General features: G+C 62.9%; 54 protein-coding genes, 1 tRNA gene and 1 other RNA gene (1 of these 56 running past the window's edge). 31 read left to right on the top strand and 25 right to left on the bottom strand.

Annotation, left to right across the window (positions count from 1 at the left end):
* From HMPREF2736_RS06460 to HMPREF2736_RS06440, 4 genes are all read left to right on the top strand, one after another.
* Positions 1-127 carry the 3' portion of a uridine-preferring nucleoside hydrolase UriH gene (locus HMPREF2736_RS06460; RefSeq protein ID WP_070829148.1) on the top strand. It extends 812 nt beyond the left edge of the window, so only the last 127 of its 939 coding nucleotides appear in the window; its start codon lies off the left edge, out of view; it ends in the stop codon at positions 125-127.
* A 165-nt stretch (positions 128-292) separates the two neighbouring features.
* Positions 293-1108: a trimeric intracellular cation channel family protein gene (locus HMPREF2736_RS06455; RefSeq protein WP_070829147.1), complete on the top strand. Its 816-nt coding sequence runs from the start codon at positions 293-295 to the stop codon at positions 1106-1108.
* A 19-nt stretch (positions 1109-1127) separates the two neighbouring features.
* On the top strand, positions 1128-2060 hold the full coding sequence (locus HMPREF2736_RS06450; RefSeq protein ID WP_168167624.1) for a trimeric intracellular cation channel family protein: 933 nt from the start codon (positions 1128-1130) through the stop codon (positions 2058-2060).
* Between the two features lie 25 nt (positions 2061-2085).
* A complete protein-coding gene (locus HMPREF2736_RS06440) occupies positions 2086-3021 on the top strand; it encodes a DMT family transporter (protein ID WP_070829145.1) in 936 nt (311 codons plus the stop codon).
* A 62-nt stretch (positions 3022-3083) separates the two neighbouring features.
* Here the strand turns inward: HMPREF2736_RS06440 and HMPREF2736_RS06435 are convergent, their stop codons facing one another.
* Complete coding sequence (locus HMPREF2736_RS06435) at positions 3084-3404, bottom strand: hypothetical protein (RefSeq protein ID WP_070829144.1); 321 nt, start codon at positions 3402-3404, stop codon at positions 3084-3086.
* 15 nt (positions 3405-3419) lie between these two features.
* Positions 3420-4520, bottom strand: a complete 1101-nt coding sequence (locus HMPREF2736_RS06430) for a hypothetical protein (protein WP_141761597.1) — start codon at positions 4518-4520, stop codon at positions 3420-3422.
* 476 nt (positions 4521-4996) lie between these two features.
* On the opposite strand from HMPREF2736_RS06430, the gene HMPREF2736_RS06425 reads away from it, so the two are divergent.
* Both HMPREF2736_RS06425 and HMPREF2736_RS06420 read left to right on the top strand, forming a co-directional pair.
* Positions 4997-5263 (top strand): hypothetical protein, encoded by a 267-nt coding sequence (locus tag HMPREF2736_RS06425; RefSeq protein ID WP_083322994.1) that lies wholly within the window; start codon positions 4997-4999, stop codon positions 5261-5263.
* Entirely contained in the window at positions 5256-6644 is a 1389-nt protein-coding gene (locus HMPREF2736_RS06420; RefSeq protein ID WP_070829206.1) for an NAD-dependent succinate-semialdehyde dehydrogenase, read from the top strand. The genes HMPREF2736_RS06425 and HMPREF2736_RS06420 overlap by 8 nt, the downstream gene beginning before the upstream one ends.
* An 85-nt stretch (positions 6645-6729) precedes the next feature.
* Here HMPREF2736_RS06420 and HMPREF2736_RS06415 read toward each other — a convergent pair whose 3' ends face one another.
* Positions 6730-7524, bottom strand: coding sequence for an HAD-IIA family hydrolase (locus tag HMPREF2736_RS06415; RefSeq protein WP_070829141.1), 795 nt, complete (start codon positions 7522-7524; stop codon positions 6730-6732).
* Complete coding sequence (locus tag HMPREF2736_RS06410; RefSeq protein WP_070570169.1) at positions 7521-7796, bottom strand: acyl carrier protein; 276 nt, start codon at positions 7794-7796, stop codon at positions 7521-7523. Before HMPREF2736_RS06410 ends, HMPREF2736_RS06415 begins: the two co-directional genes overlap by 4 nt.
* A gap of 17 nt (positions 7797-7813) precedes the next feature.
* Here HMPREF2736_RS06410 and HMPREF2736_RS06405 point away from each other — a divergent pair, with 17 nt between their 5' ends.
* Together HMPREF2736_RS06405 and HMPREF2736_RS06400 are read left to right on the top strand one after the other, a co-directional pair.
* Complete coding sequence (locus HMPREF2736_RS06405) at positions 7814-8629, top strand: YPDG domain-containing protein (RefSeq protein ID WP_070829140.1); 816 nt, start codon at positions 7814-7816, stop codon at positions 8627-8629.
* Positions 8629-9483 (top strand): alpha/beta fold hydrolase, encoded by an 855-nt coding sequence (locus HMPREF2736_RS06400; RefSeq protein WP_083322993.1) that lies wholly within the window; start codon positions 8629-8631, stop codon positions 9481-9483. Before HMPREF2736_RS06405 ends, HMPREF2736_RS06400 begins: the two co-directional genes overlap by 1 nt.
* Positions 9484-9882: 399 nt before the next feature.
* Here HMPREF2736_RS06400 and aceE read toward each other — a convergent pair whose 3' ends face one another.
* Positions 9883-12678 carry a pyruvate dehydrogenase (acetyl-transferring), homodimeric type gene (gene aceE, locus HMPREF2736_RS06395; protein ID WP_070829205.1) on the bottom strand — a complete coding sequence of 932 codons (2796 nt, stop codon included), beginning with the start codon at positions 12676-12678 and terminating at the stop codon, positions 9883-9885.
* 195 nt (positions 12679-12873) lie between these two features.
* Here aceE and HMPREF2736_RS06390 point away from each other — a divergent pair, with 195 nt between their 5' ends.
* From HMPREF2736_RS06390 to HMPREF2736_RS12200, 3 genes are all read left to right on the top strand, one after another.
* A complete protein-coding gene (locus tag HMPREF2736_RS06390; protein ID WP_244268623.1) occupies positions 12874-13278 on the top strand; it encodes a DUF3052 domain-containing protein in 405 nt (134 codons plus the stop codon).
* A 64-nt stretch (positions 13279-13342) separates the two neighbouring features.
* Positions 13343-13418: transfer RNA gene (locus HMPREF2736_RS06385), tRNA-Val, on the top strand.
* A 259-nt stretch (positions 13419-13677) separates the two neighbouring features.
* Positions 13678-14289 (top strand): hypothetical protein, encoded by a 612-nt coding sequence (locus tag HMPREF2736_RS12200; protein WP_141761596.1) that lies wholly within the window; start codon positions 13678-13680, stop codon positions 14287-14289.
* Positions 14290-14778: 489 nt separating this feature from the next.
* On the opposite strand, the gene HMPREF2736_RS06380 is transcribed toward HMPREF2736_RS12200, so the two are convergent.
* The 5 genes from HMPREF2736_RS06380 to HMPREF2736_RS06360 all read right to left on the bottom strand — a co-directional run bounded on the left by HMPREF2736_RS06380 (position 14779) and on the right by HMPREF2736_RS06360 (position 18417).
* Positions 14779-15669 (bottom strand): IS1249 family transposase, encoded by an 891-nt coding sequence (locus HMPREF2736_RS06380; RefSeq protein WP_256374916.1) that lies wholly within the window; start codon positions 15667-15669, stop codon positions 14779-14781.
* Between the two features lie 260 nt (positions 15670-15929).
* Positions 15930-16325, bottom strand: coding sequence for a hypothetical protein (locus HMPREF2736_RS06375; protein ID WP_141761595.1), 396 nt, complete (start codon positions 16323-16325; stop codon positions 15930-15932).
* A gap of 30 nt (positions 16326-16355) precedes the next feature.
* Positions 16356-17321, bottom strand: coding sequence for an SURF1 family cytochrome oxidase biogenesis protein (locus tag HMPREF2736_RS06370; RefSeq protein WP_246822078.1), 966 nt, complete (start codon positions 17319-17321; stop codon positions 16356-16358).
* Positions 17322-17327: 6 nt separating this feature from the next.
* Positions 17328-17795, bottom strand: a complete 468-nt coding sequence (locus tag HMPREF2736_RS06365) for a low molecular weight protein-tyrosine-phosphatase (protein ID WP_070450800.1) — start codon at positions 17793-17795, stop codon at positions 17328-17330.
* Positions 17782-18417: an HAD hydrolase-like protein gene (locus HMPREF2736_RS06360; RefSeq protein WP_070829137.1), complete on the bottom strand. Its 636-nt coding sequence runs from the start codon at positions 18415-18417 to the stop codon at positions 17782-17784. The genes HMPREF2736_RS06365 and HMPREF2736_RS06360 overlap by 14 nt, the downstream gene beginning before the upstream one ends.
* Before the next feature lie 36 nt (positions 18418-18453).
* Between HMPREF2736_RS06360 and HMPREF2736_RS06355 the strand changes: the two genes are divergently transcribed.
* The 10 genes from HMPREF2736_RS06355 to HMPREF2736_RS06310 all read left to right on the top strand — a co-directional run bounded on the left by HMPREF2736_RS06355 (position 18454) and on the right by HMPREF2736_RS06310 (position 28398).
* Positions 18454-19590, top strand: coding sequence for a Nif3-like dinuclear metal center hexameric protein (locus tag HMPREF2736_RS06355; protein WP_070829136.1), 1137 nt, complete (start codon positions 18454-18456; stop codon positions 19588-19590).
* 10 nt (positions 19591-19600) lie between these two features.
* Positions 19601-20290, top strand: a complete 690-nt coding sequence (locus tag HMPREF2736_RS06350) for a zinc ribbon domain-containing protein (RefSeq protein WP_070829135.1) — start codon at positions 19601-19603, stop codon at positions 20288-20290.
* Complete coding sequence (locus tag HMPREF2736_RS06345) at positions 20291-21451, top strand: bifunctional RNase H/acid phosphatase (RefSeq protein ID WP_070771870.1); 1161 nt, start codon at positions 20291-20293, stop codon at positions 21449-21451.
* A 221-nt stretch (positions 21452-21672) separates the two neighbouring features.
* Complete coding sequence (locus HMPREF2736_RS06340; protein ID WP_070829134.1) at positions 21673-22689, top strand: LacI family DNA-binding transcriptional regulator; 1017 nt, start codon at positions 21673-21675, stop codon at positions 22687-22689.
* The gene (locus HMPREF2736_RS06335; RefSeq protein ID WP_070829133.1) at positions 22686-24218 is read left to right on the top strand and encodes a sugar ABC transporter ATP-binding protein; all 1533 of its coding nucleotides are present in this window, start codon (positions 22686-22688) and stop codon (positions 24216-24218) included. Before HMPREF2736_RS06340 ends, HMPREF2736_RS06335 begins: the two co-directional genes overlap by 4 nt.
* Positions 24215-25186 carry an ABC transporter permease gene (locus HMPREF2736_RS06330; protein ID WP_070771570.1) on the top strand — a complete coding sequence of 324 codons (972 nt, stop codon included), beginning with the start codon at positions 24215-24217 and terminating at the stop codon, positions 25184-25186. The genes HMPREF2736_RS06335 and HMPREF2736_RS06330 overlap by 4 nt, the downstream gene beginning before the upstream one ends.
* Positions 25187-25231: 45 nt before the next feature.
* On the top strand, positions 25232-26155 hold the full coding sequence (locus HMPREF2736_RS06325; protein WP_070829132.1) for a D-ribose ABC transporter substrate-binding protein: 924 nt from the start codon (positions 25232-25234) through the stop codon (positions 26153-26155).
* On the top strand, positions 26155-26523 hold the full coding sequence (locus HMPREF2736_RS06320; RefSeq protein WP_070422137.1) for an RbsD/FucU domain-containing protein: 369 nt from the start codon (positions 26155-26157) through the stop codon (positions 26521-26523). The genes HMPREF2736_RS06325 and HMPREF2736_RS06320 overlap by 1 nt, the downstream gene beginning before the upstream one ends.
* Before the next feature lie 61 nt (positions 26524-26584).
* Positions 26585-26986, top strand: an RNA gene (rnpB, locus tag HMPREF2736_RS06315) — RNase P RNA component class A.
* A 26-nt stretch (positions 26987-27012) separates the two neighbouring features.
* Positions 27013-28398, top strand: a complete 1386-nt coding sequence (locus HMPREF2736_RS06310; protein ID WP_070829203.1) for an RNB domain-containing ribonuclease — start codon at positions 27013-27015, stop codon at positions 28396-28398.
* 25 nt (positions 28399-28423) lie between these two features.
* Here the strand turns inward: HMPREF2736_RS06310 and HMPREF2736_RS06305 are convergent, their stop codons facing one another.
* Complete coding sequence (locus HMPREF2736_RS06305; RefSeq protein WP_070829131.1) at positions 28424-29605, bottom strand: galactokinase family protein; 1182 nt, start codon at positions 29603-29605, stop codon at positions 28424-28426.
* An 84-nt stretch (positions 29606-29689) separates the two neighbouring features.
* Between HMPREF2736_RS06305 and HMPREF2736_RS06300 the strand changes: the two genes are divergently transcribed.
* Positions 29690-29896, top strand: a complete 207-nt coding sequence (locus HMPREF2736_RS06300; protein ID WP_070829130.1) for a hypothetical protein — start codon at positions 29690-29692, stop codon at positions 29894-29896.
* Between the two features lie 18 nt (positions 29897-29914).
* Here the strand turns inward: HMPREF2736_RS06300 and HMPREF2736_RS06295 are convergent, their stop codons facing one another.
* Positions 29915-31516 carry a CYTH and CHAD domain-containing protein gene (locus HMPREF2736_RS06295; protein WP_070829129.1) on the bottom strand — a complete coding sequence of 534 codons (1602 nt, stop codon included), beginning with the start codon at positions 31514-31516 and terminating at the stop codon, positions 29915-29917.
* A gap of 142 nt (positions 31517-31658) precedes the next feature.
* Between HMPREF2736_RS06295 and HMPREF2736_RS06290 the strand changes: the two genes are divergently transcribed.
* From HMPREF2736_RS06290 to HMPREF2736_RS06270, 6 genes are all read left to right on the top strand, one after another.
* Entirely contained in the window at positions 31659-32993 is a 1335-nt protein-coding gene (locus tag HMPREF2736_RS06290) for a glutamine synthetase family protein (protein ID WP_070829128.1), read from the top strand.
* Positions 32993-36001 (top strand): bifunctional [glutamine synthetase] adenylyltransferase/[glutamine synthetase]-adenylyl-L-tyrosine phosphorylase, encoded by a 3009-nt coding sequence (locus tag HMPREF2736_RS06285; RefSeq protein WP_070829127.1) that lies wholly within the window; start codon positions 32993-32995, stop codon positions 35999-36001. The genes HMPREF2736_RS06290 and HMPREF2736_RS06285 overlap by 1 nt, the downstream gene beginning before the upstream one ends.
* A gap of 35 nt (positions 36002-36036) precedes the next feature.
* The gene (locus tag HMPREF2736_RS06280; protein ID WP_070422144.1) at positions 36037-36303 is read left to right on the top strand and encodes a hypothetical protein; all 267 of its coding nucleotides are present in this window, start codon (positions 36037-36039) and stop codon (positions 36301-36303) included.
* Positions 36304-36626: 323 nt separating this feature from the next.
* Complete coding sequence (gene thrC, locus HMPREF2736_RS06275; protein WP_070614611.1) at positions 36627-38066, top strand: threonine synthase; 1440 nt, start codon at positions 36627-36629, stop codon at positions 38064-38066.
* A gap of 16 nt (positions 38067-38082) precedes the next feature.
* Entirely contained in the window at positions 38083-38241 is a 159-nt protein-coding gene (locus HMPREF2736_RS12385; protein WP_167594452.1) for a hypothetical protein, read from the top strand.
* 9 nt (positions 38242-38250) lie between these two features.
* Positions 38251-39315 carry a S1 family peptidase gene (locus HMPREF2736_RS06270; protein WP_246822075.1) on the top strand — a complete coding sequence of 355 codons (1065 nt, stop codon included), beginning with the start codon at positions 38251-38253 and terminating at the stop codon, positions 39313-39315.
* Between the two features lie 13 nt (positions 39316-39328).
* On the opposite strand, the gene HMPREF2736_RS06265 is transcribed toward HMPREF2736_RS06270, so the two are convergent.
* On the bottom strand, positions 39329-40093 hold the full coding sequence (locus HMPREF2736_RS06265; protein ID WP_070829126.1) for a hypothetical protein: 765 nt from the start codon (positions 40091-40093) through the stop codon (positions 39329-39331).
* Between the two features lie 27 nt (positions 40094-40120).
* Between HMPREF2736_RS06265 and HMPREF2736_RS06260 the strand changes: the two genes are divergently transcribed.
* Together HMPREF2736_RS06260 and HMPREF2736_RS06255 are read left to right on the top strand one after the other, a co-directional pair.
* Positions 40121-40645 (top strand): NUDIX hydrolase, encoded by a 525-nt coding sequence (locus HMPREF2736_RS06260; protein ID WP_070829125.1) that lies wholly within the window; start codon positions 40121-40123, stop codon positions 40643-40645.
* On the top strand, positions 40642-41205 hold the full coding sequence (locus HMPREF2736_RS06255; protein WP_070829124.1) for a glycoside hydrolase family 25 protein: 564 nt from the start codon (positions 40642-40644) through the stop codon (positions 41203-41205). The genes HMPREF2736_RS06260 and HMPREF2736_RS06255 overlap by 4 nt, the downstream gene beginning before the upstream one ends.
* On the opposite strand, the gene HMPREF2736_RS06250 is transcribed toward HMPREF2736_RS06255, so the two are convergent.
* The 4 genes from HMPREF2736_RS06250 to glnA form a co-directional block, all read right to left on the bottom strand.
* Complete coding sequence (locus HMPREF2736_RS06250; protein ID WP_083322992.1) at positions 41202-42188, bottom strand: TDT family transporter; 987 nt, start codon at positions 42186-42188, stop codon at positions 41202-41204. The genes HMPREF2736_RS06255 and HMPREF2736_RS06250 overlap by 4 nt on opposite strands.
* On the bottom strand, positions 42188-43390 hold the full coding sequence (locus HMPREF2736_RS06245; RefSeq protein ID WP_083322991.1) for an AAA family ATPase: 1203 nt from the start codon (positions 43388-43390) through the stop codon (positions 42188-42190). Before HMPREF2736_RS06245 ends, HMPREF2736_RS06250 begins: the two co-directional genes overlap by 1 nt.
* A 134-nt stretch (positions 43391-43524) precedes the next feature.
* Positions 43525-44055, bottom strand: a complete 531-nt coding sequence (locus HMPREF2736_RS06240; protein WP_210399450.1) for a VIT1/CCC1 transporter family protein — start codon at positions 44053-44055, stop codon at positions 43525-43527.
* Between the two features lie 214 nt (positions 44056-44269).
* Positions 44270-45736 (bottom strand): type I glutamate--ammonia ligase, encoded by a 1467-nt coding sequence (gene glnA / locus HMPREF2736_RS06235; RefSeq protein ID WP_371326164.1) that lies wholly within the window; start codon positions 45734-45736, stop codon positions 44270-44272.
* Positions 45737-45781: 45 nt separating this feature from the next.
* Between glnA and HMPREF2736_RS06230 the strand changes: the two genes are divergently transcribed.
* On the top strand, positions 45782-46261 hold the full coding sequence (locus tag HMPREF2736_RS06230; protein ID WP_070771549.1) for an RDD family protein: 480 nt from the start codon (positions 45782-45784) through the stop codon (positions 46259-46261).
* Positions 46262-46289: 28 nt separating this feature from the next.
* On the opposite strand, the gene HMPREF2736_RS06225 is transcribed toward HMPREF2736_RS06230, so the two are convergent.
* The 8 genes from HMPREF2736_RS06225 to sucB all read right to left on the bottom strand — a co-directional run.
* Complete coding sequence (locus tag HMPREF2736_RS06225; RefSeq protein WP_070450834.1) at positions 46290-47081, bottom strand: DUF4191 domain-containing protein; 792 nt, start codon at positions 47079-47081, stop codon at positions 46290-46292.
* 43 nt (positions 47082-47124) lie between these two features.
* The gene (gene lipA, locus HMPREF2736_RS06220; RefSeq protein WP_070570133.1) at positions 47125-48168 is read right to left on the bottom strand and encodes a lipoyl synthase; all 1044 of its coding nucleotides are present in this window, start codon (positions 48166-48168) and stop codon (positions 47125-47127) included.
* Positions 48169-48173: 5 nt separating this feature from the next.
* Complete coding sequence (gene lipB, locus HMPREF2736_RS06215; protein ID WP_070614604.1) at positions 48174-48959, bottom strand: lipoyl(octanoyl) transferase LipB; 786 nt, start codon at positions 48957-48959, stop codon at positions 48174-48176.
* A 33-nt stretch (positions 48960-48992) separates the two neighbouring features.
* Positions 48993-49379 carry a glycine cleavage system protein GcvH gene (gene gcvH / locus HMPREF2736_RS06210; RefSeq protein ID WP_070422154.1) on the bottom strand — a complete coding sequence of 129 codons (387 nt, stop codon included), beginning with the start codon at positions 49377-49379 and terminating at the stop codon, positions 48993-48995.
* A 2-nt stretch (positions 49380-49381) separates the two neighbouring features.
* Positions 49382-50467 carry a glycine cleavage system aminomethyltransferase GcvT gene (gene gcvT, locus HMPREF2736_RS06205; RefSeq protein WP_070829123.1) on the bottom strand — a complete coding sequence of 362 codons (1086 nt, stop codon included), beginning with the start codon at positions 50465-50467 and terminating at the stop codon, positions 49382-49384.
* A 17-nt stretch (positions 50468-50484) separates the two neighbouring features.
* A complete protein-coding gene (gcvP, locus tag HMPREF2736_RS06200; RefSeq protein WP_070829122.1) occupies positions 50485-53337 on the bottom strand; it encodes an aminomethyl-transferring glycine dehydrogenase in 2853 nt (950 codons plus the stop codon).
* A gap of 99 nt (positions 53338-53436) precedes the next feature.
* On the bottom strand, positions 53437-55137 hold the full coding sequence (locus tag HMPREF2736_RS06195) for a dihydroxyacetone kinase family protein (RefSeq protein WP_246822072.1): 1701 nt from the start codon (positions 55135-55137) through the stop codon (positions 53437-53439).
* Positions 55138-55210: 73 nt separating this feature from the next.
* The coding region (gene sucB, locus HMPREF2736_RS12665) for a 2-oxoglutarate dehydrogenase, E2 component, dihydrolipoamide succinyltransferase (RefSeq protein ID WP_246822070.1) at positions 55211-56465 on the bottom strand (1255 nt) is incomplete at its 5' end.

The following is a 56465-nucleotide window of genomic DNA, read 5'->3' as shown; positions in this document are numbered from 1 at the left end:
CCGCGGGCGGACCGTGGCGGACTTTCGGGTGTTCGACCCGTCCGACTGCAACACGTCCGTGGCCACGCGCCTGGACGTGGAGCGCTTCTGGGACCTCGTCGTCGACGCAGTCCAGCACCTCGGGTAGGGGCGGCTTCCCAACCTCCCGGTTACCCCAGCAGATGGTGAGGACGCAACGGTGAGCTTGCCGATTTTTGGCCATCTTCACCGTTGCATTCTCACCATCTACGTGTTCGCGGCCTGTCGGCAGGACATCCAGCCGGCGTGCAAGGCCAAAAGTAGCCTGTCCCGTATGGAACTTTCGGACTTTGCGGGCAATCTTTACTTCGTTCTCGAATACATCGGTGTGCTGCTGGCGGCGACGGTTGGTGGGACTGTCGCCAAGCGCATGAACTTTGACATTGTGGGGTTTGCGTTCATTGCGCTGATTTCGTCGTTAAGTGGAGGCTTTATCCGCGATGCCATCCTCAACGATGGGCCCGCCGCAGCACTGACGACCCCGGGGTATCTGATCACAGCCACGGTTGGCGCCGCGATCGCGTATACGGTCACACTCAAAGGCAGGTTGTGGGAAAACTTCCGGTTCTATGCCGACATTGTCACGATTGGTGTGTGGGCGGTCGCTGGCACACTCAAAGGCCTGGTAGCGGACCTCAATTGGGTCGCATGCATTCTTCTTGCGGTGATCACAGCGACCGGTGGCACGGCGATGCGCGATATCGTGCTGCGACAGGTGCCAACGCTGTTCACTTCGCAGAAAATGTATGTGTTCCCAGCGATCATCGCTTCGGCCATCATGCTTGGGTTCAATGCGTTTGATTTGGTGTGGCAGGGGATGCTCGTCGCAGCGGTCGCAGCACCGATCTTCGCGGTCGCGGTGTACTTCGGAGGCGACCGGTTTGCGCTGTTCCGTACGAAGGAGATTGAGCGGCCGTTGGAGCAAAAGCTCGGCTACGCGCTCGGAGTTGACACGGATGCGCACCACCCGGTGGAAGCCGGCCAGCACGTGACGCGTGCGCTCGAGGATGCCAGTGACGACGAACTCTTGCGCGCCATCCGCCTGTACCTGCAAAACGAGGTGCGCGAACGCACGGAGGCGAAGCCGTAACTTCACTACGATGACGCCCATGTACTTCGACAACGTGTTCACCGCCGTGGGGTTCTCGTTTGCCCTGATGGACCTTATTGGGGTGTTTTTGAATGCGCTGATGGGTGGGCTCGTCGCTAGGCGGTTGCGCTTTGATGCTGTCGGTTTCATGCTGATTTCCATCATTTCGGGCATGGCGGGCGGCATGATCCGCGACGCTCTGATCGGCGCCACGCCCGCGTCGGCGTTGCAAAACCCCTGGTACATCGGTACGGCGCTGGTGGGGTCGCTGTTTGCGTTTCTAATTCCGCTGTCGGGGCTGACGTGGGAGTTGTTCCGGTTCCACGGCGACATGATCATCGTCGGTGTGTGGGCGGTGACGGGCACGGTCACGGCGATGCGTGCCGACATCACGTGGTTCGGCTGCATCCTCATGGGTGTGCTCACTGCCACCGGCGGCATGGTGATCCGTGAGATGATGATCGGTCAGATCCCGTCCATACTTATCGACCGCCAGTGGTACGTCGTGCCGGCGATTGTGGCGTCGATTAGCGTGCAATTGTTTTACGACCTCAACCTGCAATCCATCGGCCTCGCCATCTCCGCCCTGATTGGTTTCGGCCTCGGCGTGGCGGCGTACTGGTTCGGCTGGCACGTGCCCGGCATCGAGGCGCTGGCGAATGTCGACGATTTCTTCACCCGTATCAAACACCGCGTCGGCGACCGCCTCCCACGCACCCCCAGCGCCCTGCGCCAACGTGCCGAGCGCGCGCAACGCCCCGGCATGCTCGTGAACGCGCCGACGCGCAAGGACATTCACGACATTCTGGGCAATCGTATCGACGACCGCAGCAACGTCACCCACGAAGAATTCCTCGACGCCCTCTACCGCGCCTACATCGACCCGACCGGGCCGGGAGGCGCTGGCGGTGCTGGTGGTGCGGACTCAAGTGCGGGCGACCGCAAGAAGTAACCCACCCGTATGAAACCATAGGCGGGTGCTTCTCCTTATTGCGCTCGCTGTCGGCGGGCTGATCCCGATCCAAACCGCGGCCAACTCGCGTTTGCGTCTCAGCGTGGGCAACTATCCGGTTGTGTCGGCGCTGATTTCGTTTTCGGTGGCGTTGCTTGTGGCTATCGTGGCGACCACCATTCTGCAGGGCAACCCGTTGCCGCAGTTCGCGCCGGGTACGTCCGCGCCGTGGTGGACGTGGCTCGGCGGTGTGATGGGTGTGTGCTTCGTGCTGGGCAACATTCTGCTGTTCCCACGCCTTGGCGCGGTGCAGACGGTGGTGTTGCCGATCCTTGGGCAGGTGGTGATGGGCCTGCTCATCGACTGGTTTGGGTTGTTCGGAGCACCGCGTATCGACGTCACCCCGCCCCGCATCGCCGGCGCCATCGTCGTGTTCGTCGGCATCGTCGTGGTGCTGCGGGCAGGCAAGTCAGGGAAGGGCGCCGCTGCTACCGCTGCATCTGGTGACGCCTCCGGCCTCGAACTCTGGCTCTTCCGCGCGCTCGGCGTCCTGGTCGGCGTCGGCTCCGCGGTACAGACGGCAGTGAACGGCTACTTAGGGACGATCGCCGGCTCCTCCCTCCACGCCGGCGAAATCAATCTCTCTGTCGGCGTGGTGCTGTTGCTGATCGCCGCGCTGGTCACCTCACCGAAGCAGTTCACCCGCAAGCCGACGCCGGGCCCGGCCTGGATGTGGCTCGGCGGCCTTGTCGGCGCAATCTTTGTGATCTCCGGGGCGACCCTGTCGCCACTGCTCGGCACCGCCACCACCGTGATCGCTTTCAACGCAGGCACCATCGCCGCTGGTCAGGTCCTCGAAGCCCGCGGCGCCTTCGGTGCTCGCAAGAACCCGCTCACCGCCACGCGCCTCGTCGGCCTGGTGGTGATCTTCCTCGGCGTGCTGGCGGTGCGGTTGCTGTAGGTTGCGAAATGGTGACGTAGGAGCAAACCCGAACTCGTGGAGCAAAGTTAGGGGGTTGTTGCCTAGTCGGTCGATTGGGCCTGAGAAGAATTTTGCGTGTAGTCGGTCAAGCGGCCTAATTGCCGTTCCTGGTACTCGATTCGCTCCTGTATCTGCACTATTGTGTCCATCACGGTTGCCCGTGTGCTGAGATCGAATCGGTTGAAAAGCCGACGGAAGAACCCTACTTTCTTCTCGTTTGAGTCTTCTGTCGGCTTTTTGGACTCGCTGGCACTGGTATCCGGCTTATTCGTAGTCTCCCAGTTCAACGGAAGATCTATGGTTATTCTGAGAGCTGTCTGGTGCTCCGTGTATCGAATTTCGCAGTTGTTCTGGTTGGTCATCTCTTAATTTCTCTTTCAGTTCGGTAACAGTCGCTTGATTAAACGGATCTGGCGGATGTGTATGAAGAGTCGGATCAACAAAACTAAAACGGACGCGAATGCTGCTTCGGGTCCGAGGGCTATAGAGAGAACCATAAAAGGAAAGGTAAAAAGGATAGCCAGTCCCACCAGTGCAATTGATTCGCTCCGTGAAATGAGATGCCCGCATGATGCCCAATAACGCTTGTGGACGAAACCGGCAGATTGAATAAAAAACCAGGCGGGAATCAGTGCGGTGAGGAGCCAAGAATAAGAAAACGATGGCAGGGCCTCAAAAGGCCACTTTTGTGGTTCGGAAAAAATACCGATGCTACACAAGGCTAATGCGGTAAGGATTGCCCAGAAAATCGGCGAGAGGACTAGGAACCCTTTTGAGAACCATCCCTTGGTTAAGAGGTGGTGGGGATGTGGTCTGAACCCAACCTGTTCAAAGCGCGGGATTGCTGCCCGGTAATTCTCTAGAACCAGTTTTTGTTTGTTGAGATCCTTAGCTATCACGCGAGAAATTCTTCTGAAGGATATGGGTGAAAGGGCCAGGCTCTCTCGGGCAATCAGGCAAATGGAGAACACCAGCGTGGTGGAAACCAGCAAAATTAGAACACTAGGCTCCAGTAAAGTGGCCAAGAGCATACCGAGTGGGGGGTGATCGTCGGAGAGGTTCAAGTTTCGAGCCTCGTATGGCAGGTGCGCCAAAAATTCCCACTCAACGTTCATGATGCCGACCGCCAGTATCACGAGCGTTAGGAGGTTTTGGACCGCTTCACCCGGTTCTTCTTCAAAAAGATGTTCATTATCGAATTCAATGAGATAGTAGAGACCCACTAGTGCAATTACACCTGTGAGAAAAGCGCCGAAAGTAATGGGATTTGATTCGGTGCTGAGAATTCTGATTCCGTCTCCGACAGCCAAAAAAGGGATGGGCAAGATTGCAACCAGGAGGCCCGTAAAGAAAAGGGTGCCCAAATAAGTGGATAAAAACGCCCTTACCGTCTCACTTTTCGTCGACCGCCAATCGATTTGAGGAGAGAAGGGAGGCTGAGCGCTGTGGGGGCGTGGTTGCGTCGTTGATGTATTCAAGAAATATCCTTTGCAAATCTTCACTCCAGACTACACGGGTGGCGTTAAGGATAAACTAAGTCAACTATCAGAGTGCGTTTCGTAGCCCGTAGCTAAACCTCAACCGAAGGTCGAGTAAATAGGGGGATCAAGCAGCAGTTGAGGGTTGCCCAGGGTGACTCGTGTGACGCAAGATCGGTCGCGAGCCGGAAGGACTCAAAGAGCAACCAGAGGCCGTTGGGGAAGACGAACCTCTCGTCTCGCACTCTGCCGCCCGGGCTAGTCACCCGGATACGGACATGTCAGCCGAACCAGGCGCGCAGCTTGGTTGCGGTGCACCGTCCGACGCGGCGTCCCGCTTAGTCACCGGGGCAGGAGTGTGCCGAACAAGCACTGCCGCAGCAGTGCAGCAAGCAGTGCAACGCACAGAAGGGTCCCCACCGATGACGACAACACTGGCTGCGCCCCGCGCGTGCCGGCCCACACGCAACCGCCTTATGTGGACGCTCCAGATTGAGGGGATGTTGGGCAGGGTGCGTGGGGTCGTCGAGAAGCAAATGCTCCTGTTGCCTGAGGGTGAGCCGGGCGAGGTCTGGTTCACGCGCTGGCAGCGGCGGCCGGATCGCACGTACTCGTGCCAGGAGAATATCCGGGCGACGGAGGCGGAGATTGAGCCGTTTCGGCGCGCGATTGAGCGCCTGGCGGCGGAGGAGAATTTCGTGGCGAGGCTGACGCAGCGCTCGTACCATGGGGCGCATGGCTAAATACCGAGTACAAAATCCGAAGACCAACGAAATCGAGAAGACCTACGAAAACATCACCTCCGACGAGCTCGAGCAGGCACTGAGCGCCGCTGACGAGACGTTTAAGCAGTGGCGCGAGAAGTCCTATGAGGAGCGCGCGGAGGTGCTGCGGAAAGTCGCGAAGCTTTTCGACGACAAACGCGACGAACTTACCCGCATCATCGCCAATGAAATGGGCAAGGCCGTCGACCAGGGCGACGGTGAGATCGACGACGTTGTCGAGATTTTCAACTACTACGCCGACAACGGTGCGAAGTTCGGTGCCGACGAGGAGATCCCGAACGAGCGTGGCGGCACGTCGATTATGCGTAAGGTTCCGCTGGGTGTGATCGTCGGCGTGATGCCGTGGAATTTCCCGTATTACCAGGTCGCACGTTTTGCTGCGCCCGCGCTTATGGCCGGCAACGTGGTCATGGTCAAGCACGCGAATATTTGCCCGGAGTCGGCGGAGGCGATCGAGAAGATTTTCGACGAGGCCGGCGCCCCGAAGGGCCTGTACACCAACATCTTCGCTGGTCACTCGCAGATCTCGAAGCTTATTAACGACGACCGCGTCCAGGGCGTTTCGCTCACCGGCTCCGAAGGCGCTGGCCGCTCCATCGCCTCCCAGGCCGGCCAGGCGCTGAAGAAGTGCGTGCTCGAGCTGGGCGGCACCGACGCCTACATCGTGCTCGACTCCACCGACATCCCGGCCGCCGCGAAAACCGCGTGGAACAAGCGCATCGGCAACACCGGCCAGGCCTGCACCTCCAACAAGCGCATGATCGTGATGGAGGACATTTACGACGAATTCGTCGACGAACTGGTCAAACTCGCCTCCTCCTACACCGAAGGCGATCCGCTGAACCCGGAGGAGGGCAAGTTCTATCCGATGTCCTCGCGTGACGCTGCGGAGAACCTCGCCCAGCAGCTGAAGATCGCCGTTGAGGAAGGCGCGAAGATCCACGTTGGCGGCGAAGTTACCGGCAAGGGCGCCTACTTCACCCCGGCCGTGATCACCGACATCCCGGTCGGCTCCGACTCCTACTACGAGGAGTTCTTCGGCCCCGTCGCCGAGGTGTACAAGGTCTCCTCCGAGGAAGAGGCCATCGAGGTGGCCAACAACTCCCGCTACGGCCTTGGCGGTGCCGTGATGTCCGAGGACGTCGAGCGTGCCAAGCGTGTTGCCGACAAGGTGGACACCGGCATGATCCACGTCAACATCCCACAGGCCCGCGGCGCCGAGCTGCCGTTCGGTGGTGTGAAGGCCTCCGGCCTGGGCCGCGAACTGGGCCCACTGGGCATGGATGAGTTTGTGAACAAGCAGCGCTTCTACATCGCCGGCTCCGACTCGGCAGTGTAGGAGGACGCGGGTGCGGGGGCGTTCGGGGCGCCACGGGGCGCTCGCCCGCGCCGCCCGCCCGCCCGCGGCCCCCACCCGCGCCGCCCTAGTCGGCGTACTTCCCGTCGCTGAACGGGTCGTGGATGCGATCCACCAGGTCCGCCACCGAGTCGAAGACGGCGGTGGGGCGGTAGGGGTAGCGGGCGATTTCGGCGTCGTCGCTAATGCCGGAGCGTACGAGCACGGTGCGCATGCCGGCTTCGAGGCCGGATTTCACGTCGGTGTCCATGCGGTCGCCGATCATGACGGTGTTGTCGGAGTGGGCGCCGATGTTGTTCAGTGCGGAGCGCATCATGACGGGGTTGGGTTTGCCCACGTAGTAAGGCTCCATGCCGGTCACGGCGGTGATCATGGCGGCGACGGAACCGGTTGCGGGTACGACTCCGCGCGGGCCAGGCCCGGTCAGGTCGGGGTTTGTTGCAATGAAGCGCGAGCCGCGCCGGATCAGGTTCGAGGCGGTGGTGAGGGCTTCGAAGGAATAGGTGCGGGTTTCGCCGAGTACGACGAAGTCGGGGTCCGCGTCGGTAAGAATCCAGCCGATCTCGTGCAGCGCGGTGGTCAGGCCGGCCTCGCCGATGACGTACGCGGAGGCCTCACCGGCTTGCTGTGAGAGGAACTTCGCGGTTGCCGTCGCGGAGGTCCAGATCCGTTCCGGTTCGATGTCCAGACCCATGCGCTGCAGTTTCGCGGAGAGGTCGCGCGGGGTTTGCATCGAGTTGTTGGTCAGCACCATGAACTCGATTTCCTCGTCGCGCAGGGTGGAGATGAACTCCTTCGCGCCGGGAATGACCGAGCCCTCTTTGTGGAGGACGCCATCCATGTCGGTCAGGTATGAAATCATTCGTGTTCCTCCAGGTAGTCGGCGAGTTCGCCGGCGGTGGGGTGGTCGGTAAGCACGGTGTCGTCGATACGCACGCCGAAGGTGTCCTCGATCCGCACGGCGAGTTCGATGCGGTCGAGGGAGGCGATTGCGGTGTCGTCGAAACGCGAGCTTTGCTTGACGACGACACCCGTCACCTCCTCAACCAATCCCGCGAGACGAGCAAACGTGTCCGCCGGGGTTTCCTCCTCGAGTTGGAGGCCACCGAGATCCAAGCGTTGCGAAAGTTCCATGCCGTTATGATAGGCCCATGCAACGCTTCGCACTTCCCGCCGCAACCGTCGTGATCGCCAGCCTCGTCGCACCCGTCGCCGGGGCCGCGACGATGGCGGAGACGTACGAACCGTACTTCGCGCCGGAAACGTCGCGGGTGTACGGGCAGCCGGGGGACTTCAACACCCACCCCATTTACCTTGAGTTGAAGGGCGTGCCGGAAGGCGCGGAATGGAAGCTGACGGGGGAGGAGACGATCCGTAACCTTTTTCAGCTGAAAAAGGTGGGCGACAAGCTTCAGATCCAACTCAACCACAACGATAAAAATCCTGTTGAGCGCGGGGAGAACACACAGGAAATTACGGTGCGGGTGAACTTTCCAGATACGTCGACGGATCTCTACCAAGTGCCCGTCACCCTGATCCCGGACCACGCATTCCTATACGAGCCCAGATACGACGACGTCGAGGCCGACCCCGGTAAGAGCGTGACGCTCACCCCGACCAACGTCCGCCACTTGGACCTGCCGACCGACGCGACATGGGACGTCAAAGGCAATTACGACTCGGTTGACCAGAAAACCGGGGCGATCACGGTGACCCTGCCGAAGGACTCCTACGACAACGCGAACCTTGACGTAACCACGACGTTTGCGGACGGCTCTAAGCGTTCGACGCAGGCGGTGGTGACGAATACGGGGCGCGGTGTCGTCGAGAAGCAAACGCCCACGCCTACGCCGGTGCCTGCAGGATCGACGCCGCTGCAAAAAGTCGCGCTGGTCTTCGGTATCCTCGCCGTCATCGCCGGCATCGGCTTCGCCGCCATGCCCTACCTGCAACAATTCGGGTTCTGATGCGCACCGGCACCATCGACCGCGACGGCATCACCATCCACTACTACGACGCCGGACCCCGCGACGCCGGCCTGACCGTCGTCTACGCCCACGGCTTCAACATCGCCGCCGCCGAATACAAACTGCAGGTCGAAGCCATTTCCGGCGTGCGCCAAATCCTTGTCGACGTCCGCGGCCACGGCAAAACCGGCTACGCCGACCCCAGCCTGCTCACCATCGACGCCGCCGCCGACGACATCGCCGCCGTCCTGCGCCACCTCGGTATCGACGACCCCCTCATCACCGTCGGACACTCCCTCGGCGGTCCGATCTCCCTGTCGCTGATGCGCCGCCACCGGTTTAACTGGGTCGGATCCGTGCAAATCTCCAGCACCGTCGACCCCTTCACCGCCCGCGGCCTACCGCGCCTCCTCGGTGGGGGATTCGGCCGGGCGCTCGGGTGGTTTGTGGATAGGCTGCCACACGCTGCCGAAGGCATCCGGCGCCTGGTCACCGACATGATCGCCCCGATCCTCGCACGCTGGTTCTACTTCCGGCCCGTGCCATGGTCCCTGATCAAATTCCACGCCCGCATGATCAAAGCCACGCCGCTCGCCACCTATCGAGGCTTCTTCGACGACCTCCAAACCCACTCCGAACGCGGCGCCGCCGCCGTCCTGGCCACCATCCCCGGCTACATCCTCGTCGGCGACCGCGACAACGTCGCCCCCGTCAGCCAATCCGCCGAACTCGCCGAGATCTGGCCAGGCGCCTACTTCCAAATCCTGCCCGAGTCAGGGCACATGCCGCCTCTCGACGACCCCGGCGCCGTCACCGCCGCCATCGAGCGCGTCATCGCCCTAGCGCGAGGGTAGGGCAGCCGCGGCCGACGCCTGCGGCCGGCGCGGCAGCCACCAGCCGGCGCCACCAGCCGCCGAGGTTTCTGACACATTCCGGCAGAATCTGTCAGCGCCGGGAATCGTCGCAGGTCAGTGGGTTTTGGGCGGGCGCCGATGTGAAGTCTGTCAGGAGCATCTGCTCCTGGCCAAAATAATTCCCGGGTCCGCGCCGATTTGTGGAACTATTTTGGCTCCGCGCGGCTCACAAAATCGGCGACCTGGGGAAACGCAGCCGCGGAAAGTTCCAAAACCGAAGAAAGTTCCCGGCCGGGGAACTATTTTCGGAAAGGGTGGCAGGCGGAAAGACGAGCCACCTCACACAACGAAAACCGCCCCAGCCAATGAAAACAGGCCGGGGCGGTGGAGGTCAGAGAACTACTCGGCGGCGTTCTCCGGGCCCTCGTCGTCGGAGTCGAGGGTCGGCTTCGCGGCGGTCGGATCGTCGATCTTCAGATCCTTCGCAGCCTTCGCCACAACATCGCGATCGATCTTGCCTTCGTTGGCCAGGCCCATCAGGGCGGCGACGGCCATGGACTCGGCGTCGATGTTGAAGAAGCGGCGGGCGGCTTCGCGGGTGTCGGCGAAACCGAAGCCGTCGGCACCAAGCACGATGTACTGGCCCGGGACGTAGGCGCGAATCTGCTCCTGCAGGTCGGAAGCGAAATCGGAGGTCGCGATGTACGGGCCTTCGGTCTGCTTGAGCTGCTTGGTCGCAAATGCCTCTTCAACCTCTTCGCCCGGGTTGCGGAGCTGCTCGGCAGCCTTGCGCTGACCCTCACGGGCGAGTTCGGTCCAGGAGGTGACGGAGTAGATCGCGGCACCGACGTTGTACTTCTCCTGCAGGATCTCCTGGGCGCGCAGTGCCTGCTGCATACCCACGCCGGAGGCGAGCAGGGAGACCTTGTGCTCGAGGTCCTTGCCTTCGTCGTAAAGGTAGATGCCCTTGTGCAGGCCCTCAACGTCGAGGTTGTCCGGGCGTGCCGGCTGGTGGTGCGGCTGGTTGTAGACGGTGATGTAGTACATCACGTCCTCGTCCTTGTCCGCGCCCTGGCCGTACATGCGCTCGATGCCCTTGGAGATGATGTACGGCATCTCGTAGGCGAACGCCGGGTCGTACGGGATGACGGCAGGGTTGGTGGAGGCCAGGATCGGGGAGTGGCCGTCCATGTGCTGCAGGCCCTCTCCGAAGAGGGTGGTGCGGCCGGCGGTTGCGCCGACGATGAAGCCGCGGCCCATCTGGTCGCCGGCGGCCCAGAAGTTGTCGCCGGTGCGCTGGAAGCCGAACATCGAGTAGAAGATGTACATCGGGATCATCGGCTCGCCGTGGGTGGCGTACGACGTTGCTGCTGCGATGAAGGATGCGGAGGAGCCGTCCTCGTTGATGCCTTCGTGCAGGATCTGGCCATCGGTGGACTCGCGGTAGGACAGCTGCAGGTCGTGGTCGACCGGCACGTAGTTCTGGCCGTGCGGGTTGTAGATCTTCTGGGTCGGGAACCAGGAGTCCAGGCCGAAGGTACGGGCCTCGTCCGGGATGATCGGGACGACGCGCTTGGCCAGCTCCTTGTCGCGCATGAGCGCCTTGAACGTGCGCACGAGCGCCATGGTGGAGGCGACTTCCTGCTTGCCGGAGTCCTTGAACAGCGCCTTGAAGGTCTTTTCAAAGTCAGGCTGCTCGAGTGGGGTGTACTGCTCCCGACGCTCCGGCAGGTAGCCGCCGAGTTCCTCGCGGCGTGCCTTGAGGTACTTGATCTCCTCGGCGTCCTCGCCCGGGTGGTAGTACGGCGGCAGGTACGGATCCTTTTCCAGTTCTTCGTCGGAAATCGGGATCTGCTGCTTGTCGCGGAAGAGCTTCAGGTCTTCCAGGGCCAGCTTCTTCATCTGGTGGGTTGCGTTGCGGCCCTCGAAGTTGTGGCCGAGGCCGTAGCCCTTGACGGTGTGGGCGAGGATGACGGTCGGCTTGCCCTTGGTCTCCAGGGCGCGCTTGTAGGCGGCGTAGACCTTGCGGTAGTCGTGGCCGCCGCGGCGCAGGTTCCAGATCTCTTCGTCGGTCATGTCTTCGACGAGCTTCTTGGTGCGCTCGTCGCGGCCGAAGAAGTGTTCGCGGACGTAGGCGCCGTCGTTGGCCTTGAAGGTCTGGTAGTCGCCGTCCTTGGTGGTGTTCATGATGTGGACGAGTGCGCCGTCCTCGTCCTTCTCAAGCAGTTCGTCCCACTCGCGGCCCCAGACGACCTTGATGACGTTCCAGCCGGCACCGACGAAGAAGCTCTCCAGTTCTTGGATGATTTGGCCGTTGCCGCGCACTGGGCCGTCGAGACGCTGCAGGTTGCAGTTGATCACGAAGGTGAGGTTGTCCAGACCGTAGAGGGAAGCCATCTGGATGAGGCCGCGGGATTCGGGCTCGTCCATTTCGCCGTCGCCAAGGAACGCCCAGACGTGCTGCTGGTCGGTGTCCTTGATGCCGCGGTCCTGCAGGTACTTGTTAAAGCGTGCCTGGTAGATGGCGTTCATTGGGCCAAGGCCCATGGACACGGTTGGGAACTCCCAGAATTCCGGCATGCCGTGCGGGTGCGGGTAGGACGGCAGGCCGCCCTGCTTGCGGGAGTGTTCCTGGCGGAAGCCGTCCAGGTCGTCTTCGGAAAGGCGGCCTTCGAGGAAGGCGCGGGCGTACATGCCTGGGGAGGCGTGGCCCTGGAAGAAGATCTGGTCGCCGCCCTGTGGTGCGTCTTTGCCCTTGAAGAAGTGGTTGAAGCCAACTTCGTAGAGGGCTGCCGCGGAGGCGTAGGTGGAGATGTGGCCGCCGACGCCGATGCCCGGGCGCTGTGCGCGGTGCACCATGATGGCGGCGTTCCAGCGCATCCAGCGGCGGTAACGCTTCTCAATCTTCTCGTCGCCAGGGAATTCCGGCTCGAGTTTGGTTGGGATGGTGTTCACCAGGTCGGTGGAGGACAGCGCCGGCAGCGGTACGCGCTTGGCGTTGGCGCGCTCAATGAGGCGAAGCATGAGGTAGCGGGCGCGCTCCGGGTCGGACTCCTCGAGCAGGCCGTCGAGGGAGTCCATCCACTCTTGGGTTTCCTCCGGGTCCGCGTCATGCAGGTAGGAAGCTACGCCTTCGCGCAGCGACAGGATATTCGTATCGACGTCAGAAGCGTTCTTCACGCGACCATCGATCATCTCGGTGTCCTTTTCGGCCACTTCAACCTCCTGGGTTCATCGGGGCAATACACCGACAAGGATACGTTCTTTTGCTCGCTAGTTCTTACATCGGATGGCTTTTGGTGAGACTAATTGTTGGTTTGTCGCCATTGAGCACGGTGGGGCGGTATGCTGACGTGCATTCGTACAACTACAACTGGAGGATTTAGACACTTGAGTGCCACAGGAGTGGACACCTACGCCGACCGTTTTGGGGTTGGCCCCGACCTTGTCGTTCAGGAGATCGGCTGGGGTGAGGATGCGGATTCGTCCATCTCGGAAGCCATCGAGGATGCCATCGGAGCAATGCTTCTTGACGACGACACCCTCGAGCCCTGCGACCTCGTCCTCCTTTGGTTCCGTGAAGGCGACGGTGACCTTGTCGATGAACTCGTCGATGCCACCCGCAACCTCGGCTCCGGTGGCCGCATCTGGCTGATGACGCCCGGCGCCGGCTTCCCGGGTGTTGTCGCACCGGGCCTGATCGCAGAGTCTGCCCAGTTGGCCGGTCTGCTGCAGACCAAGGCCGACCGCTTCGGTGACTGGCAGGGCTCCTGCCTCGCCGCCTCGAAACGGTAGTTTTTGGCGCTTAGCCTGCAGGTTTTCCTTTTCCGGTCGTGCTTTGGTAGTGTTACCGGGCAGCGCGCCGTTAGCTCAGCTGGAAGAGCAACTGGTTTACACCCAGTAGGTCGGCGGTTCGAGCCCGTCATGGCGCACCAGGTCAAGGCCCCTCTTCGGAGGGGCCTTTTCGTAGCTTGGTGTGAGTCCGCAGGCTGGGGTTAAGGCTCAAAATGTGTGTCTGCTATCGGCGTGACATTCTCATTAATGCTCTGCCGTTCATTGGGCGAAAGAATATGTTACCGTCATCTCACAAGGCGTCTTAAGTGAGCAAGAGCTCGCAGGACATCTCGACAGAGCAAGCTCTCGCAGAATATTCTTAGAAAGAGGTTAGGAATGCGCCTACTCTTTAGAAGGGCATTGGCAGTTGCACTTTCGGTATCGGCGCTAGGAATCTCCTCCCCTACGACGGTAACGGCAAAGCCAATTGACGTCGCTGAGGCGCAGATGTTATTTGCCGAGGATTCGAACCTCACCGTGGCTGGAGAGGCATCTTTTAGGGCGATGGACAGGTATGTTGATTTTGAACATGCACGGTTTGATTATCGAGCAGCTCAGTCGGATCCAGACGTGGATTCTGGTGTACTGAATGAGTTCTCAGGAACTCTTCTTGCGCAAGGCTGGAATGTTGACGCGGACGAATCAGACCTAGCGATTCTTGAACGCGAAGCGGATGCTATCGAACCGGCTATTCAGTTTTACGATGCATGTCAAGGACGGAATGGGTTCCAAAAGCTACCACCCGGTGTCTTGCTAAATAGCTGCGCGGCATCTGCACTCCAGAATGCGTACGCCGCTGGCGCTGGTGTTGCCGCGTTAGCTGCGTTAATTACTGCAGAAACAGGTGTAGGCGGGGTTCTTGCTGGCGCTATTGCTGGAGTCTTAGCGGCGGAATCTGGCATTTTAGGCATCTGCGGTTCGTGGAATCGAGGAATTAGACTTTTCCCTGGTGGAATTTGTTGGTCACAGTAGGTATAAATGCGCTTGCTACGTGTTGTCATCGGTATCATTATCGCTATAGGTGTTATCCTGAGTATTATTCAGGTAGCACTTTCTGCGTGGTCTAATCCGATTTTGTCCGTAGGTCCCATTTTATCGATTACAGGTGCTCTAGCGGGCATTTTGTACGTAGTCTTGGTGAGATACCGTAAACGAGACAGAGGCTAGTATATTCAAATTCTTGCTTCCTGCGTGAGCCGCTACTCTATAACTACTATTTGAGCGTTAAGGGTCAAAAAGGGTGTCTAGCTCGGCGTGTCGCGAGGGTTAGATGTGGCCTTTTTGGATGCCGATTGAGTGGGTGTAGTTGGTGTCGATAGCGCCCTCGTAGAAGGCTGGTCGTCGAAGTTTCGTGGTCGGCTTGGTTCTCGTTTCGGGTCAGGGGGGATACTTTGGCCAGTTAGTCCTGACCCCAGTTGGGCTGCCCGGCGATCTCAACGGGGTCGTCAGGCAGTTCCGTTTTTAGGTAGAGCCACCAATCCAACATGCGGCGTTGATGTTCCCGGATCTTCCCCGGTGGGTGCGGGCCAGCAGTTTCAACTGGGCGTTGATTCCGCCTTCCGGCTGTTTGGTGGCTTTGATCCGGCTGGCGTCGAGCACACCGTCGGGTGGGGCGAGGTAGACCAACAGTAAGTTGCCCCGCCATAGGTGGTTGAGGCTGTTGTAGGCCTTGCGAGTGCGTTCATGAGTCCATGACCAGGCGCGTTGCCGTGTCGCCGGGTCGGTTGTGAACGTTTTCTGGTTCATCCAGTCACGGTAGATAGTGCCGTATTCGTGCAGTTGCGCACCCCACGCGGCCGCCTCGTCAAGATCGGTGATCTTCGTGAGGTTGAGCGCGATCTGGTAAATCGCTCGTCCTGCATCGGTGCGGGGACGTGCGGTGGTGTGCCGGCGCACCACGCGTTGGGCGTGGACGAGGCAGCGCTGCACTTTCGTTGTGGGCCAGCATGCCTTGATTGCGCTGGCAGCGCCTTGGCCGCCGTCAATGACAGGGATCAGGGGCGCGGGGATACGTTCGAGCAGTCGTTGGTAGTCGCGGGTGGTTTCACGTGTGCACCAGTGCCAAGCGATGACGTGATCCAAGGTGGCAGCAACAATCAAGCATCCGCCGGCGGTGTAGGTGCCGTCAAGAAAGACCTGGTCGTAGACCCAGCCTTCGTGCCCGATCGTGGGATCGGGGACATCAACTAGCCAGAAGTGTTCAAACCGGTGTTGCAGCGTACGCGGATGACATCCTGCTCCGGCGGCAGCGGTTTCCAAGCTCGCACCGGTTGTGAGGTGGGTGATAAATGCTGCGAAGGCAGCGGAGTTGGTGATATCGGGGAGCTGCTTGGTGGTGGAAGCGCCGCACATTTTGCACCGTCACCGGCTGCGGTTGGCGGAGGTCTTACCGTTGCGTTTCATTTCCCCACCGCATTGGCAGCGTGGTCTGTTCTTCGGTATTGATCAAGCCAACACCAGCCCCTACCACACGCTGCTGTCACCCCCCGGTTTTTCGCCACCATGGCGCGGATATAAGCCCCAGGAGCATATACTTTCAGGAAAACCCCCGATCATCTCAAACAAATCGACGAATCCAGACACACATTTTGTCGCTTAACCCGAACCGGTACCTAGAGCGATCGGTTCTCGATGGCGGCGAGGATGCCCAGTTCGAACGCCGGGGTGTTGCCGTCGAACTCCACGTCTGCGACGTCCCATTCGGAGAACTGCACCCGAGCGGAGCCGGTGGTGGCGGTGGGGGAGTCGGGGACGATGGAGATGTCGTGGAGAGAGTGGCCAAGCGCGGCGCAGGCTAAGCCGGCGCGGGCTGGCAAAGTACCGCCGTCGGACAGGGCGAAAAGGGGCTGGCCTTCGGGGTCGGTGAGAAGCGACAAGGTTGCGAAGGGGCGGTTGGCGAAGGCGACGGCGTGGTCGAAGGCGGCGTCTTCAATATCGGCAGGTTCGACGCCCGAGGCGGGGACGACGAAGACGTCGGCGAGGGTGCGGAGGACGGAATCGAGCGACATCAAAACCCCTTCAGAGACCATGGGACAGAGTTAGCGTTCTTGTTCCTTATCGTAAGCCTTGGCCCACGGGTTGGTGCGGGAAGAACCGTAGCGCTGGCGGGAACGCGTAGGAGCCGCAGTCGGGGTCTGAGCGGACGGCGCCGGGGCGGTTTCTTCGCCGGGGACAGGGGAAGGCTCGGGGCCGCTGCCGGCCACGGTGTCGTCGTTAAGCAGTTGCTTCTGCTCCTCGACGTAGCGGCGGCGTTCGCGGCTTTCGGAGAACAGGAAGTAGAGCAGGGCGCCGGGGGCGGCGACGCCGAACAGGATCCACTGGAGGCCGTAGGAAAGGTGGTTGCCGGTTTCGAGTTGGGGCAGGGGGATGGCGGTGAGGGTGCCGGGTTGGTCTGAGAGTAGTTGGAGGTACGGCTCGACCATGACCGCCCCCGCGTCGACTCCGGTCAGCTCCCCGACTTGGGCGGGGTTGATGGAGTGGACCATGTCGTAGCCCTGGTCGTGAATGGGTGCGGTGGGGTGGACGGCTTCGCCGGCGCGCAGCATGCCGGTGATGGTGACGTCGCCGGTGGGTGCTGCGTCGATGTCCGGGACACCGGTGGAGCCCTCGGCGGGGACCCAGCCGCGGTTGACAAGGATGGTGCGGCCGTCGTCAAGCGTGAACGGCGTGAGCACCTGGAACGCAGGGGTGCGGTCGACGGAACGCAGGCGAAGCAACACGTCGTTGCCCGTGTAGTGGCCGGTGGCGACCACACGTGACCATTCGTCGGCGGGGGCGAGCGTGGTGCCGGGCAGGCGGTCCACCAGCGGTTCGGGATCGTGGTCGAACGCCGCGGAGATGTGTTCGTTGCGCTCGACTAACTGTTCGTTCTTGCCGAGTTGCCAGGGCGCGAGGAACGTGAAGGCAAAGTAGGAGAAAATGCCGACGACGATCGCCGCGATGATCCAGCCGGGGTTGAGCAGTTGGCGCCACCACGGCTTTTGGGAGGACTTGTTGGCATTCACGCCCACTTAGCCTAGCTGATCGCGCACCCAGCGGATAATGCCGTCGGCGGCGGCTTCGATCTGCTCGCGCACCACGGTGAAGCCCTCGGGCCCGCCGTAGTACGGGTCGGCAACGCCAGCGCCCTCAGGTGCGGCGGGGTCGAAGGAGCGCAGCAGACGGACCTTGTCTTCGGGCACGCCGCGCACGACCAACTCCGACACGTGGTTGGTGTCCAGCGCGACGATCAGGTCGGCTTGCTCCTGCTCGTAGCCAAACTGTTGGGCGCGGTGGGCTTCGCCGTCGTAGCCGTGGTTGGCCAGTTCGCGCCGGGCGCGCTCGTCGGCTTTGTGCCCGACGTGCCAGTCGCCGATGCCTGACGACGACACGCGCACCGCATCGCCCAGCCCCGCGTCCTCCAATTTGGAGCGCACGATGACCTCCGCCATCGGGGAGCGGCAGATGTTGCCAGTGCAGACGAAATCAATATGCAGCACGGATGATCCTTTCCAACTCGGTCGCGTCCGATGCTACGTAGGTCGCCTCGTCCCATTCGGGTGCGGCACCGTAACCCCAGGTCACGGCAACACTCGGGATGTCGAAGGTGGTGGCGCCGGTGAAGTCGTGGGTGCGATCCCCAATCATCAGGGGACGTTTTGGCGCGACGTTGTCCAGCACGTACCGGATCACGTCGGCCTTCTTGGCGCGTACGCCGTCGTTCGATGCAGCGCCCAAAAAGTCGATGTGCTCGAGCATCCCTGCGCGCTCGAGGGCGGCTCGCGCGAAGCGTTCGCTTTTCGACGTCGCCGTGCACACCCCAAAACCTTCCCCCTTCAACCTGGCCAGCAGGTCGGCCATGCCGTCGAAAACCTCGAAGCGTTGCCAGCCTTCGGTGGACATGTAGGCGGAGTAGGCCTGCATGGCTTGTTCGACCTGGTCAGGCGACATGCCGAGCGCGCGCATCGATTCCGGCATCGGTGGCCCGGGGATGCGTTTGATGAACTCCTCGTCCGGTTTATCCCAGCCCACGGCCTCTAATCCGAGGAGGAATCCGTGGCGGATGCCGGGGAAGGAGTCGATGAGGGTGCCGTCGACGTCGAAAAGCAATGTGGTGTTCACACCTCACCACTGTTCCAAATTTGTAGGCTGGCTGCCATGACTGCTGTGACTGTGCAAGACGTTGTTGATGCCCTCGAGGCTGCCTACCCGCCGGCGTTGGCGGAAAGTTGGGACCAGGTTGGCCTGGTTTGCGGTGATCCGGATGCTGAGGTGACCAAGGTTGCGTTCGCGTTGGATTGCACGCTGGAGGTCGCCGAACGGGCCGTGGCGCAGGGTGCGCAGTTGCTCGTTGTGCACCACCCGTTGCTGCTGCGTGGTGTGCATTCGGTGGCGGCGAATACCCCGAAGGGCAAGGTTATCCACACGTTGCTGGCTGGCGGCTGCGCGCTGTTCGCCGCGCACACGAACGCCGATTCGGCGCGTCCGGGTGTGTCGGACAAACTCGCCGAACTCGTCGGCATCGAACCCGGCCGCCCGATCAAGCCGGTGCTTCTCGACGCCACCGACCGCTGGGGCGTCCACGTCCCGCCAGCGGATGTCGACGCCCTGAAGCGTGCCCTGTTCGAGGCCGGCGCGGGCGAGATTGGCAACTACCGCGAGTGCGCCTTCACCACCGAGGGCACCGGCGAGTTCACCCCGGTCGAGGGCGCTGACCCCACCGACGGCACGGTCGGCGAGCACTACACCGCACAGGAATTGCGGGTGGAGTTTGTGGCGCCGGCGAGGTTGCGGCGTGGGCTCGTCGATACGCTGCGCGCGCACCATCCGTACGAGGAGCCGGCGTTCGACATCGTGCAGGTGGAGCACACCGCGGATCTGGACAACGCGACGGGCCTCGGGCGCATCGGCACGCTCCCGGAGCCGATGACCCTGCGCGAGTTCACCCAACAGGTGGCCAACGCCCTGCCGGAGACTGCCTGGGGTGTGCGCGCCGCCGGCGACCCGGACCAGATCGTGCAAAAGGTCGCGGTGTCCTCCGGCTCCGGCGACTCGTTCCTTTCGGATGTGTCCAAACTCGGCGTGGACGTCTATGTCACCTCGGATCTGCGTCACCACCCGGTCGACGAACACCTGCGTGCCGGTGGGCCCGCCGTGATCGACACTGCCCACTGGGCCAGCGAGTTTCCCTGGACCGAGCAGGCAGAGAGTATCGTGGCCCCTCTAGGCGTAGACACCGAGATCCTGCACATCCGCACGGATCCCTGGACCGTGTCCGCGCACCCCGCGAACTAAAGGAGTACCGATGCACCTATCCCAAGACCTGCAACCCGTCCTCCTGGAGCTCGCGCTCGCCGACGCCGCCAAGGGCCAGATGCGCGTTCGTCCCGAAGAGCAAGAATTGCAGAAGCTTCTCGACGAACGCACGCGCATGACCGAGGCTTCCGCCTCCGCCCAACTGGCCGTGGATGACATGGAACTGGAAATCCTGCGCATCCAGGAAGACGAGCGGAAACTGAAGAAGCGCGAACTCGACGACAAACGCCAACTCAGTGCAGAGACCGACCCGGAGCGCCGCAAGAACCTGGAGCACGACCGCTACGCAGCGAAGTCGCGCATCGCGGACCTGCTCTCCGAGTTGAAGGAAGCGCACAACGAGATCGCCGCGTTGCGTAACAACCGCGACATTCACGCCGCCCGCGTCGATGAACTCAACCGCAAGGTCGAGGCAGCCCAGCGCACTGTTGATGCACTGCCGGAAGAAGAGACCGTGGACACCGACGAGCTGCGCTCCCGACTGCCCGAGGATGTGCTGAAGGCGTACGACGACATCGGCGCCGCCAAGTTCAACGGCCGCGCCTGCGGCGGCTGCTTCATCCAACTCCCGCCGTCCGAGCGCGCCGAAGTACTCGCCGAGCCGGAGGACACCCTGCCGGCCTGTCCGAACTGCGGCACCCTGCTGGTGCGCGTGAACCCGGCCACCGACGAGGTGTAAATGCAGGTCAAGATGTACTGCGACGGCGGCTCCCGCGGAAACCCGGGGGTCGCCGGATCCGGCTCCGTGGTCTACGACGCCGACGGCGAAACCCTCGGTGAGATCGCGTATGTGGTGGGCAAAAAGTCCACCAACAACGTCGCCGAATACTACGGACTGATCCGCGGGCTGGAGGCGTGCCGCGAGGTCGGCGCCACGCGGGTGGATGTATTCATGGACTCCAAGCTCGTTGTCGAGCAAATGACCGGCCGGTGGAAAATCAAACACCCGGACATGCAACAACTCGCTCGGGAAGCCCGCGACCTCGCCTCCTCCTTTGAGAAGGTCACCTACACCTGGGTTCCGCGCGCCAAGAACAAGAAGGCCGACGAGTTGTCTAACGTGGCCATGGACGCGGCCGCGCGTGGCGACAAGCCGGGGATTGTGAAGGGCACCGGCGTGTGGGGCGGCGGTGGCAAGGCTTCGGCCCAAGAGGAGAAGCCGGCGGAGGGGCCGGTCGTCGAAAAGAAAAAGCGCGATGCCGCTGGCCACTGGGCTGGAAACTCCGAACCGCGAACGCGGTTCATTCTGCTGCGGCACGGGCAGACGCAACACTCGGCCGAGATGCGTTTTTCCGGCGTTTCTAACCCGGACCTCACCGATATCGGCCGTGACCAGGCGAAGCGTGCCGCCGAGGCGCTGCGCACGTTCGGGCGCATCGACGCCATCGTTGCCTCCCCGCAAGCGCGCGCTCAGCAAACCGCGCAGTTCGCCGCCGAGGTGCTTGGCCTTGAAGTTCGTACTGACGAGGGCTTCCGCGAGCTCGACTTCGGCGACTACGAGGGCCTGACCCGCGACGAGGCGATTGCGAAGGGGGAGGAGACGTATGCGACGTGGCAGGAATCGCCAAACAACGCGCCCCCTGCCGGTGAGTCGCTGACAGCCTTCCACCGCCGCGTCACCCGCGCCCGACTGAAAATTCAGGAGCGCTACGAGGGCCAGAACGTGCTGGTGGTGACCCACATGACCCCGATCAAATCCATGGTCCGCCAGGCTCTCGGCGCGAACGCCGAACTGTTCAAGCACCTGTTTTTGGATCTTGCCAGCATCTCTGTCGTGGACTACTTCGGTGAATTCGGTGTGGTCCGCTGTGTGAACGACGTCGCCCACCACCGCGGGTAGAGGGGACTCGGGCTACGGACTGGGGGGGGCGACCGCGGCGGCCACCAACGCCGCCGCAAAACCACACGAAATGGCGCCGGCAGTCCAACGTTCGGGGGTGTGTGGGGGTGTGGCGCTATTGACCTAACGCTCAGCTGCGGTTTAAGTTGTTCTGCACATGGTGCAAACGTTTGCACACATCAGTAGCACCCAACAAGATCCGGACACACACGGAGGAACCCATGGCGGGACGGGCCACGTTGCGCGAGGTTGCGCTCGACGCGGGCGTGTCGCCGTCCACGGTGTCGCGGGCGCTAGCGGGGAACCCGGCGATCTCGAAACAAACGCGGGACCGGGTGTTTCATTCGGCGGCGAAGTTGAATTACGTGCCGAATTTGCAGGCGAGGGGGTTGCGCTCGGCAGCGTCGACCGCGGTGGGGCTAACCATCCCGAGCCTGGTCAATCCGTTCTTCGCGCAGATGGCGGCGTCGATTCAGCAGGCAGCGGACACCGATGGGTTTTCGGTGATGATCGCCACCACCAACGAGGACGCCGGCCAACTCGACGCCGCGTTGCAGACCTTTAGCGGCCAGCAGCTGGCCGGGGCGATCATCGTGCCGTCGATGCACAGCGCGCCGATGGTGCAGTCGCTGCTGGATCGGGGCCAGAAGATTGTGCAGGTGGATCGGGTGCTGCCGGGGCTGGAGGTGCCGTCGGTGATTACGGACGCGCGACCTTCCATCCGCAAGGCCGTCCAGCACCTCAAGGACAACGGCCACACGCAGATCGGTTACATCGCGGGACCGTCGAGTACGTCGACGGGGCTACAACGACTGGAAGGCTTCCACGAGGCGATCCGCGAAACCAAAGAGACGAACGGCCTGATCTTCCGCGGCGGCTACAGCAGCGCGGAAGGTTTCGCAGGCGCTGCTGACCTGCTCAAGCGTGGCGCGTCGGCGATTATCGCGGGGGATTCCATGATGACGGTCGGGGCGCTGCAGTACGTGCTGGACCACAAGATCGGTCTGGGCGAGGACCTCGCGCTGGTTGGGTTTGATGACCAGCCGGCGTTTCAGATGCAGCCCGTTCCGTTGACGGTGATTGAGCAGCATGTGGAGGACGTCGGCAGACGTGCGTGGGAGAAGATCGCCGCGCTGATCCGTGGGGAGCCGACCTCGCAGCACGAGGTGTTACCCACCACATTGACTATCCGAGAATCCAGCAATTTCAACTTCACTTCAAGGAGGTGCAGCAGATGACCACAGCGGTAAAACCCCTGATCCGGTTGGACGGCATTTCGAAGTCATTCGGGCCGATCAACGTGATTGATAACGTCTCGCTCGCCGTCGAGCCGGGTCGCGTGCTTGCGCTGCTCGGCGAGAACGGCGCGGGTAAATCGACGCTGATCAAGATGATGTCGGGCGTGTATCAGCCCACCTCGGGGCGCATTCTTATCGACGACCAACCGGTCACCCTGCCCGACACCAAGGCCGCAGAAGCGCACGGTATTGCCACGATCCATCAAGAGTTGAACCTGGTGCCGACGCTGTCGGTGGCAGAAAACATCACGCTCGGACGCACGCCGCGCCGGGCAGGGTTGGTGAACTTTAAGGAGATGCGCCGCATCGCTGCGGAGGCCATCGACCGCATCGGCCTGAAGGTGGACCTGGACACGCCGGTCGGCGAGCTCGGAATCGCGCGCCAGCAGTTGGTTGAGATTGCAAAAGCGTTGTCGATGGATGCGCAGGTGCTGATTCTCGACGAGCCCACCGCCGCCCTTACAGGCCACGAGGTCGACCAATTGTTCAAGGTGGTCGACGACTTGAAGGCCAATGGGGTGGGCATGGTGTTCATCTCGCACCACTTGGACGAGATCGCCCGCATCGCCGACAGTGTGGCGGTGCTTCGCGACGGCAACTTCGTCGCCGAGGTCCCCGCCACCACCCCGGAGGCGGAGCTGGTGCGCTACATGGTCGGCCGCGATATCGAGGACCAGTACCCGAAGGTGGACAAGGAGATCGGTAAACCGCTGCTGACCGTGGAAAACCTCACCTCGGAGGGCAAGTTCAAGGACGTCTCCTTCGAGATCCGCGCCGGCGAGGTCGTCGGCCTGGCGGGCCTTGTCGGCGCGGGTCGCACCGAGGTTGTGCGCGCCATCGCGGGCGCCGACCACGTCGATTCCGGCACCGTTTCCATCAACGGCGAGCCGCTCCCGTCCGGCTCGGTCGCCCAGGCGATCAAGCGCGGCATCGGCCATGTGCCGGAGGACCGCAAGGCGCAAGGCCTCGTGCTTGGTGCCACGGTGGGGGAGAATATTGGGCTGGCCACGTTGCGGTCGTCGTCACGCGCGGGGATTGCGGATGTGCGTGGTCAGCGCAAACGTGCGGATGACGTCGCAAAGCAATTGCGCGTGCGCATGGCCGGCATCGACCAGGAGATCCGCAACCTGTCCGGCGGCAACCAGCAAAAGGCCGTGTTCGGTCGTTGGGTGCTGGCAGGCTCGAACATTTTGCTTCTCGACGAACCCACGCGCGGTGTCGACGTCGGCGCCAAAGTGGAGATCTACAACATCATCAACGACATCACCCAGGCCGGCGGCGCGGTGCTCATGGTGTCCTCGGAACTGCCTGAGGTTATTGGCATGTCGGATCGCATCCTGGTGATGTCCGGCGGCCGCATCGCAGGCGAACTGCCCGCGGGTGCCACCCAGGACGAGATTATGGCGCTGGCGGTGTCCAACGTCGAAGACCACGTCGAACCACTGACAGAAACGGAGGCCCGCGCATGACGGGAACGACTACGGATGAGCGCTTGAGTACTCGCCAGCGCGTCATCAACTGGATCATGAACAACGGCGCACTCGTCGGCCTGATCGTGCTGTGCATCGCGCTGTTCATCGCTACCCCGCACTTCCTCACGGTGAACAACCTGATCAACGTGGGCGTGCAGGCCGCGACCGTGGCTATTTTGGCGTTCGGCATGACGTTCGTCATCGTCACCTCCGGCATCGACTTGTCGGTCGGCGCGGTGGCGGCGCTCAGTGCCATGGTTTCGGCCCACTTCTTCGTCGAGGCAGGCTGGCCCGGTTGGCTGACGCTGATCGCGGGTCTGCTCACCGGCTTCGCCGCAGGTGCCGTCAGCGGTATCGCCACCGCTTACGGCAAACTCCCGGCGTTCATTTCCACCCTGGCCATGATGTCCATTGCCCGCGGCGCGACCTTGGTGATCTCCCAGGGCTCGCCGATGGCTACCGCCGAGGAGGTGAACTGGCTCGGCTCCAACGCCGGAAAGTTCCCTATCCCGATTCTGATGATGCTGCTGGCCGGCGTGCTGTGCTGGTTCATCCTCTCGCGCACCGTGCTGGGCCGTTCCATGTACGCAATCGGTGGCAACGAGGAGGCCGCGCGCCTATCCGGCATTCCGGTCAAGCGGGTGCTCGTCGCCGTGTACGCACTCAGCGGACTGTTCGCAGCGCTTGCCGGTTTGGTCATGGCTGGCCGCCTGTCGTCCGCGCAGCCGCAGGCCGGTGTGGGCTACGAACTCGACGCGATTGCCGCCGTGGTCATCGGTGGCGCGTCGCTGGCCGGCGGCACCGGCAAGGCCACCGGCACGCTCGTCGGCGCGATCCTGCTCGCCGTGATCCGCAACGGCCTGAACCTGCTCAATGTCAGCTCGTTCTGGCAGCAGATTGTCATCGGCGTGGTCATCGCAGCAGCCGTCGGCTTCGACGTGCTGCGCAAAAAGACCACCGTTTAACCCCTGAACAAGACCCCCTGTTCACAACTTCAAGGAGTACCCGAAATGTCTTTCGCTCGTAAGGCCACCGCCATCGTTGCTGCTGCGGCCATGACCCTGTCGCTTTCCGCCTGCAACCGCGACTCCGCCGACGAGGGCGCGGTCACTCTGGCGCTGTCCACCCAGACCAACCCGTTCTTCGTCCAGCTTCGCGACGGCGCCCAGGAGAAAGCCGACGAGCTCGGCATCGCCCTGAACGTCCAGGATGCATCGGACGACGCTGCGACCCAGATCGATCAGCTCAACAACGCGATCACCTCCGGCACCGACGCCGTGATCGTCAACCCCACCGACTCCGACGCCGTCGTCCCGGCCGTTGAGGCCCTGAACAACGCCAGCATCCCGGTCGTCGCCGTGGACCGCTCCTCCAACGGCGGCGACGTCGCCTCCTTCATCTCCTCCGACAACGTCGCTGGTGGCAAGCAGGCAGCCGACGAGCTGGCCAAGGCCATCGGCGAAGAAGGCGAGATCCTCATCCTGCAGGGCATCGCCGGTTCCTCTGCCTCCCGCGACCGCGGCAAGGGCTTCAAGGAGGGCATTGCCAACTACCCGAACATCAAGGTTGTCGGCGAGCAGACCGCTAACTTCGACCGCACCGAAGGCCTGAACGTGGCCACCAACCTGCTGCAGGCGTACCCGAACGTGAAGGCCATCTTCGCGGAGAACGACGAGATGGCCCTCGGCGCCATCGAGGCGCTTGGTGCCCGCGCGGGCCAGGACGTGAAGGTCATTGGTTTCGACGGCACCATCGACGGGCTCAAGGCAGTCACCGACGGCCGCATGCACGCCACCATCGCTCAGCAGCCGGGTGAGCTCGGCGCCCGGGCGGTTGAGGAGGCAGCGAAGCTGCTTCGCGACGAAGACGCCACCGCCATCGTCCCGGTCGACGTTGTCACCGTGACCAAGGAAAACGTAGGCGACTTCGAGTAATGCGCAAGACAGGCATTCTCAACGCCCAACTGGCCCGCGCGATCAACGGCCTCGGCCACACCGACACCTTCGCTGTAGCGGACTGCGGCCTGCCCATCCCCGCCGGGGTAGAGGTCGTGGACCTCGCGCTGGTCTTCGGCGTGCCCCGCTTTGCCGATGTCGTCGAAGCGATTCTGGATGAGGTTGTGGTGGAAGGTGCGGTCGTCGCTACGCAAGCGCCCGATGAGGTCGCTTTACTTTGCGACGACCCCACCCGCGTCGACCACGAACACCTCAAACAGGCCCTTGCGGACTGCAAGTTCGTGGTCCGCACCGGTGAGACAACCCCGTACGCCAACATCATCTTCCGCAGCGGGGTGCCGTTCTAACCCGGTGGATGTGTGGCGGTTCTGCTCACGCGCTCTAGAGGCGTATGCTTTAGACCGCGAATGAGTCGGCCGGGCGGCCGCGGCGGCGCGAACCACCTCAGTATTGGGGCAGGCGCACGTCGAGGAAAGTCCGGACTCCACAGGGCACGGTGGTTGCTAACAGCAACCCGGAGCGATCCGCGGGAAAGTGCAACAGAGAGTAGACCGCCCCGCCTTGTGCGGGGTAAGGGTGAAAGGGTGCGGTAAGAGCGCACCGGCATGCGTGGCAACACGTGTGGCCAGGTAAACCCCACCGGGAGCAAGGCAAGAACCCCTGCGCGTGCGCAGAGGTCGTCGGATGTGATGAGGCTGCCCGCCCAGTCCGAAGGTAGCTGCTTGAGGCGCCCAGCGATGGGTGACCCAGATGGATGGTCGCCACCCCGCTTGCGGGGGACAGAATCCGGCTCATAGGCCGACTCATTCGCCCACTTCGTGGCACGATGGCGTTTTATGAAGCTCTACGCCGCACCCCTGAACTTCCGCGCAATTGCGCACGAATTCGACGTGCCCACCGACTTTGCGCCATCGTTGCACGCAGAGGCCTCGGAGTTGGTGGACCGTTTCGCAGATGTGCGTATCGACGCCCGCGATATCCCCGTTGTCACCATCGACCCGGCCGGCTCTAAAGATTTGGACCAGGCCGTGTTCGTGGAGCAGCGTGCCGGTGGCGGGTGCCGGGTGCGGTATGCGATTGCGGACGTGGCGGCGTTCGTCGAGAGTGACTCCGGCGTGCATGAGGAGTCGTTGCAGCGCGGCCAGACGATCTACCTGCCCGACGAGCCGGCACGCCTGCACCCGGAGGAAGTCTCCGAAGGGTCGGCGTCGCTGCTGCCGGACGTGGATAGGCCCGCCGTGCTGTGGACCTTCGACCTGGACGGGGAAGGGGAGGTCGACTCGGCCCACGTCGAGCGCGCACTCGTCCACTCGGTGGCGCGTTTGGACTACGAGGGCGTGCACGCCTCCCTGGAGGATGGCTCCATACACCCCTCGATTGCACTGTTGCCGGAGGTTGGCCGGTTGCGTCAGCAGTCGTCGCTACGCAGGCACGCGATCAACCTGCGTGTGCCGTCCGTGCGCGTGGCCCGCGACGGAGATGCCTACGAACTCGCCATTGAGCCGCGCCACCCGATCATGGACTACAACTCGGAGATCTCCCTGCTCACCGGCATGGTTGCAGGCCAGATGATGGTGGACGCCGGCGTGGGGTTCCTGCGTACCCTCCAGCCGGCGTCAGCGGAAAGCGAGGCCGAGTTCCGCCGCGAGGCCCGCAACCTGGGCTTCGACGTCACCGGCGACATTGGCGAGTTCTTGGCCGGCGTGGACGCGGACACCCCGCACGGCATGGCCGTCATGCGCGAAGCTCAGAAACTCCTGCGCGGCTCCGGCTACGTCGACCTGTCCAAGGACGCTCCCGAGGTCCACGCCGGGATCGGTGGCTACTACGCCCACGTTACGGCGCCGCTGCGCAGGCTTATCGACCGCTTCGCCACCGAAGTCTGCCTCGCCATCTGCGCCGGCACACCCGTGCCGAAGTGGGTCACCCGCGACGCCGCACGCATGCTGAAAACCATGGGACGCTCCTCCCAGTTGGCCAACACCGTGGAGAAAGCCTGCCTGCATCTGACCGAAGCGACGGTGCTCGAGCCGTGGGTAGGCCACAACTTCGACGGTGTGACGCTGAAGTCCGGCGAGGAGCAGTCCCGCGTGTTCATCGTCGACCCGCCGGTGCTCGCACCTTCCGCCGGCGCGCCCGAGGAAGGCGTATCCACGAAGTTCTCACTCGTGCACGCCGACATCGACGCCCGCGAGGTCGGCTTCGCCTGGCCCGCGGACTAGCGCTGCGGGCTCAAGGCGGGTGGCTTTAGTCCTCGAGGCGGGCGACCTCACCCGGAGTGATCTCGACGACCTGGAGATCCTTCGCCATTGCGGCGGCGAACTCGTCGGCGGCTTGCACCGGCACGAACGCAATCACCGCGTCGGAGGTGCCCGTGGCGGCTGGGCGGGCGGCGACGGCACCACGCTCGCGCGCCAGGGCGACCAGCGCGTCCGGGGTGGTCAGGTCGTGGGCCTCGGACGGTGAGTTCAGCAGCGTGAACAGCTCGTTGGCGCGCCGGGAGCGCAGCGCCTTGGCGGCGGCGAGGGAGCGAAGCGTTTCGGTTTCGCAGAACTGCACCCACTGGCGGGCGACGTCGGGATCGGGTGCGGTCTCGTCACCAACGGAGCGGCGTGCCTCGACCCACTGGACGACGCGGTTGGTGGCGTCGGGCAGTTGGCGAAGGGATTCGACGCCGAAGTTGGAGCAGGCGGCGTCGATAAACTCGCGGCGGTTCGCAATCGCCTTAGTCTGCACGTCGTACGGCTTGCCCAATTCCTTGGCCAGGGAGAACACGCGCACGCCGTGGCGGGCGGGGTGGGGCGCTTCGGTCAGTGACCCGTCGGCGTAGTCGAGAACACTTACGCCTGTGCCACCGCCACGCAGGGCCACGGAGTGGCGAGCGCGCAGCACCGCCAGCGATGAGTAGGTGGCTACGGCGTGCGAGCAGATCTCCGCGAGCCGGGTGCGGAAGGGTGCGGTATCGATGTCGCCGTGACCGCCCGCCAACGCCAGCGCGATCGCGGCGTCCGCGGCGTACAGCGAACCGAGGCCGGCACCGAGCGGCACGTCGGACTCGACGGTGATGTCCAGGCCTGCAGTGTCGCGGGAGAGCACCTGGCGCTGGATCAGTGACTGCACCAGCCCGGTCCAGCGGCGCGCGAGCGGGTCCTGAATTTCGTCCTCGTGCAGCGCGGCCAGGGTTGTTTCGGCGGTGAACTCGCCGAAGGGGCCGTGGGCGGTCAGGGCGATGGTGTCGTCGTCACGCGGGCTCGCTGCAGCAGCTGCACGTAGCGACGACGTCCCAGCCAACGTCACACCACCAAAGTGGTCAACGTTTTCGCCGATGAGCACCCACGTCGCCGGTGCGGACGCCACATGTCCGTCGCCAGAGTGAGCTGCGCGGACGCGCTGGGCGGGGGAAGTTTTGGGGGTTTGAAATGCTGCCATTACACGCTCCTTAACGGCCACCACACTACCAACCGTCTCGGTAGGGTAGGGGCGGTAAAAGCAACGAACATAAAGGAGCAGATCATGGCCGACGAGCAGTACTACTACAACCCGTCCACCGGCGAGGTCACCCAGGGCAAGGAAGCATCCTGGGATAACCGCATGGGCCCGTACGCCTCGCGCGAGGAGGCCGAGAACGCGCTGGCGATCGCGGCGCAGCGCAACAAGGCTGCAGACGCCGCCGACGAAGCCGACGACGACTGGGGCGAGGCTGCCTCCTGGGAGAAGTAATCCCCGCCGGGCCGTGTCTTACGGCTTGATCTTCTTAAACGCCTTGCGCACTTCGCGCACGGTGTCGTCGTAATCGCGAAGCGACGCCTCGCCGCGGTCGAGTTCGCGCTGGTAGAGCATGCCGTAGGAGAAGGTGTCCTCGCCGCGCTCGCGGGCCTCGTTAGCGAGCCGCTCGATGCGCTCGCGTGAGGTCACCGCGTCCTGGAAGTCACCCAACTGGCTTTGCAGCGCCTTGCATGCCTTAGCCAAACGCCCTGCCTTCAGGCCTGCTTCCTGTGCTGCGACGGCGGAGTAGCGCAACTTCTTGGCAGCCTTGCGCACGTCGTGGACGTAATCCTCGCGCTCGTGCAGCGGCAAGGTGGTGTCGTCGTAGTATTCGGCGACCTGCTTGTGGCGCTTCTTCAACTTCTTGTAGCCGCGCTTGAGGTGGTCGTAAAGGACCTCCTTGGATTGCTTCTTCTCCGACTTGGCGCCGTCATCATCCCCAGCGCCGTCACCAACCGCCACTGGCGGCTCCGCCAGCAGGGCATCTACGGCATCCAGCAGCGACATGAACCGCTCGGAGTCCAGCATCTCCACAATGTCGGCGTGGGCGGCCTCGTAGTCGCGGCGCATGTCGTGTTCGATGTGGGTGCGCGCGGTGTCGTCGATAAGCCCAGACTCGTCCGAATCCAGCAGTGCGAGGAAGCGCTCCTCCACAACCTCCGCATCGCGCGCGACACCGAGCACGCCGGCGGAATACTTCAGTTCGTCCTCCAGCGTCGCAAGCGCTTCGCCTTCGAGGATGCCCTCGAACGTCTCCAGCAGGGAGCGCATCTCGCGGGTGGCCACGCGCAGTTGGTGGACGGAATCGAATTCATCGGCGCGCACGCGCGGTTCCCAACCGACGATCGCATCGCGCTGTTTGCGTAGCGACGACACCACCGCCGCCGCCGGCGTCCCCTCCTCAACTTCGCCTTGGACGTGTGGGGGCAGGGGAGCGGACTTGATCGAATCACCAAGCGCGGTGGCCAACTTCGACGGCGAGGAGGACTTGCGCGCGCCCGCGGAGATCAGGAAAGACCCTGCCTGGGTAATCAGGTCATCGCCCGCCTCGGTGTCCGCAAGGGCGTCGGCGAGTTCGAGCTCCCATTCGCGCCAGTTCGTGCGCTCACCACCTGGAAGCAGCGACCAGGCGGTGACGTGGTCGTCGCAAAACTCCGCAACAGGGCCGCCCTCGCCTGCAAGCGTGATCTCTACGCGGCGGTTATCCACCTGGGCGATCGGCTCGAGCGGTTCCGTGCGCACAATGGCGCGAACTTCCGAAAGGAGGGTGTCGGGCACGGTCGTGGGGTCGTCGAGAGGCATGCGCACCTCCTTGCGGCCACCCTCCTGCGGCAACTTGATGTGCCAGCCGTCATCCGAACCGCCGGTGCGGCGACGCAGCGTGATCTTGGAACGCGTCAGGCGTAGATCCGCAGTGTCGTAGTAGACCGCGGACAGGTTGTGCTCCTGCGTGGACTCAATCGACGTCACCCCCGGCAGTTGGATGAGATCTGGAATGCCGGTGTCCTCGTCCACCGCCAACTTGATCTCCACCTCAAGGAAGTTCTGGGGTGTCTGTTCAGCCTGTTCGGACATGATGTGTGTGCTCTCCTCACCGACGCGGGTTCGACATGTGATCGACGCAGTTTCAGCGCATGTAATGCCTCCGAGTCTAGCGCGCACGCCGATTTGCGCTTGGCCCGTTTTCGAATCGCGGCGCCCGCTACAGTTATGTGCCATGAGCGCCCAAACCGACAACGTGCTGCGACTCGTCGAGCAGCAAGACATTGCATTTATCCGCCTGTGGTTCACCGACATTTTCGGCTCGCTGAAAACGGTGATGATGTCGCCTGCGGAACTCGAGAGCGCCTTCGAAGAGGGCGTGGGGTTTGACGGATCCTCGATCGAGGGCTTCTCTCGCGTCTCCGAGTCGGACACACTGCTGCGCCCGGACCCGTCGACGTACCAGCCGTTGCCGTTCGATGAGGACTCTGGTCTGCAGACCGCGCGCATGTTTTGCGACATCACCATGCCCGACGGCGGCCCGCTGTTCGCGGATCCGCGCCAGGTACTACGCCGCCAGATGAATAACGCCCGCGACATGGGATTCGAGTTTTTGGCTAGCCCCGAAATCGAGTTCTACGTGGTCAAACCCGGCGAGGGCGACCAGCCACCAACACCAGCGGACAAAGGCGGCTACTTCGACCAAGCCAAACGCAACGAGGCGCCGCGCCTGCGACGCATGGCGGTGTCCGCACTCGAGTACATGGGCATTGTCACCGAGTTCTCCCACCACGAGGGTTCGCCGGGGCAGCAGGAGATCGACCTGCGCCACACCGACGCGCTCACCATGGCCGACAACATCCTGACCTTCCGCTATCTGGTCAAGACCGTCGCGGAGATTAACGGCGTGCACGCCACGTTCATGCCCAAGCCGTTCGCGGACCTTGAAGGCTCGGCGATGCACACGCACTTCTCCCTGTTCGAAGGCGACACCAACGCGTTCCACGATCCAGACGACGAAATCAGCCTCTCCAAAACCGGCCGCCAGTTCATCGCCGGCATTATCGAGCACGCCAGCGAAATCTCCGCGGTGACTAACCAGTGGGTGAATTCGTACAAGCGCCTCCAGTTCGGCTCCGAAGCGCCCACCGCCGCGACCTGGGGCATTTCGAACCGTTCCGCGATGGTGCGCGTGCCCACCTACCGTCTGCACAAGGCGGAATCGCGCCGGGCGGAGGTGCGCTCGCTGGATTCGGCCTGCAACCCATACCTGGCATACGCGGCCATCCTCGCCGCTGGCCTGAAGGGGATCGAGGAGGGCTACGAGCTCGACGAGCCGGCACGCGACGACGTGTTCGCCCTGACCCGCCGGGAGCGCCGCGCGATGGGCTACCGGGACCTGCCGACCTCTCTCGATCAGGCGCTGCGCCACCTGGAGCGCTCCGAGTTCATGGCGGAAGTGCTTGGGGAGCAGGTCTTCGAATTCTTCCTACGTGCAAAATGGCAGGAGTGGCACGAGTACACCTCGAAGATCACCCCGTGGGAGATCGAAACGGGGATTGATTTGTAGTGAAGCCCGCGAAACTTGGCCTGACCAGCCCGCGCGCCGCCGAGGATTTAGCCGAGCTCGGTTTTGACACCGAGGAGCTCGGCTACACGTTGGCGGGTTCCGCAGATCCGGATCTGGCGCTGAACAACGCCTACCGCCTGCACGGGGCGCTGGATTCGTGGGACGAGCTGCTTGCCGAACTGCGCGTGAACTCGATCTTCCGCACGCGCTTCTTCGCCCTGCTCGGTGGCTCGACCGCGTTGTCGGATCACCTCATTGCCAATCCTGAGCAGTGGCGTTTGCTTTGCGACGACCTCCCGTCCCGCCCCGACATGTTCCGCACCATGCTCGGCGCGGTTGGCGTGGATGCGGACGGGCCGGGCCTGTATAGGGCTGAGGTGGGTGAGGTTGGCGTCGCAAAGCAAAAGCTCCGCACCGCGCATCGCAACCTGGTGATGCGCGTTGCAGCCGCAGACCTCGCTGGCACCTTCGCCGCGGTGAAGGGCTTCGGCGAGGGCGAGCCGATGACGTACGCCTACACCACGGACCGGCTCACGAACCTGGCGGACGCGGCGCTGACGGCTGCGCTTGCGGTCGCGGTGCGGGAAGTCTACGGCGACGAGGACATCGACGCTGACCTGGCCGTGATCGCCATGGGCAAGTGCGGCGCGTGGGAGCTGAACTACATCTCGGATGTGGACGTCGTGTTCGTCGCCGAGCCTGTGACCACCAAGATCACGCGCGTGGCCAGCGAGATGATGCGCATCGGCTCCGCCTGCTTCTTCGAAGTGGACGCGAACCTGCGGCCCGAAGGGGCAGCCGGAGCCCTGGTGCGCACGCTTGATTCGCACGTGGCGTACTACAAAAAGTGGGCGCAGACCTGGGAGTTCCAGGCACTGCTCAAGGCCCGTCCGATGACCGGATCGATGGATCTGGGCCAGGCGTATTCGGACGCGTTGTCGCCGCTGGTGTGGGAGGCGTCCCAGCGCGACTCCTTCGTCGAAGACGTCCAAGCCATGCGCCGCCGCGTGCTGGAGAACGTGCCCGCGGACGTGCGCGACCGCGAACTCAAACTCGGCCCCGGTGGGCTTCGCGACGTCGAGTTCGCCGTGCAACTGCTCCAACTCGTGCACGGGCGTATCGACGACACCCTGCGCGCCCGCAACACCCTCGAAGCCCTCGCCGACCTGGCCAAGGGCGGGTACGTGGGCCGCGAGGACGCCAAAGTGCTCACCGATGCCTACGAGTTTTTACGCCTGCTCGAGCACCGTCTCCAACTGCAGCGGTTCAAGCGCACCCACCAACTGCCAGATGCCGATGACGAGAAGCGTAACCGGTGGCTCGCCCGCGCCGCAGGCTTCTCAGCCGGGCCACGCGGTACCGCCCCTGAGGCGATGAACCGGCATCTCAAGGCCATCCGCCACGAGGTGGCCACGCTGCACGAGCGTCTCTTCTACCGCCCGCTGCTGGACGCCGTGGTGGACCTCACCGTCGGTGAAGCAACACTTTCCGCCGCCGGTGTGAAGGACCAGTTGGCAGCCCTGGGCTACCGCCACCCGGCGCGCGCGTTTGACCACCTGACCGCGCTGATCAAGGGCACCTCCCGCAAGGCGAAACTGCAGGAGATCCTGCTGCCCACACTCATGCACTGGCTGGCCGACACCGCCGATCCCGACCAGGGCCTACTCAACTACCGCAAACTCTCCGAGGCAGCGGTGGATCGCAGTTGGTTCTTGCGCATGCTTCGCGACGAAGGCGTGGCCTCCCAACGTCTCATGCACATCCTTGGCACCTCCCCGTACACCTCCGACCTGATCATTTCCGCACCTGACGTGGTGAAACTGCTTGGGGATGGCTCCGCAGGACCGCGCCTGCTTGAGGTGGCTCCGGATCAGGTGCATAAGGCGATCATTGCCTCGGCGAAGCGCCACCAAGCCGACCCGGAGAAAGCGGTGTCGGTGGCGCGTTCCCTGCGCCGTGCCGAGTTGGCCCGCATCGCCGCCGCTGACCTGCTGGGGCTGATGGAAGTGCGCCAGGTCTGTCTGGAACTGACGTATGTGTGGGACGCGGTCCTTGAGGCCGCGCTGCAGGCAGAGGTGTATTCGACCACTGCCGCCGCTGGTCTCGACGAGGCCCCCGCACGAATCGCAGTGATCGGGATGGGCCGGCTTGGCGGCGCCGAGTTGGGCTACGGCTCTGACGCCGACGTCATGGTGGTCACCGAACCAGCAGACGGCGTCGACGAAACAGAAGCCATCGCTTGGGCCACGAAGGTGCTCGACCAGATCCGTACCCGCCTGTCCAAACCATCCGGCGACCCGCCGCTGGAGGTGGACCTGGGTCTGCGCCCCGAGGGTCGCTCCGGACCGGTGACGCGCACCATTGCCTCCTACGTGCGTTACTACCGCGAGTGGGGCGAAGTCTGGGAGCGCCAAGCACTCCTTCGCGCCAACGTCGTCGCCGGCGACCGCGAGGTAGGGGAGCGCTTCCTTTCGGCCATCGCCGAGTTCCGCTACCCCGAGGCCGGCGCAACACCTGCCGATATTCGCGAGATCCGCCGCATCAAAGCCCGCGTGGATAACGAGCGCCTGCCCCGTGGCGCCGACCGGGCCACCCACACCAAACTTGGCCGCGGCGCGCTTGCCGATGTGGAGTGGACCGTCCAACTGATCACCATGGCGCACGCGCATCGTCATCACGAACTGCGCACCCCGTCCACACTCGACGCACTGGACTTCCTCGTGGAGCTCGACGACCCCGAGGTGCTTTCCGCCGACAAGGCGCGAACCCTGCGCACCGCGTGGCTCACCGCGACCCGCGCCCGCAACGCTATTGTGCTCGTCTCCGGCAAGCGTGAGGACCAGCTCCCCGCACCGGGCCCGCAACTGGCTCAGGTCGCTGGCTCTGCCGGATACGACCCCGACGACCAGCAAGAGTTCCTCGAGGACTACCTGCGTATCACCCGGCGCGCCCACCGCGTGGTTGAGGAAGTGTTCTGGGGCGAAAAGCAGTCCCTGGAATTCGACTAGGCGCGGCGGTTGCGGAATCAATAAGCTCTGTGGGCATGGCAGTGAACATGACTATCGACCTTGACAACGCAACCTTCGCCGACCTCGTCGCACTCGTCGACGCCGCCCGCGTCGCCGGCATCGACCCATCCGCAAAGCTCGAACTCGACGACACGACGCTTAACGTCACCGTCGAGCCGAGCCCGCGCCGGGCATCCACACCGGAGCAGCCGAAGGAGCGCTCGGTGGCACCGCTTGGCGACGCCGCAATCCGCTCCGTCGTGGACATCCTCACCGGCCGCCAGGAGCCCCCGCGCCACTAGCACCCCGGCACCGCCGCAGCACCCCGCCGGTGCGCGCTCACGCGCCACCGCCCCCGGCGCCCCGGCACCGCTAACGCGCCACCGCCCCCCCAACGTTCATGTGCAGGGCTCGATATGCGTAAGTCCTGGTCACGGCTTTGGAGATACCTTTCGGGCCGTTTTCCCAATTTTGCGCTGACCTGCAGTTACGCATATCGAGCCCTGCATATGAACGAATCGAGGCCCCACGACCGCACCAAAGTGCGGCTTTCCGGGCCTGCCGACGCTGAACGTAAATGCCCATTCCGACCAAGGGCATACACCGATCACGTAGACTGCCCGGCGTGGACTTCATTTCGACGCGCGACGCAACTGCCCAGGCCCGTTCCTTCACTGACATCCTGCTCACCGGCTTAAGTCCGGACGGCGGGCTGTTTATGCCGGCGGTGTACCCGACACTTTCGCCGGCGCTTCTCGACGAGTGGCGCACCCTTTTGGCCAACGACGGCTACGCCGCACTTGCCGCAGAGGTGTTGAAGCTGTTCGTCGATGACATCCCGGCGGAGGACCTCGAGGCGATTGCCAAGCGTGCGTACCGCACCCCGGTGTTCGCGGACGAGGAGATCGTGCCGGTTACGCGTCTGAACGACGGCCTGCACATCGCGCACCTCTCCGAAGGTCCGACCGCTGCGTTTAAGGACATGGCGATGCAGCTGCTCGGCGAGCTCTTCGAGTACGAACTCGGGCGCCGCGGCGAGGAGATCAATATTCTGGGCGCGACCTCGGGCGATACCGGCTCGTCGGCCGAGTACGCCATGCGTGGCCGCGACAACATCCGCGTGTTCATGCTCACCCCGGCCGGGCGTATGACCCCGTTCCAGCAGGCCCAGATGTTCGGCCTGGACGACCCGAACATTTTCAACATCGCGCTCGACGGCGTTTTCGATGATTGCCAGGACGTGGTCAAGGAAGTCAGCGCGGACGCGGAGTTTAAGTCGAAGTACTCGATCGGCGCGGTCAACTCCATTAACTTCGCGCGTTTGCTTGCGCAGGTGGTGTACTACATCGCCACATACCTTAAGACGACGAAGACGAACGAGGAGCAGGTTTCGATCTGCGTGCCTACCGGTAACTTTGGCAACGTGTGCGCAGGCCATATTGCGAAGCAGATGGGGCTGCCGCTTGATCGCCTGATCGTGGCGACGAACGAGAACAACGTCCTGCACGAGTTCTTCACCACCGGTGATTACCGCCCGCGTTCCGCAGCCGACACGTACGCCACCTCGTCGCCGTCGATGGATATTTCCAAGGCGTCGAACTTTGAGCGCATGATCTTCGACGCGCTGGACCGCGACGCGGACACCACCCGCGAGCTCTTCGGCACCAAGGTCAAAGAGGGCGGCTTCGCGCTGGACACCGATACGCTTGAGCGCATCACCGACAAGTACGGTTTCGGCTCGGGCACCTCGACGCATGCGGACCGCATTGCCACGATCAAGCGCATCAAGGACGAGTACGGCGTGGTTATTGACCCGCACACCGCCGACGGCGTGTTCGTGGCGCAGCAGCTGGCAGACAGCGTAGAAACTCCCATTGTTGTGCTGGAGACTGCGCTGCCGGTGAAATTCGCGGATACCATTGTGGAGGCAATTGGCGAGCTTCCGGAGGTGCCGGAGCGCTTCGCCGCGATTATGGACGCCGAGCGCCACGTTGTGGATCTGCCGAATGACGCCGAGCAGGTCAAGGCATTCATCGCCGACGCAATCGAGCGCACGGACGTCTAGGAAAGGATCCCCACCGATGGCACAAGAGCAGTTCGCAGGTCCTGAGCAGTACACGGAGTTCGATCCGGAGAAGTTCCTGCGCGACATCAAGATTCAGGCCGAGGAAGCCGCCAAGGGTGACAAGTTTTTTCTTGACGACGACACCGACGCCGAAGACTCCGACGCCGACAAGTAAGGCTCGCGCTTGACCTTCCCTGAACATCAGGCAGGCGGCGACAACCTGGCGTGGCGCTACCAGCCGGAGGATGGCCAGCAGTGGCAGTTCCCGGACATGCCCGGCGTGCCCGGCATGCCTGCGCAGCCTGCTCTGTCTGCGCCGCCCACTCAGCGGCGTACGGGTTTGCGGACCGGTGGGTGGATTACGGTGATCGTCGCAACGCTTGCTGCTGTTGCGATGGTGGTGTGGCTCGGGCTGACCACGAGCCAATTCCCAACTCCCACGGTGGAGGAGCGCCACGCGCTTGAGCGTGTGCAAACGCCGGATGAGGCTCCGCCTGCACCGGTGGAGGAGAGCAATGTGCTCGTGCCTGCGTTCGCGCCGTGGGCGCCGGGTACGCGCATTCAGTCCACGGACCATTACCCGGAGCCGGGTGAGCACTTCACCGCGCAGTCGTGCACTGCAGCGTTCTCGTTTACTGGCGCTGACGGCCGAGCCTATGCCGTGACTGCGGGCCACTGCGGGCGTGCGGGTGACCTTGTGTGGCCGACGAATGCGGAGACCGCCTTCGACTACGCGCACGAGGTGGGCAAGTTCATCTATTCCGGCATGTACGGCGACGCGAATGAGGAAACGAGAGGTATCGATGTTGGCATCATCGAGATCACCGATGCCGAGCGGTTCATGGATGTCGTCGGTGCTCCGATCGCAACCGGTATCGCCAAGGACCTGCACGATCTCGACCGCGTGTGCAAAACCGGCGCGACCACCGGCTATACCTGCGGCAAGTTTGAGGCGACCCAGCGTGTGCAGATCGTGAACCTTGACGACGACGCCGAGGCCCAAACCCACGGCGACATCGCCTCCGTCTGCGCCGCTTCGGGCGACTCGGGCGGGCCGGTGTTCACCGAGATCAACGGCCGAGCGACGGTCATCGGAGTGGTCTCAGGAACCGAGGCTGGCCGTGCAGGGGAGGAGTGTTTCGAAGGCATGGAGGATCCGCTGCTGATGAGCTACTCCAACATCAACCAGGTGATGGCCGTGATCAACCACGTCGTGCCTGACGCGGATCTCGTGCCCCAGCGCTGGTAATGAGCGCTGGTAGTTAGCGCTCGAGGCCCCACTTCTCGTTGAACGCCTCACCGGCGGGGAACGTCTTGGTGGACCTGCCGTCCTTCTTGTCGTTGTCCACCACGATGACCTCGTCGTCATAGTAGCCGAAGAACGCGATGCGGTCGATCTCGTCGGGGCGGTCGAGTTGCTTCCACTGCCGCTCGAGTTGCTTCGCGTCGTAGCCGGTTGCTTCCGCGTCGGTCCAGATCAGTCTGATTTCGTGGAAGTTGTTCTGGGCGGGGTAGACGGCGAAGGACGCGGAGTCAGCGCCTTGGGCTACGGCGAAATCGAAGGTGTTTTGGATGGTGGTGGCGGGTATCGTCGCAAAGCAAAAGCCCCAGAAGTTCACCCGCATGCCGTCTGTGGTGGTCAGCTCGAGCGTGTCTAGGCAGTTCTGCTCGAGCAGGCGTGAGACGTGGCCGGCGAACTCGGTGGAATCGCTCATGACGTACTCGGCGAGATCGCCACGCGCCATCACACCAGTGTTGGTTTTGCCCACCTGCAGGTTCTGGATCAGGTGGGGGCGCACACTCGCCGCCACATTGGCAGGATCGGCCGGGGCCGGGTTAAACGGGCGCACCGGTTGTGGCAGGGACACCTCGGTGCTTTCCGCGTCTGCGGTGTATCGCAGCCCGAACACGGCCCCCACCACCGCGGCGACGACGAGTGCGCCGTAGACCGTGACAAACACCGGCGTGGGCACGCGCTGCAGGAAGGTGCGCGTGGGCTGTTCGGGTTCGGTCACGGAAGTGCTCATATCGGAAAGGATTGTACACTCGCACCCATGCCTATCCCGGAGTTCATTGTGGAAACCCGTAAAAAGATCGGCACCGACCTGATGTGGGTGCCCAGCGTGTGCGCGGTGGTGTTGCGCGATTCAGCGGACACCTCCGACTGGGCGGTGCCGGACGTGCTGCTCGTGCGCCGCGCCGACAATGGGAACTGGACCCCGGTGACCGGCATCGCGGACCCGGGCGAGGAGCCTCACATGGCCGCGGTGCGCGAAGTGCTCGAGGAGACCGGTGTGGAAGTCGAGCCGGCGGCAATCCTCGGCGTTGGCGTGGTTGGCCCGGTCACGCACGACAACGGGGATAAGGCGACGTACATGTCGGTGCAGATTCGTTGCGAGGCTACAGACCCCACCGCCGTGCCCATCGTCGGTGACGACGAGTCGGTCGAGGTCGGCTGGTTCCCGATTTCCAACATGCCGGTGACCGACCCGAAGTGGCGCCTGACCATCGCTGATGCCGCAGCGCAGCGCCGCCACCCAGGCAGCTTTACCCCGCGCATGGGGCTGAAGAAGCGGTGAGATTCGGCGTCGACGTCTCCGAATACCAACGAGGCTTCGACTTCACCGGCTTCGACTTCGCCATCATCCGCACCACGGACGGCACCTACCGCGACCCGTGTTTTGAGCAATTGCTTCTCGACGCCACCGCCGCCGGCTGCGACACCTCCACCTACCACTTTCTCCGCTCCCCCTCAGAGGGCACGACGATCGAGCAGCAGGTGGAGGTGGCGTGTGAGGTGCTCGTCGATACGCAATTGCCCATGTGGCTCGACGTGGAGTCACCCGCGGGGCTTACGCTCGACGACGTCCACGCCGCCGCCGAGTATTTCACCGAAGCAGGCGTGGAAATTGCCGGGGTTTACACCATCGCCTGGTACTGGCGCCGGCACATGGGGCTGGCCAGCCCTGCACAGTTTGGGGAACTGTGGCTCGCGCACTGGGGCGACAACACCGTGACGGACCCGGCGCAGTTGGGGAAGTGGCCGCGCCCGCTCGGGTTCCCGGAACCCGCGGTGTGGCAGTTCACCTCCCGCGGGCGCGTTGGCGGGATCGAGGTCGACCTCAACGTGGCGCGCTAGGCCGCCATCTGGGGCGCAGCCTTCGAGGTCTGGGGCGTCTGCGTCGACTGCGAGTTGTTGTCCCGGCGACCTTCGATAACCCAACTGATGAACCTGCTCGAGCACACCGTCCAGTGTGCGAGCAGCAGGAACGGAATTGCCAAGGCAACGGCGTCCAGCCACTGCGATCCGTTGACCAAGGCAACTTGGTGGCCGCCCATGCTCACCGTGCCCGGCGGGAAGGTGCACGACCACCAGGCGGGGGAGTACTGCGTCCAGCGTGCAACGTTGGGGTAGAAGGTGACCATGGCGTAGATGGCCAGCGGGATGGACAGCATAAGCGCCACGTAGCCGTAGTGGACCGAGAAGTAGCCGGGGTAGAGGATCTGCAACGCGGTAGTGGATTGGCCGATCACGCCGAGCGGCACCCATGCGGTCGCAGAGTTCGGGCCCGACAGATCAACCTCACCGTGCCAGGCAGCCCAGTAGACGCGCATGAACACCGGCACTGCGGTCAGCAGTGACATGAAGAAAAACACTGTGCCCATGACGTGGTAGATCTGCCCGTAGTCGCGGGCCAGCCAGCCGGCCACAGACGCGGAGATCATCGGGCCGACAAGCGGCAGCCCCCACGTAAACCGTGGTTTTCCTTCGAATCGCGTGAGTTGGATCGCCCAGGTCAAGGTGGTGACGGGCGCGCCGATCCAAAAGCCGACCAGGCGGTACACCGGCACATCCGTCAACCCAGACAGTGCGGCGCCGAGCGCGAGGATTCCGATGAAGAACATCGACCATTCCGCCATTGAGGTGCGTTTGAAGCTCGGCTGGCGGTATGTGACAAAGCCAACCACTAATACAACGAGGATTGCGGAGGCGATCGCTGCGAAGATGCTCGCGCCAAGCATCATGTTCTTTTCGACGAGCAGTCGCGACACGATCGACGTACCCATGAGGCTGCCGCCCCATGCGGGGCCGGCCGGAGGAAGTTGGCGGAGCTTGTTCATCACCCCATGTATGGTAATCCCTTTTGTTGTACCTGGCCATTCGGCAGTTCGGGATACTCATCCTCTGGCACGCGCAGGATGTCGGCGACAACGTGGTCTCGCAGGTATTCGCGCAGGTAGGGTAGTGAGAAATCGGCTGTTCCGCGCTCGTTGGTGATCATATCGGCTTCGTACAGGCGACGCCGGTAGTTATATGCCTGCTGATCGCTGACTTCGAGACGGCGAGCGATATCCGTGATCTTCGATGGACCCTCGTCAAGTGACATTGCGGCGAGAAACCTGCGGTCTTCAGATGAAAGGTCATTCAGCGCAGGTTCGTGCACAAGTTGGCCAAGCTTTTTGCGCGCCCGCGTTATCGCTTTCTCTGTGGCTTCTCTGCCGATTGCGGTGCTGCCTTCGAAGCGCCACGCAAAATTGCCGATGAGTTGAATCATGAACGGGTATCCGCCGGTAGCGTGTACTGCCTCATTCAACGCATCCTGATCCCAGCAGTATCCAGCCTTCACTACCGGAACTTCGAGGCCTGCACGTACCTCAGTATCCGTCAGCCGTCCAAGGTCCACCCGGTTTGCTCGCCGGAGGAACGTGATTGGGTTTCGTCCTTCGTCGCTGGCAAGAAGGGGGCGAATTGAACTGGGGATGCCCGCTAAGACAACTGCAATGTTGCGATTCTCGCGGACCAAATGCTGGATGGCGGTCGCAAACTCAACAATCTCTTCGTGGTGGACGTGATGGAGTTCGTCCACCGTTACGAGCAGACCACCCGACGACTTATTGAATTGCTGCAAGTCTGCAAGTTGGTCCAAAACAGCAGTGAGCATCGCGCGCAAGGAGGCGGGGCCAGCCGCATCGGACACTTCACGCTTAAGGCGTAGGGTACTTGGGCCAATCTGCCACGAAGTCTTCGTGGACTGATCTTTGTGGAGAAAACCCGCCAATTGCTCTTTAAGGCTGGAAACAAAACCCTCGGTTGCGGTTTCGGAAAAAGCTTTCCAACCCGCGTGAGCGGCAACATCTTCCAGCTCGTTCAAAAGTGCAGTTTTGCCGATCCCTCGGGCGCCGACGAGCAGAGAAATGCGCTCGTGGGCGCCGGGGCCTTCCTCGATGGCAAGGCTAAAATCTTCGATAACTTCATCGCGGCCAACAAGCAACGGGGGACTGCTCCCCAGTGAAGCGCGAAAAGGGTTGAGTGCGGGATCCATGAAACGAACTCTACCGATGTTATGTGAAGTTATGTGGTTTGTGTGGAGTTGTGTACTTTGTGTGGAGTTGTGTGGTTTGGGTGTTTTCCCACGTCAAACGGATACGATCCAAATCGCTACCGCCACTCTGGACACTAAAGTGCAGCGGCGCCGAAGAGCGAACCCACCGCAAAAGTCATCGCTAGGCCGAGTGTTCCACCGACGACGATGCGCAGAACCGGGCGGAGCACCGGGGAATCGCCAAGCTTTGCCGACAGTGCGCCGGTGAGTGCAAGCGCAACGAGCGTCACAGCGAAGATCGACACAATGCGGACGGACTCCGGCGCCAGTATCGCGGTCACAAATGGCAGCACCGCACCCAAGATGAACGACAGGAACGACGCGATACCGGCTGACCATGGATTGACCTGCTGGTGCTTCGCAAAGCCCATGGAGCGCTCCGAGTCGCGTTGCGACGACACCGAGACGTATTCGCCAAGCGCCATCGACACAGCACCACCAACGACGGCGGCCAAACCGGACATGGCAATCGTCGTCTGGTTCGCGGTCGCGCCCGCTACCCCCACGACGACAGCCGCCGTGGAGACAATGCCGTCGTTCGCGCCAAGGACGGCCGCGCGGAGGCGGTTGAGCCGCTCGCTGGTGCCGGGCTCAACGTGCTGCATCGGGTGCAGGTCGTGCACTACCGGGCAGTCGGCGGAGCAGTCATTGGGGCGTGCCATCAGATCAGTCATAGCGCCCACTATGAACCCATTGTTTTGCCTGCGCAAGCATGTATAGCCTGACCTTCCGCAGGTCAGGCTATACAAAGTTATCTAAGGCTTAGCGGAGAACCACTGCCTATTTCAGCCACCGTCGAGCCGCTGTTTTGCCTCTGATTTAGCAGTCGAAGTACATCTCGAATTCCTGCGGCGTTGGGCGCAGGCGCACCGGGGTGATCTCGTTGTCGTACTTCAGCTTGATGTAGGTCTGAATGAGATCCTCGGTGAACACGTCGCCCTCGGTGAGGAAGTCATGGTCAGCCTCAAGCGCCTGCAGGGCAGCCTCAAGCGAGGTCGGTGCCTGCGGGATGTCCTTGGCCTCTTCTGGTGGCAGTTCGTAGAGGTCCTTGTCCACCGGGGCGTGCGGCTCGATGCGGTTCTTGATGCCGTCGATACCTGCCATGAGCATGGCTGCGAAGCCGAGGTAGGGGTTGCCCGACGGGTCCGGTGCGCGGAATTCGATGCGCTTCGCCTTCGGGTTCGCACCCGTGATCGGGATGCGGATGGCAGCGGAACGGTTGCGCTGGGAGTACACCAGGTTGATCGGGGCCTCGAAGCCCGGCACTAGGCGGTGGTAGGAGTTCAGCGTCGGGTTGGTGAAGGCGAGTACGGCACCTGCGTGCTCGAGCAGGCCGCCGATGTACCAGCGGGCGATGTCGGACAGGCCGCCGTAGCCGGACTCGTCGTAAAACAGCGGCTCGCCGTCCTTCCAGAGGGACTGGTGGGCGTGCATGCCCGAACCGTTGTCACCAGCGAGCGGCTTCGGCATGAACGTGACGGTCTTACCGAACTGGGTGGCAGTGTTCTTGATGATGTACTTGAAGTCCTGCAGGTCATCCGCCGCATGTAGCAGGGTGTTGAAGCGGTAGTTGATCTCCTGCTGGCCGCCGTTGCCCACCTCGCGGTGGAAACGCTCGATCTCAAAACCGGATTCAGCCAGGTTGCGCACCATCGCGTCGCGCACCTCGACGGTCTTGTCGTGCGGCGGGACGGGGAAGTAGCCACCCTTCACACGGTTCTTGTAGCCCAGGTTTGGGCCGCCATCGACATCAGCCTCGGCACCACGGTTCCACCAGCCTTCTTCCGCGTCGATCTCGTAGAACGCAGTATGGGCGTCCACCTCGTAGCGGATGGAGTCAAACAGGTAGAACTCGGCCTCGGCGCCGATCGAGCAGGTGTCTGCGATGCCGGTGGAGCGCAGGTACTCCTCGGCCTTCTTGGCTACGTTGCGCGGGTCGCGCGAGAACGGTTCGTGGGTGAACGGGTCGTTGACAAAAAACTTCACGTTTAGCGTCTTCGAGCCACGGAACTGGTCGAGCTTCGCGGTGGCCAGGTCCGGCATGAGCGTCATGTCGGACTCTTCGATCGTGGTGAAGCCGCGGATGGAGGAGCCGTCGAAAGCGAGGCCCTCTTCCATCACGTCTTCGTCGAACATGGAGGCCGGGATGGAGAAGTGGTGTTCGATGCCGGGCACGTCGGTGAAGCGCACGTCAACGAATTCCACCCCCTCGTCGACAATGAACTTTTTAACGTCTTCGATGTTGTCGAAGGACACGGGCGGTACTCCTCGTCGGTCGGCTGTCATAAGCGGTTACAAGTGTAGACCTGTACACCGCTAGGCTCATAGAGTATGGCTGCTAATCGACGACCTGACTGGCGCAACGGCCCAGAAATCCCTAATCAATTCAACGGCGAGGACCATCTGCCGTCCTATCCGGGGGAGTTCCTCGGCATGCCGGAGAAAGGTGCCGGCTCGCAAGCATCGGTGGCGCGACGCATGGGCGGGGTGCTCATCGACTGGACAATCTGCGCGATCGCCGCATCCCTGATCACCCAGAACACCTCAGCGTTGGGGGACAAGTACACGCTGACCTACCTGCTGTGGATCGTGCTGGGAATCCTGGGAGGCTGGTTGTTCGCCCGCACCCCAGGTATGGCTGCGCTCGGCATGGGGGTGGCGCGTGTAGACAAAGAGGCGCCGGTGGGACTGTGGCGCGCAGCGTTGCGCACCGTCCTCACCGGCTTCGTGTTGCCCGCAGCGCTTGTCGACGCCGACGGGCGCGGCATGCATGACCGCGCCACCACCACAACAGTGATCCGCTCCAGGTAGCGAGCGGATCATAGGGGGGATTCGGGGGTTACTTTCCGCCCTTGCGCTCTTGCATACGGCGCATCTTGCGGTTCATACCCGCCATGTTCTGTGCCTGCTTTGGCAGTGGACCACCCGGCAGGCCCGGCATCTGGCCGTTGCGTGCGCGTGAATCCATTGCGTCCAACTTCGCTGCGAGGTTGTATACCTCGTTCTTCTGGTAGTTCTTCGGCAGCTTCAGCAGGTGCTTCTGCAGATCGCGAGTGCGCACCTGGTCTTCGCCTTCACCGACATACACCTCGTAGATCGGTACACCAGCCAGCAGACGGTCGACGCGCTTGTGCTCCTTGGACATCAGGGTCTTCAAACGGTTCGGGTTACCCTCGCCGACCAGGACCACACCCGGGTTGCCCACTACGCGGTGGACGGTGTCCATGGAAGTATTCGCCTGCACGCCGGTCTTAGTCAGCCACACGATGCCCATCGTGTTGCGCATGTTCTCCAGTGTCCAGCCGGCAGCGCCTGGGGTGTCGCCGACCTCTTCGTACATGGAGCGCTCCAGGCGACGGGAGAAGACAAACATTGCCAGCACGGCACCCAGAACGAGGCCGAAGACGAGCCAGAGCCACTTCATGCCCCACCACAGGCCGAGGAGGAAGAATAGCAACCCGACGCCGAGCACACAGGCCAGCATGATCGGGATAAGCGCCTTGTCGCGCTTACGCTGAATATTAAACGCCTGGACGATTTGCCCGCGCGTTGCCTTGCTCTTCGCGCGCTTCGCCGCGCGCTGTTCCTGTTTCGCAGCCTTTGCGGCTGCCTTGTCCTGCGTCTTAGCCATGGCCAATACTGTATGCCACAGCTAAGACGCGGGCCAAAGACCCCTAGCGGGTCTCTACAGGGTGGTCCTCAGACGCGCCGTACTTCTTCAGCAGCGACGAGGCTTCCTGCGCGGTCTCACCCTGAGACGTTTCCGCGAGGTGCTTCAGGTTCTCCGGCAGTTCGAGCCCACGGTGCTTCATTGCTTCCACGTAGAGCTTGCCTGCACGGTAGGAGGAGCGGACCAGCGGGCCGGACATGACAGCGCCGAAGCCCATCTCGTAAGCAGCGTCGCGGTACTCGATGAACTCTTCCGGCTTCACCCAACGGTCGATCGGGTGGTAGGTCGGGCCTGGGCGCAAGTACTGCGTAATGGTGATGATGTCGCAGCCGGCATCAACGAGGTCGTTGAGTGCCTCCAGGACCTCTTCACGGGTCTCACCCATGCCGAGGATGAGGTTGGACTTGGTGATCAAACCGAAGTCACGTGCCTGGCGGATAACGTCCAGAGATCGCTCGTAACGGAATGCCGGACGGATGCGCTTGAAGATGCGCGGGACAGTCTCCAGGTTGTGGGCGAAGACCTCAGGGCGTGCTTCGAACACTTCCTGGAGCAGATCCGGCTTGCCGGAGAAGTCCGGAGTGAGGTTCTCTACGCCGGTGTGCGGGTTGAGCTCGTGGATCTTGCGGACGACCTCTGCGTATAGCCAAGCACCCTCGTCTTCGAGGTCGTCGCGGGTCACACCGGTGATGGTGGAGTAGTTCAGGTTGAGGCTCTTGACCTCTTCTGCCACGCGACGCGGTTCGTCGCGGTCCAACGGATCCGGTTTGCCGGAGGCGATGTCACAGAAATCGCAACGGCGCGAGCAACGCGATCCGCCGATGAGGAACGTTGCCTCACGCGATTCCCAGCACTCGTGAATATTGGGGCAGCCGGCTTCCTGGCACACGGTGTGCAGCCCCGCTCCCTTGACCTTTTGCTTCATGTCCTCGTATTCGGGACCGGTCTTTACAGAGTTGCGGATCCAGCGTGGTTTCTTCTCAATTGGTGTCTGCGAGTTGCGCGCCTCAACGCGCAGCAGCTTGCGTCCTTCTGGTGCTACAGTCACGCCCCCTACCGTACATGTTTTGTCAAACCCTTCGACGGGTCCGGCCGAGTGGCAAACGTATGGTCCGCAACCACCAGTTCACCAGCCAAAGCTCGCTTGAGTTCGTGCACGACAGGGCCAGCCATATCGGCAGGCGTGATGTCGCGTCCGAGTTCGAGCGACATGGTGGTCACGTCGGCGTCGTCGATACCGCAGGCGACGATGTGTTCGTAGTGTTCGAGGGTGTTGTCGCAGTTCAGGCTCAGCCCGTGCATGGTCACGCCACGGGTGATACGGATGCCAAGTGCTGCGATCTTGCGCTCACGTGTCGAGGCCTCAGGGGAGGCCGCCTTAGTTTCAGCGGGTACCCAGACGCCCGAGCGGCCGTCGATACGCCCTGCGGTGGTCACCCCGGCTGCCCGCACGGTTTGAATGAGGGCTTCTTCGAGGCGGCGCACATAATCGACGACGTCTACCGGCTCGGCCAACTTAATAATCGGGTACACCACGAGTTGGCCTTCGCCGTGCCAGGTGATGCGACCGCCACGGTCCACCGTCACAACCGGGACGGGGTAGGAAGCATCCGGCATATCCTCCGGCTGGGTGCGCTTGCCGGCAGTGAACGTGGAGGGGTGCTCCAACACTAGGATGGTGTCGCCCACCTCATCCTTGGCGCGCTGCGCGGCAATCTCGGCCTGAAGATCCCAGGCCTGCTGATAATCCACGAGCCCCAGCTCGCGCACGTCAATGGGCGAGTCTGAGGCTCGGATGGACTTCTCGGCGGGGAAAAACGGGTCACGTGGCGCAGTCATGCACCCAACCCTAGTCCCCGGCAGAGATGTGTACTACACGCCGTTAGCGGCGCCGTACTCGTCGGCGGTCATGAGCGGGCCGACCTCTTCGACCTCAACCTCGTAGAGCCAGCCTTCGCCGTACGGGTCGTTGTTGATGGCCTCATACGCGCCGTCGATGTCCTCGTTGACAGCGGTGACCGTGCCGGTGACCGGGGAGTACAGATCAGAGACCGACTTGGTGGACTCGATCTCACCGCAGGTTTCGCCTGCGGTGACGGTGTCGCCGACCTGCGGCAGTTCCGCGAACACAACCTCACCGAGGCGGTCAGCAGCGACGTGGGTGATGCCCACGCGTACGGTCTGGCCAACGGCGGTGTCCGGGGTGGCGTTGATCCACTCGTGGTCCTCGGAGTAGTAGAAATCCTGCTTCAGAGCCATGATTATGCGTCCTCTCGGGTGTAAAACGGGGTTGCTGCAATAGTAAACGGGTAGCGGCGTCCGCGGATATCAATTTCCACTTCGGTGCCCACTTCCGTGTGTGCCGGATCCACATGTGCGAGTGCCACCGGGTAGCCCAGCGTCGGCGACGGCTGGCCAGAGGTGACCACGCCGATCTTGGCCTCAGTGCCAGCCAGGTACACGTCGGATCCCTGGCGTGCGGCACGGCGCTGCTCAGACGTCAGACCAGCGATAACAACGCTCGGCTCGCGACCAGTGAGCGCCTGCTTACCGACGAAGTCCGCCTCCTTCTTTGCAAACGCCCGGCCCATCCCGGCCTCCACCGGGGTGATGTCAACGGTCAGTTCGTTGCCGTACAACGGCATGGATGCCTCGAGGCGCAGCGAGTCACGTGCAGCCAAACCACACGGGGTGCCAGCGTCGATGACGGCGTCCCACACGGCAACGGTGTCTTCGGCCGCGCAGAACAGTTCGAAGCCGTCTTCACCGGTGTAACCGGTGCGAGCGACAAACACGTCGATTGTCGCTTGGTTCGAGCGAAGCGAGAACCAAGCGCCGGAGTAGTACTCAAGGGCGCCAGCATCGCCGTCCAAAAGTGGGGTGAGCACCTCGAGGGAGCGCGGACCCTGGACGGCAACCAGGCCGGTGGCTTCGGAGTCGTTGCGCAGCTCGACGTCGAAGTCGCCCTTGCGTGCCTCGAACGCCGCCCACACGGCTGCGGTGTTGCCAGCATTGGGCACAACCATGAAGTGGTCGTCGTCGAAGCGGTAGGTGATCAAGTCGTCGAGGATGCCGCCGTTTTCATCGACAATCATCGAATACTTCGCCTTGCCCACCTTCAGGATGGACATGTTGGAGATCAACGCGTAGTCCAAAAACGCTGCAGCGTCGGGGCCCTTGACGTCAATTTCGCCCATGTGGGACAGGTCGAAAATGCCAACGTCGTTGCGCACCGCGCGGTGCTCTTCCAACTCGGAGGCGTACTTCAGCGGCATGGTCCAGCCACCGAAGTCGGTAAAGGAGGCGTTGAGCGCCTCGTGCTTAGCAAACAGGGGAGTCTGTGGCATGGGTGTTCTCCTTACTCCTAGTTGTCGGTGCCGTTAGTGTCGTCAGTGATGTCGAAGGCCTCCGGCGGCGGGCATGCGCACTGGAGGTTGCGGTCGCCGAATGCTTCGTCAACACGACGCACTGGCGGGAAGTACTTCTGGTGGACGAGGCGATCCACCGGGTAGGCGGCCTGCTCACGGGTGAACTCGTACGGCCACTCGTCGCGGGCCACACTGTGCGCGGTGTACGGCGCGTTGTGGACCACGGAGTTTTCGTACTCGATCTTGCCGTCAATGATCTCCTGGATCTCCGCACGGATGGAGCGCATTGCCTCGATGAAGCGGTCGATCTCAGCCAGGTCCTCGGACTCGGTCGGCTCCACCATGAGCGTGCCCGCAACCGGGAATGCCAGGGTAGGGGCGTGGAAGCCGTAGTCCACCAGACGCTTGGCCACATCGGCGGCGGTCACACCGGACTGATCGGTGAGTTCGCGCAGGTCCAGGATGCACTCGTGGCCGACAAGCCCGTTGTTGCCGGTGTAGAGGACCGGGAAGGAGTCGTTGAGTTCGTTCGCAATGTAGTTCGCGTTCAGCACCGCGTGCGCCGTGGCACTGCGCAGTCCTTCCGCACCGGACATGGCGATGTACGACCAGGAAATCGGCAGCACACCAGCCGAGCCAAACAGGGTGGAGGCCACCGGCACGCCAGCCGAGCCGTCGATCTCCGCAGCGGCCTGCTCTAGCGGCACGTTCGGGTTGGACGGCAAGAACGGGATGAGGTGCTCGGCCACACCGATCGGGCCAACGCCCGGGCCACCGCCACCGTGCGGGATGGTGAACGTCTTGTGCAGGTTCAGGTGAGACACGTCGCCGCCGAAGTCACCCGGGCGGGAGATGCCGGTCAGGGCGTTCATGTTCGCGCCGTCGATGTAGACCTGGCCGCCGGCCGCATGCACCTTGTCACAGACCACGCGCACGTCCTCCTCGTACACGCCGTGCGTGGAGGGGTAGGTGAGCATGATGGCTGCGACGTGGCCTTCGTGCTTGGCCAACTTTTCGTCCAAGTCGTTGATGTCGATGGAGCCATCGTCCGCAGTCTTGACGACGACCACCCGCAGGTTCGCAAGCGTCGCCGACGCCGCGTTCGTACCGTGCGCCGACGCCGGAATCAGGCAGATGTCACGCTCGGTATCGCCGTTGGCCACGTGGTAGCGACGGATCGCCAACAAGCCTGCCAACTCGCCATTCGCGCCGGAGTTCGGTTGGACGGACACCTCGGCGTAGCCGGTGATTTCGACCAGCCAGGAGCGGATTTCGTCGATAAGTTCGCGCCATCCCTCGGTGTACTCGTCCGTGGTGAAGGGGTGCACGTTGGCAAAATCAGGCCAGGTAATCGCCTCAAGGCCCGCGGTCGGGTTGAGCTTCATCGTGCAGGAACCCAGCGGGATCATCGTGCGGTCCAGCGCCAGGTCCTTATCACCAAGTTCACGGATGTAGCGCATCATCTGGGTCTCAGAGTGGATGCGGTTAAACGTCTCGTGGGTGAGGAACTCGGTCTTGCGCACAAGTGCCGCAGGGATACGAGACTCGCCGGTCGCAGCCTCAGCGCCGAAGCCGGCCAGCAGCGCCGAAACATCCGCATCCGTGGTGTCCTCGCCGAAGGACACGCCGACAGTCTTGTCGTCGATCGCGCGAACGAGGTAGCCTGCCTGCGCAAACTTATCGACGACACCACGCGCCCCCTCAACTTCCACCGCAACAGTGTCGAAGAACTCGGCGTGCTTGACCTTCACGCCAGCCTTCTCAAGAGCGGCAGCAAAATCCGTCGCGCGCTGGTGGATCGTGCCGGCGATCTCCGTCAGCCCGTCCGGGCCGTGGTAGACCGCGTACATCGACGCGGTGACCGCAAGCAGTGCCTGAGCGGTACAGATGTTGGACGTCGCACGCTCACGACGAATGTGCTGCTCACGCGTCTGCAACGCCAGGCGGTATGCGGGGTAGCCCTCCGCATCCTTGGACACGCCAACGAGGCGGCCTGGCATCTGACGCTGCAACTTCTCACGCACAGCCATGTAGGCGGCGTGCGGGCCACCGTAGAACAGCGGCACACCAAGACGCTGCGTGGTGCCGATTGCGATATCCGCACCGAACTCACCAGGGGACTCCAACAGCGTCAGCGCAAGAATGTCCGCGTCAACCGCAACCAGGCCACCACGCTCGTGGATCGCCTCGATCACCGGACGCGGATCCGCAACGTCGCCCTCGGTACCCGGGTAGGCAAACACCGCGCCCACCAGGTCCTCGCCGACAACACCCTCGGTGAGGTCAACAACCTCAACCTCAAGATCAATCGCACGGGCGCGCTCTGCAGCCACGTTGATCACCTGCGGATGCAAACGAGCATCCAACAGCACACGGCGACCCTTCTTCACCACACGAGCCATCAGGCCAACTGCTTCCGCGGCGGCTGAGGCTTCGTCGAGAAGCGAAGCGTTCGCAATATCCAAACCAGTCAGATCCTGCACCATGGTCTGGAAATTCAGCAGCGCCTCCAGGCGCCCCTGAGAAATCTCCGGCTGATACGGGGTATACGCGGTGTACCAGCCAGCATCCTCCACCACACCACGACGAATCACCGGTGGCGTGAGAGTCGAGTTAAAGCCCTGGCCATAGAACGCGCGCAAGACCTTGTTCTTGCCAGCCAACTCACGCAGTCGAGCCTGAGCCTCGTATTCCGTAAGCGCATCCGGCAGATCAAGCGGCTGCTCAGCCAGGATCCCGCCTGGCACCGCTGCAGCAATCAGCGCATCGATACTTTCGTAACCCAGCGCGTCCAGCAATTGCTGCTGTTCATCCTGGTTTGGGCCAATATGACGGGAAATGTAATCCAACTGAAGGCTCCTTATCTCGGGGCGTACGAGCACGCCCAAGCATAGCGGGCAAACACGTCCGTGACACCCACCAATAAGACAAAGCGGTCTACCAGGGTTTTAGAACTCCCTCACGTCCGCTGCACCAAACAACCACGTCACCGCAATCGCGCCGGGATCCGGCACGTCCTTTGCGCTTTCTACCAGGTAGGAGGCCCGGCCCTTCTTCGCCTGCATGCCGCGGGTGGACTGTGCGCCCTCAACTGCGGCGGTGAACACTTGCTCCAGGACGTCGTCCACAGTCGCGGCACCGCCGAGTGCTTCGGCGGCTCTTGCCGCGGGCGCGAGGGCGTCGATAAGTGTGTTGTCGCCCTCCTTCGCACCGCCAAGTTCGGTGATGGCCGCCACACCGTCTCGCAGGCCCTCAGCCAGTGCTGTTCCGAATGCCTGGCCGTCCGCGTCCCGCGAATCCACATTGGCGCGCTCAAACACGTCAGCCATCTCGCGGAAGAACGTGCCCAGCACCGCCCCCGACGTACCACCCGCGCGAACCAACATCCGATGGGCGAAGAAGTTCAGCACCTCGGAATCATTGCCCCGAATCGGGGTAGTCATATCACCGAAGGCCGCCTCCATGTTCTGGCCGAAGTCGCCGTCGCCTGCCTCGCGGTCTAGCGCCGTCAGGTCGTCGTAGGCAGCTGCGAGGCGATCCACAAAGGCCGAAAGCCACACGTTTTCCCCACCGTTATCGGGCTGTTGCTCGTCATCCGTCATGGTGGCGTCCGCATACTGTGGGTCACGCACCAGATCAGGCCACGCTGGTGCCTGGGTTTCCGCGTCGAGCAAGTCGATGAGTTCATCGTCGAGTGCTGTCACCGTCAGCGAAATACCAGCCATGTTCAACGACGTCACCAACGACCCACGCATTCCGCGACGCACCGTCACACCACGGTCCGACAGCTGTTTGAGCGCCTCGCCGAACACCAGGTCTAACTCCAGCTCGCTTGTGCCACCCAGGCCGTTGACAAAGAGCATGGCATCACCCACCGCAACACCACTGTCCTTGAGCGAGGCCAGCACCGCATCGAGTAACTCCTCAACCAGCGCCTGCGCGGACGGCTTCGACCCCGCCTGATCACGACGCTCCACACCCGGCTCACCGTGAATACCAACACCGACCTCAATCTGGCCCTCCTCCAGATCAAACGTCGCACGGTCGCTGGTCGGGGAGTGGCCAGGCTGCAGCGCCACTGCCATGCTTCGCGACTGATCCGCCGCCCGCTGCGCAACCTTCGCAACTGCGTCGAGGTCGTCGCCACGAGCCGCTGCAGCGCCCGCAATCTTCTCGACGATCACCGTCGCCCCCGTACCCCGCCTCCCCGGCGAGTCATCGTTGTCAATCTCGGTTGCCACATCGTCAGCCACCAACACCTGCTTCACCTCCGCATCGGCGTGGTTGCCCGCAACGGTGAAGTTCATGACATCGCCCGTGTAGTTCTTCACCACATGCACAACACCACGGCCACGATCTGCCCACTCCGTTGCCGCGCCAATCTGCACCGCGTTCGGGGACGTAAACAGCAGCCCCGGGCAAGCCGCGTCCAGCATCCCCTCGCCGACGAACCCGGCGTGCATCGGCTCGTGACCCGACCCGCCGCCGGAGATGACGGCGACGCGGGCAGGGGAGTCGTCGTCACGCAAAAGCCCCACGAACCCCTCGTTGTGCCACTCCGCAAAAGGATGCGCGGCCACAAGGCCGCCGAGTGCCTCGCGCATGAAATATTCAGTGTTGTTGCGGAAAGATTTGAATGTGCCTGTCATGCGCGCCAGTGTAAACATAAAAAGAAGGCCCGGCACTGACATAAATCAGTGCCGGGCCTTGCCCTGCTAGAGGCTAGATATCGAGGTCAGCCTCGAAGTCACCCTCCTCGATGCGGTCCTTGATGGTCGTGACGAAACGACCAGCGTCCGCACCGTCGATCAGCTGGTGATCGTAGGTGAACGGCAGGTAGCACATCTGACGGATCGCGATGGAGTCAATGCCATCCTCGGTCACGATGACCGGGCGCTTCTCAATCGCAGCCGTACCCAGAATGCCAGCCTGCGGCGGGGTCAGCACCGGAGTATCCAGCAGCGCACCCTCGGAACCAATGTTGGTCACCGTGAAGGTTGCGCCAGACAGGTCGTCCGGACGCAGCTTCTTGTTGCGTGCGCGCTCGGCCAGGTCGGTGATCGCCTTCGCAATCTCCGCAAGGTTCTTCTTCTGCGCCTGCTTGATCACCGGCACCAACAGACCCATCGGGGTATCAACAGCGATACCGATGTTGACGTCCTCGTGGTAGGTGATCTCCTTCGCATCCGCGTCGTAGGAAGCGTTCACGTTCGGGTGGGACACAAGCGCCTCTGCCGTGGCCTTGATGAAGAAGGCCAGGTACGTGATGTTTGCGCCATGCTTCTCGACGAACGCCGGCTTCACCTTCTTGCGCAGCTCCGCCACACGGGTGACGTCGACTTCCTGCACGTGGGTGAGCTGAGCGGTGGTCTGCAGCGACTCGACCATCTTCGCAGCCGTGATCTCGCGGATGCGGTTCACGCGCTGAGTGGTGCCGATGAGCTCTGCCTTCGCCGGATCCACAGACTTGGTGGACCAGTTCGCGCGCTCGCCCTTCGGCTGCTCCGTCTGCTCCTTCGTCGCAGACGAGGAAGCAGATGCACCCTCAGCCTTGCCGCCCTCGGCAGCAGCCAGAACATCCTGCTTACGGATGCGGCCACCAACACCGGTGCCCTCAACCGTGTTCAGATCAACGCCGTGCTTCTCAGCCAGCTTGCGCACCAGCGGGGTGACGTACGGGACGTTGTCGCCGTTGTTCACCTTCGCGGAAGCGTTCTTGGACTCGGTGGAAGCAGCCTTCGGAGCCTCCTGCTTCGGCTCTTCCTTCGGCTCCGGCTTCTTCTCTTCAGCCTTCTCCTCGGCCTTTTCTTCAGCCTCTTCGACCTCGTCCTCGGCCTCGTCGGCGGAGTCGTCGGAAGCAGCAGCGGCGTCAGCGTCGCCGATGATCACGATCACGTCGCCCACCTCAACGGTGTCGTCCTCTTCAGCGAGGATCTCGATGATGGTGCCAGCAACCGGGGACGGGATTTCGGTGTCG

The organism is Corynebacterium sp. HMSC036E10 (assembly GCF_001836265.1).
GTDB lineage: Bacteria > Actinomycetota > Actinomycetes > Mycobacteriales > Mycobacteriaceae > Corynebacterium > Corynebacterium coyleae.
The sequence above is the reverse complement of the archived record's forward strand: the minus strand, read 5'-3'. Positions and strand labels throughout refer to the sequence as shown.

What these genes read in the sequence shown, in the direction of transcription:
- HMPREF2736_RS06280 (WP_070422144.1), top strand. Translation starts at nt 36,037, where the DNA reads ATGGCAGTGAACATGACTATCGACCTTGACAACGCAACCTTCGCCGAC.
- HMPREF2736_RS06305 (WP_070829131.1), bottom strand. Translation starts at nt 29,605, where the DNA reads ATGGCAGCATTTCAAACCCCCAAAACTTCCCCCGCCCAGCGCGTCCGC.
- HMPREF2736_RS06330 (WP_070771570.1), top strand. Translation starts at nt 24,215, where the DNA reads ATGACGGGAACGACTACGGATGAGCGCTTGAGTACTCGCCAGCGCGTC.
- HMPREF2736_RS06435 (WP_070829144.1), bottom strand. Translation starts at nt 3,404, where the DNA reads ATGACCAACCAGAACAACTGCGAAATTCGATACACGGAGCACCAGACA.
- HMPREF2736_RS06260 (WP_070829125.1), top strand. Translation starts at nt 40,121, where the DNA reads ATGCCTATCCCGGAGTTCATTGTGGAAACCCGTAAAAAGATCGGCACC.
- HMPREF2736_RS06300 (WP_070829130.1), top strand. Translation starts at nt 29,690, where the DNA reads ATGGCCGACGAGCAGTACTACTACAACCCGTCCACCGGCGAGGTCACC.
- HMPREF2736_RS12385 (WP_167594452.1), top strand. Translation starts at nt 38,083, where the DNA reads ATGGCACAAGAGCAGTTCGCAGGTCCTGAGCAGTACACGGAGTTCGAT.
- HMPREF2736_RS06250 (WP_083322992.1), bottom strand. Translation starts at nt 42,188, where the DNA reads ATGAACAAGCTCCGCCAACTTCCTCCGGCCGGCCCCGCATGGGGCGGC.
- HMPREF2736_RS06425 (WP_083322994.1), top strand. Translation starts at nt 4,997, where the DNA reads ATGTGGACGCTCCAGATTGAGGGGATGTTGGGCAGGGTGCGTGGGGTC.
- HMPREF2736_RS06310 (WP_070829203.1), top strand. Translation starts at nt 27,013, where the DNA reads ATGAAGCTCTACGCCGCACCCCTGAACTTCCGCGCAATTGCGCACGAA.
- HMPREF2736_RS06230 (WP_070771549.1), top strand. Translation starts at nt 45,782, where the DNA reads ATGGCTGCTAATCGACGACCTGACTGGCGCAACGGCCCAGAAATCCCT.
- HMPREF2736_RS06240 (WP_210399450.1), bottom strand. Translation starts at nt 44,055, where the DNA reads ATGCAGCACGTTGAGCCCGGCACCAGCGAGCGGCTCAACCGCCTCCGC.
- gcvH (WP_070422154.1), bottom strand. Translation starts at nt 49,379, where the DNA reads ATGGCTCTGAAGCAGGATTTCTACTACTCCGAGGACCACGAGTGGATC.
- HMPREF2736_RS06335 (WP_070829133.1), top strand. Translation starts at nt 22,686, where the DNA reads ATGACCACAGCGGTAAAACCCCTGATCCGGTTGGACGGCATTTCGAAG.
- HMPREF2736_RS06415 (WP_070829141.1), bottom strand. Translation starts at nt 7,524, where the DNA reads ATGATTTCATACCTGACCGACATGGATGGCGTCCTCCACAAAGAGGGC.
- HMPREF2736_RS06410 (WP_070570169.1), bottom strand. Translation starts at nt 7,796, where the DNA reads ATGGAACTTTCGCAACGCTTGGATCTCGGTGGCCTCCAACTCGAGGAG.
- HMPREF2736_RS06195 (WP_246822072.1), bottom strand. Translation starts at nt 55,137, where the DNA reads ATGACAGGCACATTCAAATCTTTCCGCAACAACACTGAATATTTCATG.
- HMPREF2736_RS06290 (WP_070829128.1), top strand. Translation starts at nt 31,659, where the DNA reads ATGAGCGCCCAAACCGACAACGTGCTGCGACTCGTCGAGCAGCAAGAC.
- HMPREF2736_RS06345 (WP_070771870.1), top strand. Translation starts at nt 20,291, where the DNA reads ATGCAGGTCAAGATGTACTGCGACGGCGGCTCCCGCGGAAACCCGGGG.
- HMPREF2736_RS06455 (WP_070829147.1), top strand. Translation starts at nt 293, where the DNA reads ATGGAACTTTCGGACTTTGCGGGCAATCTTTACTTCGTTCTCGAATAC.
- HMPREF2736_RS06420 (WP_070829206.1), top strand. Translation starts at nt 5,256, where the DNA reads ATGGCTAAATACCGAGTACAAAATCCGAAGACCAACGAAATCGAGAAG.
- HMPREF2736_RS06320 (WP_070422137.1), top strand. Translation starts at nt 26,155, where the DNA reads ATGCGCAAGACAGGCATTCTCAACGCCCAACTGGCCCGCGCGATCAAC.
- HMPREF2736_RS06265 (WP_070829126.1), bottom strand. Translation starts at nt 40,093, where the DNA reads ATGAGCACTTCCGTGACCGAACCCGAACAGCCCACGCGCACCTTCCTG.
- HMPREF2736_RS06225 (WP_070450834.1), bottom strand. Translation starts at nt 47,081, where the DNA reads ATGGCTAAGACGCAGGACAAGGCAGCCGCAAAGGCTGCGAAACAGGAA.
- HMPREF2736_RS06245 (WP_083322991.1), bottom strand. Translation starts at nt 43,390, where the DNA reads ATGGATCCCGCACTCAACCCTTTTCGCGCTTCACTGGGGAGCAGTCCC.
- lipB (WP_070614604.1), bottom strand. Translation starts at nt 48,959, where the DNA reads ATGACTGCGCCACGTGACCCGTTTTTCCCCGCCGAGAAGTCCATCCGA.
- HMPREF2736_RS06340 (WP_070829134.1), top strand. Translation starts at nt 21,673, where the DNA reads ATGGCGGGACGGGCCACGTTGCGCGAGGTTGCGCTCGACGCGGGCGTG.
- HMPREF2736_RS06295 (WP_070829129.1), bottom strand. Translation starts at nt 31,516, where the DNA reads ATGTCCGAACAGGCTGAACAGACACCCCAGAACTTCCTTGAGGTGGAG.
- HMPREF2736_RS06450 (WP_168167624.1), top strand. Translation starts at nt 1,128, where the DNA reads ATGTACTTCGACAACGTGTTCACCGCCGTGGGGTTCTCGTTTGCCCTG.
- HMPREF2736_RS06355 (WP_070829136.1), top strand. Translation starts at nt 18,454, where the DNA reads ATGACTGCTGTGACTGTGCAAGACGTTGTTGATGCCCTCGAGGCTGCC.
- HMPREF2736_RS06350 (WP_070829135.1), top strand. Translation starts at nt 19,601, where the DNA reads ATGCACCTATCCCAAGACCTGCAACCCGTCCTCCTGGAGCTCGCGCTC.
- HMPREF2736_RS06375 (WP_141761595.1), bottom strand. Translation starts at nt 16,325, where the DNA reads ATGTCGCTCGATTCCGTCCTCCGCACCCTCGCCGACGTCTTCGTCGTC.
- aceE (WP_070829205.1), bottom strand. Translation starts at nt 12,678, where the DNA reads ATGATCGATGGTCGCGTGAAGAACGCTTCTGACGTCGATACGAATATC.
- glnA (WP_371326164.1), bottom strand. Translation starts at nt 45,736, where the DNA reads ATGACAGCCGACCGACGAGGAGTACCGCCCGTGTCCTTCGACAACATC.
- HMPREF2736_RS06400 (WP_083322993.1), top strand. Translation starts at nt 8,629, where the DNA reads ATGCGCACCGGCACCATCGACCGCGACGGCATCACCATCCACTACTAC.
- gcvT (WP_070829123.1), bottom strand. Translation starts at nt 50,467, where the DNA reads ATGCCACAGACTCCCCTGTTTGCTAAGCACGAGGCGCTCAACGCCTCC.
- HMPREF2736_RS06380 (WP_256374916.1), bottom strand. Translation starts at nt 15,669, where the DNA reads ATGTGCGGCGCTTCCACCACCAAGCAGCTCCCCGATATCACCAACTCC.
- HMPREF2736_RS06325 (WP_070829132.1), top strand. Translation starts at nt 25,232, where the DNA reads ATGTCTTTCGCTCGTAAGGCCACCGCCATCGTTGCTGCTGCGGCCATG.
- HMPREF2736_RS06405 (WP_070829140.1), top strand. Translation starts at nt 7,814, where the DNA reads ATGCAACGCTTCGCACTTCCCGCCGCAACCGTCGTGATCGCCAGCCTC.